55 protein-coding genes (2 of these 55 cut by a window edge) are annotated in these 55,627 nt (G+C 71.7%); 20 read left to right on the forward strand and 35 right to left on the reverse strand.

Annotated features, from left to right (window positions below; translation table 11 throughout):
* Positions 1-315, forward strand: the 3' portion of a protein-coding gene (locus EWH70_RS33010) for a TIGR03086 family metal-binding protein (protein WP_130479507.1). 294 nt of this gene lie to the left of the window's left edge; the window shows 315 of its 609 coding nt (coding positions 295-609); the start codon falls outside the window, past its left edge; it ends in the stop codon at positions 313-315.
* 21 nt (positions 316-336) lie between these two features.
* Complete coding sequence (locus tag EWH70_RS33015) at positions 337-1,359, forward strand: methyltransferase (protein ID WP_130479508.1); 1,023 nt, start codon at positions 337-339, stop codon at positions 1,357-1,359.
* Here EWH70_RS33015 and EWH70_RS33020 read toward each other — a convergent pair.
* A complete protein-coding gene (locus EWH70_RS33020) occupies positions 1,344-2,264 on the reverse strand; it encodes an AraC family transcriptional regulator (protein WP_130479509.1) in 921 nt (306 codons plus the stop codon). The two genes, EWH70_RS33015 and EWH70_RS33020, sit on opposite strands and share 16 nt — an antisense overlap.
* An 81-nt stretch (positions 2,265-2,345) precedes the next feature.
* Here EWH70_RS33020 and EWH70_RS33025 point away from each other — a divergent pair, with 81 nt between their 5' ends.
* Positions 2,346-3,152, forward strand: coding sequence for an NAD(P)H-binding protein (locus tag EWH70_RS33025; RefSeq protein WP_130479510.1), 807 nt, complete (start codon positions 2,346-2,348; stop codon positions 3,150-3,152).
* Between the two features lie 3 nt (positions 3,153-3,155).
* Here the strand turns inward: EWH70_RS33025 and EWH70_RS33030 are convergent, their stop codons facing one another.
* Positions 3,156-4,769, reverse strand: coding sequence for an amidohydrolase (locus EWH70_RS33030; protein WP_165436522.1), 1,614 nt, complete (start codon positions 4,767-4,769; stop codon positions 3,156-3,158).
* Positions 4,770-4,808: 39 nt separating this feature from the next.
* Here EWH70_RS33030 and EWH70_RS33035 point away from each other — a divergent pair, with 39 nt between their 5' ends.
* Complete coding sequence (locus EWH70_RS33035) at positions 4,809-5,432, forward strand: maleylpyruvate isomerase family mycothiol-dependent enzyme (protein ID WP_130479511.1); 624 nt, start codon at positions 4,809-4,811, stop codon at positions 5,430-5,432.
* Here EWH70_RS33035 and EWH70_RS33040 read toward each other — a convergent pair.
* Complete coding sequence (locus EWH70_RS33040) at positions 5,394-7,616, reverse strand: excinuclease ABC subunit UvrA (protein ID WP_130479512.1); 2,223 nt, start codon at positions 7,614-7,616, stop codon at positions 5,394-5,396. The genes EWH70_RS33035 and EWH70_RS33040 overlap by 39 nt on opposite strands.
* 85 nt (positions 7,617-7,701) lie before the next feature.
* Between EWH70_RS33040 and EWH70_RS33045 the strand changes: the two genes are divergently transcribed.
* The 5 genes from EWH70_RS33045 to EWH70_RS33065 all read left to right on the forward strand — a co-directional run bounded on the left by EWH70_RS33045 (position 7,702) and on the right by EWH70_RS33065 (position 12,551).
* Positions 7,702-8,625 carry a helix-turn-helix transcriptional regulator gene (locus EWH70_RS33045; protein ID WP_205669355.1) on the forward strand — a complete coding sequence of 308 codons (924 nt, stop codon included), beginning with the start codon at positions 7,702-7,704 and terminating at the stop codon, positions 8,623-8,625.
* Positions 8,626-8,893: 268 nt separating this feature from the next.
* The gene (locus EWH70_RS33050) at positions 8,894-9,430 is read left to right on the forward strand and encodes a hypothetical protein (protein ID WP_130479514.1); all 537 of its coding nucleotides are present in this window, start codon (positions 8,894-8,896) and stop codon (positions 9,428-9,430) included.
* Positions 9,427-10,416: a M78 family metallopeptidase domain-containing protein gene (locus tag EWH70_RS33055; protein WP_130479515.1), complete on the forward strand. Its 990-nt coding sequence runs from the start codon at positions 9,427-9,429 to the stop codon at positions 10,414-10,416. Before EWH70_RS33050 ends, EWH70_RS33055 begins: the two co-directional genes overlap by 4 nt.
* Positions 10,385-11,575, forward strand: a complete 1,191-nt coding sequence (locus EWH70_RS33060) for an MAB_1171c family putative transporter (RefSeq protein ID WP_130479516.1) — start codon at positions 10,385-10,387, stop codon at positions 11,573-11,575. Before EWH70_RS33055 ends, EWH70_RS33060 begins: the two co-directional genes overlap by 32 nt.
* Complete coding sequence (locus EWH70_RS33065; RefSeq protein ID WP_130479517.1) at positions 11,553-12,551, forward strand: LLM class flavin-dependent oxidoreductase; 999 nt, start codon at positions 11,553-11,555, stop codon at positions 12,549-12,551. Before EWH70_RS33060 ends, EWH70_RS33065 begins: the two co-directional genes overlap by 23 nt.
* On the opposite strand, the gene EWH70_RS33070 is transcribed toward EWH70_RS33065, so the two are convergent.
* The gene (locus tag EWH70_RS33070) at positions 12,548-14,125 is read right to left on the reverse strand and encodes a helix-turn-helix domain-containing protein (RefSeq protein WP_130479518.1); all 1,578 of its coding nucleotides are present in this window, start codon (positions 14,123-14,125) and stop codon (positions 12,548-12,550) included. The genes EWH70_RS33065 and EWH70_RS33070 overlap by 4 nt on opposite strands.
* 193 nt (positions 14,126-14,318) lie before the next feature.
* Between EWH70_RS33070 and EWH70_RS33075 the strand changes: the two genes are divergently transcribed.
* Positions 14,319-15,302, forward strand: a complete 984-nt coding sequence (locus tag EWH70_RS33075; RefSeq protein WP_130479519.1) for a winged helix-turn-helix domain-containing protein — start codon at positions 14,319-14,321, stop codon at positions 15,300-15,302.
* A 12-nt stretch (positions 15,303-15,314) separates the two neighbouring features.
* Here the strand turns inward: EWH70_RS33075 and EWH70_RS33080 are convergent, their stop codons facing one another.
* Complete coding sequence (locus EWH70_RS33080; protein ID WP_130479520.1) at positions 15,315-16,061, reverse strand: dienelactone hydrolase family protein; 747 nt, start codon at positions 16,059-16,061, stop codon at positions 15,315-15,317.
* A gap of 149 nt (positions 16,062-16,210) precedes the next feature.
* On the opposite strand from EWH70_RS33080, the gene EWH70_RS33085 reads away from it, so the two are divergent.
* Complete coding sequence (locus tag EWH70_RS33085; protein WP_130479521.1) at positions 16,211-17,290, forward strand: FAD-dependent oxidoreductase; 1,080 nt, start codon at positions 16,211-16,213, stop codon at positions 17,288-17,290.
* Between the two features lie 5 nt (positions 17,291-17,295).
* Here EWH70_RS33085 and EWH70_RS33090 read toward each other — a convergent pair whose 3' ends face one another.
* The gene (locus tag EWH70_RS33090) at positions 17,296-17,721 is read right to left on the reverse strand and encodes a MarR family winged helix-turn-helix transcriptional regulator (RefSeq protein WP_130479586.1); all 426 of its coding nucleotides are present in this window, start codon (positions 17,719-17,721) and stop codon (positions 17,296-17,298) included.
* Positions 17,722-17,818: 97 nt separating this feature from the next.
* Between EWH70_RS33090 and EWH70_RS33095 the strand changes: the two genes are divergently transcribed.
* The gene (locus EWH70_RS33095) at positions 17,819-18,931 is read left to right on the forward strand and encodes an NAD(P)/FAD-dependent oxidoreductase (protein WP_205669357.1); all 1,113 of its coding nucleotides are present in this window, start codon (positions 17,819-17,821) and stop codon (positions 18,929-18,931) included.
* 12 nt (positions 18,932-18,943) lie between these two features.
* Here EWH70_RS33095 and EWH70_RS33100 read toward each other — a convergent pair whose 3' ends face one another.
* The 6 genes from EWH70_RS33100 to EWH70_RS33125 are packed head-to-tail and all read right to left on the reverse strand — an operon-like array spanning position 18,944 to position 23,827.
* Positions 18,944-19,564: an L-threonylcarbamoyladenylate synthase gene (locus EWH70_RS33100; protein ID WP_130479522.1), complete on the reverse strand. Its 621-nt coding sequence runs from the start codon at positions 19,562-19,564 to the stop codon at positions 18,944-18,946.
* 11 nt (positions 19,565-19,575) lie between these two features.
* Complete coding sequence (locus EWH70_RS33105) at positions 19,576-20,736, reverse strand: NAD(P)/FAD-dependent oxidoreductase (RefSeq protein ID WP_130479523.1); 1,161 nt, start codon at positions 20,734-20,736, stop codon at positions 19,576-19,578.
* Positions 20,733-21,632, reverse strand: a complete 900-nt coding sequence (locus EWH70_RS33110) for an alpha/beta fold hydrolase (RefSeq protein ID WP_130479524.1) — start codon at positions 21,630-21,632, stop codon at positions 20,733-20,735. The genes EWH70_RS33105 and EWH70_RS33110 overlap by 4 nt, the downstream gene beginning before the upstream one ends.
* 10 nt (positions 21,633-21,642) lie before the next feature.
* Positions 21,643-22,065 carry an SRPBCC domain-containing protein gene (locus EWH70_RS33115; protein WP_130479525.1) on the reverse strand — a complete coding sequence of 141 codons (423 nt, stop codon included), beginning with the start codon at positions 22,063-22,065 and terminating at the stop codon, positions 21,643-21,645.
* 37 nt (positions 22,066-22,102) lie between these two features.
* Positions 22,103-23,380, reverse strand: coding sequence for an RNA polymerase sigma factor (locus EWH70_RS33120; protein ID WP_130479526.1), 1,278 nt, complete (start codon positions 23,378-23,380; stop codon positions 22,103-22,105).
* A 33-nt stretch (positions 23,381-23,413) separates the two neighbouring features.
* Complete coding sequence (locus EWH70_RS33125; protein WP_130479527.1) at positions 23,414-23,827, reverse strand: YciI family protein; 414 nt, start codon at positions 23,825-23,827, stop codon at positions 23,414-23,416.
* A gap of 96 nt (positions 23,828-23,923) precedes the next feature.
* Here EWH70_RS33125 and EWH70_RS33130 point away from each other — a divergent pair, with 96 nt between their 5' ends.
* The gene (locus tag EWH70_RS33130; protein WP_130479528.1) at positions 23,924-24,259 is read left to right on the forward strand and encodes a YciI family protein; all 336 of its coding nucleotides are present in this window, start codon (positions 23,924-23,926) and stop codon (positions 24,257-24,259) included.
* Positions 24,260-24,286: 27 nt separating this feature from the next.
* Positions 24,287-24,871 (forward strand): isopentenyl-diphosphate Delta-isomerase, encoded by a 585-nt coding sequence (gene idi, locus EWH70_RS33135; RefSeq protein WP_130479529.1) that lies wholly within the window; start codon positions 24,287-24,289, stop codon positions 24,869-24,871.
* Here idi and EWH70_RS33140 read toward each other — a convergent pair.
* The 8 genes from EWH70_RS33140 to EWH70_RS33175 all read right to left on the reverse strand — a co-directional run bounded on the left by EWH70_RS33140 (position 24,868) and on the right by EWH70_RS33175 (position 32,970).
* Positions 24,868-25,920 carry a cobalamin-independent methionine synthase II family protein gene (locus tag EWH70_RS33140; protein ID WP_130479530.1) on the reverse strand — a complete coding sequence of 351 codons (1,053 nt, stop codon included), beginning with the start codon at positions 25,918-25,920 and terminating at the stop codon, positions 24,868-24,870. The genes idi and EWH70_RS33140 overlap by 4 nt on opposite strands.
* A gap of 49 nt (positions 25,921-25,969) precedes the next feature.
* Complete coding sequence (locus tag EWH70_RS33145; RefSeq protein WP_240687358.1) at positions 25,970-26,920, reverse strand: phosphotransferase; 951 nt, start codon at positions 26,918-26,920, stop codon at positions 25,970-25,972.
* Between the two features lie 76 nt (positions 26,921-26,996).
* Positions 26,997-28,607, reverse strand: a complete 1,611-nt coding sequence (locus tag EWH70_RS33150; protein ID WP_130479531.1) for a solute symporter family protein — start codon at positions 28,605-28,607, stop codon at positions 26,997-26,999.
* The gene (locus tag EWH70_RS33155) at positions 28,604-28,909 is read right to left on the reverse strand and encodes a DUF485 domain-containing protein (RefSeq protein ID WP_420809116.1); all 306 of its coding nucleotides are present in this window, start codon (positions 28,907-28,909) and stop codon (positions 28,604-28,606) included. The genes EWH70_RS33150 and EWH70_RS33155 overlap by 4 nt, the downstream gene beginning before the upstream one ends.
* Before the next feature lie 110 nt (positions 28,910-29,019).
* Positions 29,020-30,777: a sodium/solute symporter gene (locus EWH70_RS33160; RefSeq protein ID WP_130479533.1), complete on the reverse strand. Its 1,758-nt coding sequence runs from the start codon at positions 30,775-30,777 to the stop codon at positions 29,020-29,022.
* Positions 30,774-31,121 carry a hypothetical protein gene (locus EWH70_RS33165; RefSeq protein ID WP_130479534.1) on the reverse strand — a complete coding sequence of 116 codons (348 nt, stop codon included), beginning with the start codon at positions 31,119-31,121 and terminating at the stop codon, positions 30,774-30,776. Before EWH70_RS33165 ends, EWH70_RS33160 begins: the two co-directional genes overlap by 4 nt.
* Positions 31,121-31,879, reverse strand: a complete 759-nt coding sequence (locus EWH70_RS33170) for a LytR/AlgR family response regulator transcription factor (RefSeq protein ID WP_130479535.1) — start codon at positions 31,877-31,879, stop codon at positions 31,121-31,123. The genes EWH70_RS33165 and EWH70_RS33170 overlap by 1 nt, the downstream gene beginning before the upstream one ends.
* Positions 31,876-32,970 carry a sensor histidine kinase gene (locus EWH70_RS33175; RefSeq protein ID WP_130479536.1) on the reverse strand — a complete coding sequence of 365 codons (1,095 nt, stop codon included), beginning with the start codon at positions 32,968-32,970 and terminating at the stop codon, positions 31,876-31,878. The genes EWH70_RS33170 and EWH70_RS33175 overlap by 4 nt, the downstream gene beginning before the upstream one ends.
* Before the next feature lie 205 nt (positions 32,971-33,175).
* Between EWH70_RS33175 and EWH70_RS33180 the strand changes: the two genes are divergently transcribed.
* Both EWH70_RS33180 and EWH70_RS33185 read left to right on the forward strand, forming a co-directional pair.
* Complete coding sequence (locus EWH70_RS33180; RefSeq protein ID WP_130479537.1) at positions 33,176-33,565, forward strand: DUF1508 domain-containing protein; 390 nt, start codon at positions 33,176-33,178, stop codon at positions 33,563-33,565.
* 141 nt (positions 33,566-33,706) lie between these two features.
* Positions 33,707-34,774: a substrate-binding domain-containing protein gene (locus tag EWH70_RS33185; protein WP_130479538.1), complete on the forward strand. Its 1,068-nt coding sequence runs from the start codon at positions 33,707-33,709 to the stop codon at positions 34,772-34,774.
* A gap of 52 nt (positions 34,775-34,826) precedes the next feature.
* Here the strand turns inward: EWH70_RS33185 and EWH70_RS33190 are convergent, their stop codons facing one another.
* From EWH70_RS33190 to EWH70_RS33200, 3 genes are read right to left on the reverse strand one after another with little or no spacing between them, the layout of a single operon-like run.
* Positions 34,827-35,498, reverse strand: coding sequence for a S1 family peptidase (locus EWH70_RS33190; RefSeq protein WP_130479539.1), 672 nt, complete (start codon positions 35,496-35,498; stop codon positions 34,827-34,829).
* A 52-nt stretch (positions 35,499-35,550) separates the two neighbouring features.
* Complete coding sequence (locus EWH70_RS33195; protein WP_130479540.1) at positions 35,551-36,429, reverse strand: sortase; 879 nt, start codon at positions 36,427-36,429, stop codon at positions 35,551-35,553.
* Entirely contained in the window at positions 36,426-38,597 is a 2,172-nt protein-coding gene (locus EWH70_RS33200; protein ID WP_130479541.1) for a hypothetical protein, read from the reverse strand. The genes EWH70_RS33195 and EWH70_RS33200 overlap by 4 nt, the downstream gene beginning before the upstream one ends.
* A 137-nt stretch (positions 38,598-38,734) precedes the next feature.
* Between EWH70_RS33200 and pstC the strand changes: the two genes are divergently transcribed.
* From pstC to EWH70_RS33220, 4 genes are read left to right on the forward strand one after another with little or no spacing between them, the layout of a single operon-like run.
* Positions 38,735-39,715: a phosphate ABC transporter permease subunit PstC gene (gene pstC, locus EWH70_RS33205; protein WP_130479542.1), complete on the forward strand. Its 981-nt coding sequence runs from the start codon at positions 38,735-38,737 to the stop codon at positions 39,713-39,715.
* A 5-nt stretch (positions 39,716-39,720) separates the two neighbouring features.
* Positions 39,721-40,839: a phosphate ABC transporter permease PstA gene (gene pstA / locus EWH70_RS33210; RefSeq protein ID WP_130479589.1), complete on the forward strand. Its 1,119-nt coding sequence runs from the start codon at positions 39,721-39,723 to the stop codon at positions 40,837-40,839.
* Positions 40,840-40,895: 56 nt separating this feature from the next.
* Positions 40,896-41,693, forward strand: coding sequence for a phosphate ABC transporter ATP-binding protein (locus tag EWH70_RS33215; RefSeq protein WP_130479590.1), 798 nt, complete (start codon positions 40,896-40,898; stop codon positions 41,691-41,693).
* A gap of 12 nt (positions 41,694-41,705) precedes the next feature.
* Positions 41,706-43,223, forward strand: coding sequence for a PstS family phosphate ABC transporter substrate-binding protein (locus EWH70_RS33220; RefSeq protein WP_130479543.1), 1,518 nt, complete (start codon positions 41,706-41,708; stop codon positions 43,221-43,223).
* A 479-nt stretch (positions 43,224-43,702) separates the two neighbouring features.
* Here the strand turns inward: EWH70_RS33220 and lpdA are convergent, their stop codons facing one another.
* The 12 genes from lpdA to EWH70_RS33275 all read right to left on the reverse strand — a co-directional run.
* A complete protein-coding gene (gene lpdA / locus EWH70_RS33225; protein WP_130479544.1) occupies positions 43,703-45,100 on the reverse strand; it encodes a dihydrolipoyl dehydrogenase in 1,398 nt (465 codons plus the stop codon).
* Between the two features lie 34 nt (positions 45,101-45,134).
* On the reverse strand, positions 45,135-45,899 hold the full coding sequence (locus EWH70_RS33230; RefSeq protein WP_420809115.1) for a lysophospholipid acyltransferase family protein: 765 nt from the start codon (positions 45,897-45,899) through the stop codon (positions 45,135-45,137).
* On the reverse strand, positions 45,896-46,069 hold the full coding sequence (locus EWH70_RS35715) for a hypothetical protein (RefSeq protein WP_165436523.1): 174 nt from the start codon (positions 46,067-46,069) through the stop codon (positions 45,896-45,898). The genes EWH70_RS33230 and EWH70_RS35715 overlap by 4 nt, the downstream gene beginning before the upstream one ends.
* A 17-nt stretch (positions 46,070-46,086) precedes the next feature.
* The gene (locus EWH70_RS33235; RefSeq protein WP_130479545.1) at positions 46,087-46,491 is read right to left on the reverse strand and encodes a nitroreductase family deazaflavin-dependent oxidoreductase; all 405 of its coding nucleotides are present in this window, start codon (positions 46,489-46,491) and stop codon (positions 46,087-46,089) included.
* A gap of 146 nt (positions 46,492-46,637) precedes the next feature.
* Complete coding sequence (locus EWH70_RS33240; protein WP_130479546.1) at positions 46,638-46,892, reverse strand: hypothetical protein; 255 nt, start codon at positions 46,890-46,892, stop codon at positions 46,638-46,640.
* A gap of 70 nt (positions 46,893-46,962) precedes the next feature.
* Positions 46,963-47,652, reverse strand: a complete 690-nt coding sequence (locus EWH70_RS33245) for a hypothetical protein (protein WP_130479547.1) — start codon at positions 47,650-47,652, stop codon at positions 46,963-46,965.
* The gene (locus tag EWH70_RS33250; RefSeq protein ID WP_130479548.1) at positions 47,652-48,503 is read right to left on the reverse strand and encodes a sugar phosphate isomerase/epimerase family protein; all 852 of its coding nucleotides are present in this window, start codon (positions 48,501-48,503) and stop codon (positions 47,652-47,654) included. Before EWH70_RS33250 ends, EWH70_RS33245 begins: the two co-directional genes overlap by 1 nt.
* A 15-nt stretch (positions 48,504-48,518) precedes the next feature.
* A complete protein-coding gene (locus EWH70_RS33255; RefSeq protein ID WP_205669358.1) occupies positions 48,519-51,968 on the reverse strand; it encodes a ThuA domain-containing protein in 3,450 nt (1,149 codons plus the stop codon).
* Between the two features lie 41 nt (positions 51,969-52,009).
* Positions 52,010-53,005 (reverse strand): hypothetical protein, encoded by a 996-nt coding sequence (locus tag EWH70_RS33260; RefSeq protein ID WP_130479550.1) that lies wholly within the window; start codon positions 53,003-53,005, stop codon positions 52,010-52,012.
* A gap of 150 nt (positions 53,006-53,155) precedes the next feature.
* The gene (locus EWH70_RS33265) at positions 53,156-54,316 is read right to left on the reverse strand and encodes a Gfo/Idh/MocA family protein (RefSeq protein ID WP_130479551.1); all 1,161 of its coding nucleotides are present in this window, start codon (positions 54,314-54,316) and stop codon (positions 53,156-53,158) included.
* Between the two features lie 10 nt (positions 54,317-54,326).
* On the reverse strand, positions 54,327-55,151 hold the full coding sequence (locus EWH70_RS33270) for an ABC transporter ATP-binding protein (protein ID WP_205669360.1): 825 nt from the start codon (positions 55,149-55,151) through the stop codon (positions 54,327-54,329).
* 11 nt (positions 55,152-55,162) lie between these two features.
* Positions 55,163-55,627, reverse strand: partial view of an ABC transporter substrate-binding protein gene (locus EWH70_RS33275; protein WP_130479553.1) — the end only. Its footprint extends 555 nt past the window's final position; only the last 465 of its 1,020 coding nucleotides appear in the window; its start codon lies beyond the right edge, outside the window; the stop codon is at positions 55,163-55,165.

Genomic DNA, 55,627 nt, shown 5'->3' on the forward strand with positions numbered 1-55,627 from the left:
GGCGCCCTGGAACAGGTCCTCGACTACCCACTGGGACGCCTGCCGGGCAGGCAGGCCATCGCCGTCCGCACCACCGACACGGTCGTCCACACGTGGGATCTCGCCCGGGCGCTGGGTGTCGACGACCGGCTCGACCCCGGACTGGTGGCCTGGATCGGCGAGCACCTCGACGAGATCTACGCCGGCCTCCCGGAAACACCGGTGTCGCCGGACACGACCCATCGGTTCTTCGCCGCGCCCTCCGGCGGGTCCGCGGGCACGCCTCAGGACGAGCTGCTGCGGTTGATGGGCAGAAACACTGGACGACCTAATTAGCTTAGCCTAAGCTAATTCCACATGGCAGACATCAACGATCGCGCTCACCTCATGCGGCTCGTCATGGGCAACATGGCCAGCCAGACCGTCCGTGCGGCGGTGGAGCTGACGGTGTTCGACGCTTTGGGCGAGCACACCAGATCCGCCGCCGAGGTGGCCGCCGAGCTCGACCTCGCCGAACAGCCGGCCACCCGGCTGCTGCGGGCACTGGCCGGGCTCGGACTGTGCACCGAGCCGGAAGCCGGTACGTTCCGAGCCACACCGGCAGGCGAGCTGCTACGCACCGGCCACGAGCACTCGGTGCACGCGTTCGCCTCGATGTTCACCGACCCGGTGATGACCGCCGCATGGGCCGAGCTGCCGTTCTCCGTCCGAACCGGACAGACGGCGTTCGACGAGGTGTTCGGCAAGCCGTTCTTCGCGCAGCTGCGGGAGGAACCGGAGAAGTCCGCGTTGTTCAACGCCTCCATGCATGACGGCACGGTGGCGGTGGCCGAGACCCTCGCGAGCCATTACGACTTCAGCGGCTTCGGCACCGCACTGGACATCGGCGGCGGTGACGGCACGCTGCTCGCCCCGGTCCTGCGCGAGCACCCGAACCTGCACGGCGTCGTGTTCGACTCCGCCGAAGGCGGCGCACAGGCGCCCGAGCGGCTTGCCGCCGCCGGTGTGGGCGACCGGGCGTCGGTGACGGCAGGAGACTTCTTCAGCGCGGTGCCCGGCGGCGCCGACGTCTACCTGATCAAGAGCATCCTGCACGACTGGGACGACGACCGCTGCGTCACCATCCTGCGGCACTGCCGCACGGTCATCCCCGACGACGGCGTACTGCTGATCATCGAGCCGGTGCTGCCGGAACTGGCCGATCCCGCCTTGGCCGGGCTGTACCTGTCCGACCTGAACATGCTCGTCAACGTCGGTGGCCGCGAGCGGACCCGCGCCGAGTTCGTTCAGCTGTGCGAGCGCGCCGGTTTCGGCCTGTCCACCGCCGGACCGATCCCGGGCACCGCCTTCTGGCTACTGGAGGCTCAGCCGGCGCGGTAGGCGCTCGGGCTCACGCCGCGGACACGTTTGAAGGCCGAGCTGAAGGCGAAGCCGTCCGCATAGCCGACCTGAGCGGCGACCGACGCCACCGATGTTCCCTGCCGGCGCAGCAGGTCCGCCGCCAGCGTCATCCGCCAGCCGGTCAGGTAGGCCAGCGGCGGCTCGCCCACCAGTGCGGTGAACCGGCGGGCGAACGCCGCCCTGGACACGCCGGCGACCCTGGCCAGAGAGACCACCGTCCACGGACGGCCGGGGTCGGCGTGCATCGCGCGCAGGACAGGCCCGATCATCGGGTCGCCGAGCGCGGAGTACCACGCCGGGGGCTCGGTGTCCTCGTGCGCGAACCAGGCGCGCAGCGTGCAGACCAGCAGCAGGTCCAGCAGCCGGTCCAGGACGACCTGCTGCCCCGGTTCGAGCGAGCACACCTCGGTGACGAACAGGTTCAGTTCCAGGCAGGGAACCGAGTCCCCGGACACCACCAGCGCCGGGGGAAGTGCGTCCAGCAGCCGCCTGCCGACGTCGCCGGGTGCCCGGTACGCGCCGACGACGAGGCTGGCCCCGCCGCCGGTGGACCGGGGGCCGGGATCGGCGCTGTCCACCAGGTACTCGCCGGAGGGGGTCGCGGTGCACAGCTGACCCCGGTGCACCGTCGCCCCGGGCGGGCGGCCCGGCTCGTCGGCGACGACGAACGGCTCCGGGCCGCGGACCACGGCCACGGCGCCGGGGTCGAGCCGCACCGGCTCGCCGTCGGCGGGCAGCACCCAGCCGGAGCCCTCCAGTGCCGTGCACAGGGTCAGCTCGGCCTCGTGCACGTAGCGCACCGACCAGGGTGGCGTCAGCACCGAGTGGCCCAGCAGCGCGCCGTCGGCCCGTACGCCGCGAACCAGGTCAGCGAAGGGGTCCATGACCGCATGGTAGACGAACGGACAGGCAATTGAGCTGATCGATAATGGTTTGTCTCATCATCCCCGGGTTGACTGCTCGTCATGACGACAACGACCTTGGTTCTCGGCGGCACCGGCAAGACCGGCCGTCACGTGGTGTCCGGCCTGCGGGCCGCCGGCCACCGGGTACGGCCCGCTTCCCGCTCCGGTGAGGTGCGCTTCGACTGGGCCGACGAGTCCACCTGGGCAGCCGCGGTGAGCGGCGCCGACGCGGCGTACCTGGTGTTTCCCGAAGACGACATCACCGGTGCCCGGCCGTTCGTCCGGTTCGCGGTCGAGCACGGCGTGCGGCGGCTGGTGGCACTGTCCGGGCGGGGCATCGAGGAGTACGGGATGCCCGAACTGACGGACGTGGAGGACGCGGTCCGCGAGTCCGGTGTGGACTGGACGATCCTGCGGCCGAGCTGGTTCAACCAGAACTTTGACCTCGGTCAGTTCCGTGACTACGTGCTCGCGGGGGACCTGCGGGTGCCGACCGGCGACGGGCGGGAGCCGTTCATCGACGCCGCCGACATCGCCGCGGTCGCCGTGGCGGCGCTGACCGATCCCCGGCACGCCGGGCAGACCTACGAGCTCACCGGACCCCGCGCGCTGAGCTTCGGCGAGGCGGCGGCGGAGATGGCCAGGGCCTCGGGGCGCGAGGTGCGCTTCACCGACGTCACCGAGGAGCAGTTCCTGGCCGAGCAGGAGGCCGCCGGGGTTCCGGAGAGCTGGGCGAAGCTGCTGGCCATGGTGTTCGGCAGGATCCGGCGCGGGGAGCACGAGCCGGTGAGCCCGGACGTCGCCGCCGTGCTCGGGCGCGACCCGGTGGATTTCGCCGACTACGCCACGGCCGCCTGGAAGCGGTAGCGCTCACAGCGAGCCGTACCGGACCTCGCCTCCCACCAGGGTCGCGGCGACACCGATCCCCGCCAGCTCGGCGGGGTCGGTGCGCAGCGGGTCCGCGTCGAGCACCACGAGATCGGCCAGCTTGCCGGACTCGACACTGCCGCCGACGTCCTCGCGCCCGCAGGCGTAGGCGGCACCCAGGGTAGCGGCCCGCAGTGCCTCGGCGACGGTCAGCGCCTCGTCCGGGCCGACCGGCCGGCCACTGGACGAACGGCGCTCCACCATGAACCGCACCGCCCGCAGCGGCGCCCCCGCGACCACCGGACGGTCCGAGCTGGACGCGATCGGGATGCCGGCGTCGAGCAGGGCCCGGCCGCGGTAGAGCCAGCCGGCTCGTTCGGGCCCGACGACGTCGGAGTAGTCGTCCCCGTTGTCCCACAGGAACTCCGGCTGCAGCACGGCGATCGCACCGACCGCGGCGAGCCGCGGCAGCTGGTCGGGCCGCACCATGCCGCAGTGCTCGATCCGGTGCCGGGGATCATCGCGGGGGACGAGGGCCTGCGCCCGCTCCAGCGCGTCGATCGCGATGTCCACCGCGCGGTCACCGATGGCGTGCACGGCGAGCTGCCAGCCTGCGGCGTGAGCGTCCACGATGGTCTGCCGCATGACATCGGGATCGTCCTGCAGCTGGCCGCTGCCCGGGTGACCGGTGTAGGGCTGGGTGAGTGCGGCCGTGCGGGCCATGATCCCGCCGTCCAGCCAGAGTTTCAGTGCCCCGATGCCCAGCGTCGGGTCACCGAGACCGGTCCGCAGCCCCAGGTCGATGCCCCGGGCGATGCGGTCGTCGGCGTGCGCCGGCAGCGGTCGCAGCGCGTCGGCGGCCACCATGAGCTGCATCCGCACACCCAGCCTGCCCTGTTCCCGTGCCGACTGGAACGCGGCCACCTCGGCGGGCGGGTTGCCCAGCAGGCCGCCACCGATGCCGGCCTCCGCACAGGTGGTGATGCCCTGGGACAGGCAGATCCGGGCGGAACGCTCGATCGCGTCCACCAGCTCGGTGATCCGGTAGGGCAGCCTGGCGGCACGCACGGCGAGCTGCCCGCGTTCCAGCAGCAGCCCGGTCGGTTCGCCGTCGGCGTCCCGGTCGACCTCCTCGCCGAGAGCCCGCAGCTCGTCCGGCGGAACCGCGGCCAGCGCGGCGCTGTTGACCACGCAGGCGTGACCGGACGCGTGCAGCAGCCACAGCAGCCGGTCGCGGGACACGGCGTCCAGCTCCGCTCTGGTGAGGTGCCCGCCGATCGGGCGCTGGTCGTAGCCGCTGGCCTCGACCCACTCCCCCGGCGCCGCCGCGTCCGCGGCCGCCGCCAGCCTGTCCAGCAGCGCCGCGCGGTCGGTGATGCCGCGCAGGTCGACCGTGCCGCCGTTGGCCATGCCGGACCAGATCATGTGGGTGTGCGCGTCCACGAAACCGGGCAGGACGCAGGCTCCGCCGAGCCGCACGGTGCGCCGCGCCGTCAGGCCGTCGAGTTCGTCGTCGACACCGACGATCTGGCCGTTCCAGACGCCGACGCGCCGGGCCGTGGGCCGCCGGGGGTTCATCGTGTGGACGATGGCGTCGTCGATCAGCAGGTCCAGCACCGGCAGCCCTTTCGCTCGTGTCGCACTACGGTGACAGGCATGACCGGGGGCGACGTGATGACCTTCGCCACACAGGAACGCGGCGACTTCGCGGACTTCCTGGACACGCTGACGCCGCGGCAGTGGGAGGCGCAGAGCCTCTGCGCCGGCTGGACGGTCCGTCAGGTGGTCGCCCACGTGATCAGCTATGACGAGCTGACCTTGCCGAACGTGGTCAGGCGGATCGTCCGGGGCAGGTTCACCCTGGGCAGGATCAACGACATCGGGATGCGGGAGTACGACCGGGACCCCGGCGAGCTGATCACGCTCCTGCGTGCCCACCAGCGGCCGCGCGGGCTCACCGCCGGGTTCGGCGGCATGATCGGGCTGCTCGACGCGACGATCCACCAGCAGGACATCCGCCGGCCACTCGGCCTGCCCCGCGAGATCCCGGCCGACCGCCTCCGGACCGCGTTGCGGCTGGTGCTGCGCGCGCCACCCGTTCGCGCCTACCCACGGGCGCGCGGTCTCACCCTCGTCGCGGAGGACGTGGACTGGAGGTGGGGCTCCGGCCCTGAGGTGCGCGGTCCCGGCGAGGCTGTGCTGATGGCCGTCGCCGGCCGCGGTCACGCACTCGACGAGCTGTCAGGCCCCGGCAAGGACGTGCTGGCGCGACGCCTCTGACCTCGCGCGCAGGTGCCGCCCGGTGGGGGTGTCGGCTTCGGCGAGTGCGGCGGGCGGCCCGGTGAACAGCACCCGGCCGCCGTGCCGTCCCGGGCCGGGGCCGAGGTCGATCACGTGATCGGCGCGGCGCACCACGTCGAGGTCGTGCTCGATCACCACGACCGTCGCTCCACCGTCGACGAGCCGGTCGAACAGCCGCACCAGCTCGTCCACGTCCCGCGGGTGCAGGCCGGTGGTGGGTTCGTCGAATACGTACACCCCGCCGGGCTTGTCCAGCTCGGCAGCGAGTTTGAGCCGCTGCCGCTCACCGCCGGACAGCGTGGTCAGCGGCTGCCCGAGGGGCAGGTAGCCCAGCCCGACCTCGACCATCCGGGCCAGGCGGGGATCACCGAAGTGCTCCAGCGCCTCGGCGGCACTCATCCGGAACACCGTGCCGATGTCGACACCGCGGTAGGTGTGCCGCAGGGCCTCCTCGGTGAACCGGCGGCCCTCGCAACGCTCGCAGGTCGACACCATCGGGTCGAGGAACGCCAGGTCGGTGTAGATGACGCCGAGCCCGCCGCACTCGGGGCAGCCACCCTCGGCGTTGGGGCTGAACAGCCCGGGGCCGACGCCGTTCTCCGCGGCGAACTTCGCGCGCAGGGTGTCCAGCACGCCGGTGTAGGTGATCGGTGACGACCGCCGCGATCCCCGCACCGCGCGCTGGTCGATCACGACCGCGTCCGGCAGGTAGCCGTGCACGAGTGTGCTCTTGCCCGAACCGGCCACCCCGGTAACCGCGGTGAGCACGCCGGTGGGCACGTCGACGTCGATGTCGCGCAGGTTGTGCCTGCCCGCACCGCGGATCTCGATGACACCGCGGGGCGTCCGGGGTGCCCGCTTGATCGCGCCGGTACGCGGGCGCGCCGGCGGCGGGCCGGTGTAGGTCACGGTGCCGCCGTCGCGGCCAGCACCGGGCCCCAGGTCCACCACGTGGTCGGCAGCGGCGACGACGTCCTGGTCATGCTCGACGACGAGCACGGTGTTCCCCTTGTCCCGCAACGAGAGGAGCATCGACGTCAGCTGGGCGACGTCCTGCGCGTGCAGCCCGGCGCTGGGTTCGTCGAACACGTACAGCAGGCCGGTGAGCGTGTTGCCGAGGTGGCGGACGGTCTTGACCCGCTGCGACTCACCGCCGGACAGCGTGGTGGTGGCGCGGTCCATGCTCAGGTAGCCGAGACCGATCCCGGCGAGCCGGTCCAGCTGAGCGGCGAGCGCGGCCGCCACCGGCTCGGCGGCGCGAGTGTCCAGCCCGCGCAGCACCTCGGCGAACCGCTCTGCCTCCAGCGCCGCGCAGTCGGTGATCGTCCACCCGTCGACGGTGACCGACCGCGCCCGCTCGCTCAGCCGGGTGCCGCCGCAGTCCGGGCAGGTGCCCTGGGTGACCACGCGCCGGTAGGCCTCCCGGGTGTTGCCCTTGAGCGACTCGACGTCCTTGGGCAGCCAGATCCGCTCGAACCGCGGCAGCAGTCCCTCGTACTGCTTGGGCACCGGCGCGGCATCGGTCGGCCGCTCCACCAGCGCGTCGGCGCCGTACAGGAACACCCGCCACTGCTCGTCGGTGAACTCGCGCAGCGGCACGTCGTTGTCGAACAACTTCGACCCGGTGAACGTGCGCCACGTCCAGCCGCCCACGCCGAACGTCGGGAACCGGATGGCGCCCTCGTTGAGCGAGCGGTCCCGGTCCACGAGCTGGTCCAGATCGATCGACTTGACGGTGCCCAGCCCCTGGCAGCGGGGGCACATGCCGGCCGGGTCGTTGAAGGAGAACGCGGTCGACTCGCCGATGTGCGGCGTGCCGGCGCGGGACCACAGCAGCCGCATCAGCGACCCGATCTCGGTGATCGTCCCGACCGTGGACCGGCTGTTGCCGCCGAGCGGCTTCTGGTCCACCACCACCGACGCGGGCAGGTTCTCGACGGCATCGACGTCGGGCCTGCCGAAGCCGGGCAAGCGGTTGCGCACGAACGCCGTGTGGGTCTGGTTGAGCTGCCGCTGGGACTCGGCGGCGATCGTGTCGAACACGAGCGAGGACTTGCCCGAGCCGGACACGCCGGTGACGACGGTCAGCGAGCCGGCGGGGATGGCGACGTCCACCTCGCGCAGGTTGTGTTCGCGGGCGCCGGTGACGGTGATAGCAGGCATGCCACCGACGCTAACCCCAGTTGTGGACACATAATGTCCACAACGTGTGCGACGCTGGACAGTGATGAACGGACCGAGCACACGCATGCTGGAGCTGCTGTCGCTGCTGCAGACCGGCCGGTCCTGGCCGGCCCAGGAACTGGCGGACCGCCTCGGCACGACGTCCCGCACGCTGCGCCGCGACCTGGACCGGCTGCGGGAGCTGGGGTATCCGGTCGAGTCCACCCGCGGCCCCGGCGGCAGCTACCGCCTGGCCGCCGGGCGGGCGATGCCACCGCTGGTGCTCACCGACGACGAGGCCGTCGCCACGACGGTCGGGCTGCGCATGGCCGCGGCGGCATTGGCCGGCGGGGCCACCGAGGGAGCGGCCGACGGTGCGCTGGCCAAGCTGGAGCGGGTGCTGCCACCCCGGCTGCGGCGGCGGGTCTCGGCGGTGGCCGGCGCGACGGAGGCCGTCACCCGGCGTTCGGTCGACCTGACGGTGGTCGACGCCCTGGCCATGGCCGCGCACGCGCACCGGCACGTGTGCTTCGGCTACACCGACCGGGCCGGGACCGAGACGGACCGCCACGTGGAGCCGTACCGCCAAGTGCTGCTCGACCGGCACTGGTACCTACTGGCCTGGGACCTCGACCGGGCCGGCTGGCGGACCTTCCGGCTGGACCGGATCACCGGTGTCGAGGCCACGGGCAGCACGTTCACGGCACGGCCGCTGCCGGCCACCATGGTTCACCGGACGGGCGAGCCTGCCGGGCCCCGTGGAGTGATCCTGTTCGCCGCGCCGCTGGGCACGGTGTCGGCCCGGCTGCACGCCCACGCCGGCGAACTGGAGGCCGTGGACGCGACGACGTGCCGCTACACGACACCACCCGACGACTGGGAATGGCTTGCGGCGGTGATCGCGGCGGTCGGTGTCCCCTACCGCGTCGAATCCCCGCCCGGCCTGCGGGCCGCCACCCGGCGGCTGGCCCGGCACGCCGCGAACGCGGTGCCGGATCAACCGCGGTGAGCCTCTCCGCTCCGGCATGCGGGCGCCGGTGCCGCCCCCCTGGGACGGCACCGGCACTGTCCCCACATTTCCCGTGTACCCGGTCCGCATGGCGAACCGAGCCATCACGTGAAGCGAACCCCCAGGCCGCTTCAGCGAAATTGTAATACACAACTTGGCGCCGACGCTACGCTGAAGCGTTATCAGCAGGTACGCGGTTACGTCCAAGTGACGCTATGATGGAGAGCGGGTACCCGACCGGTACCAGTCGGACTGGGGAGCTTCAGCCATGACTCACGACCGCGATCACCCGCCTCCGCCTGGCAGCCTGAGCGCACAACTGAACCGGTTGTTCGAGGTGATGCGCCCGGCGCAAGCGCCGGAGCGCACCGTCACCAACCGCGAGGTGGTGACGGCGTGCCGCGCCGAGGGCTGGGAACTTTCCGAGTCGCACCTGAGCGAGCTGCGCCGCGGGGTCAAGCAGAACCCCACACTGCGCACCCTCAAGGCGGTCGCCTGGTTCTTCGACGTCCCCGTCGGGTACTTCACCGACGCCGCGGTCACCGCCGAGGTGGAGCGCGAACTCGCCGACCGCGAACAGCGGCTCCGGCAGCAACTCGACGAGAGCCGCCACGCCCGCGAGGAACTGCGCAACGCGGCCAGGGAACTGCAGGACGCCCTGCGTGCCTCCGGGGTCACCCGGACCGCCCACCGGGACGCGGCCGGGGACGCCCGCACCGCGCGGGAACGGGCGTCGATGATGCGGGCACTGGCCCGGGCACTGGTTGACGAGGACGACGAGGACGCCGACGGGACCTCTGCGTGACCGCAGGCGGGAACGGCCGGTCCGTCGCGGACCGGCTGGACTGGCTGTTCGATGTCGCCGCCGTGGAGGACCCGGCAACGGGGCGGTGGCGGCGGCACACCACCGCCGAGGCCGGAGCGGTACTCGACGGCGGTCAGGCGGCGGTGGAGCGCCTGCTCGGCGGGGCCCCCGCCGAGCCGGACCAGGCCACGGCGCTGGCCAGGTTCTTCGATGTCGATCCGGCGCTGTTCGGCACCGACCCGGCCGCGGCCGCCGAGGCCGCCGACGACCTGCTCACGCGTGCGCTGCGCCGGCGGGGCGTGCTGTCCTACGCCATCTGCCGCATGCCGGTGGTGGACCGGCGAGATCAACTGCGGCGCCTGCTGCGGCCCGAGTCATCCGAAGGGCCTACAGGCAGCCGGAGGATGTGGCATGATGATCCGCGGTTGCCGAGGCCGAGCCACGACAGCGGGACGACAGGGATGACAGCGACACCGAGGAGCGTGGCCGATCTGCACGCACTGTGCCAGAGCCTGGTCAGCGACCTCGGGTTGAGTTCCCCCTTCGAGCCACACGAGTTGTGTCAGCGGCTTGCCGCGCACCGAGGCCGACCCATCAAGATCCGCGCGACCGATCTCGGAGCGACAACCGGGGTGGGTCACCTGGCGCCGGCGCGCAGAGTGGATCACATCCTCGTCGAACGCAACGCCCCCGCGCCGCAGCAGGCGCTGGTGATCTACCACGAGGTCATGCACCTCGTGTGCGACCACCTCGAGGTTGGCGACACCCTCACCTGCGGTCTCGGCAGCGCCGATGCCGACGCCTCCGGGGCCTACGACGACTGGCGGGAGTGGGAGGCCGAGGTCGGGGCACGGACGCTGGCCCGGCTGGGGCGTGAGCGGCCACGGCCGAACCGACTCCCGCTCGCGGCCGGCCCGGCCGAGCGCAGCATCGCCGCAGCGTTTGGATTCACGCATGGACATAGAGCTGGTAATCCGCTGGGCTAAAGGCGTGGTCATCTGCGCCGTCGCGGCCTGGGAGGTGGTCCAGCTCTCCCGCCGCCGTGACGATCTCGCGCTACGGGTGCTCACGATCGGCCTCGTGCTGCTCGCGATCGCCGCCACGTTCGGGATCAAGACCCCGGTACTGGAGCCGATCAGGGAGTTCTTCGGCCACAACTGGACCCACATCATCAACGGATGCTGGATGTCCATGGCCTTCTGCTGGGCGGCCTACTTCCTGCTGGCCGACACCGACAAGCCAGAGGCCCAGCGTAAGCGCAAGGCGCTGATCGAACTCGGCGTCCTGGTGGTGGCGCTCGCCCTCATGGTGTTCGCCCGCGAGTCCATGCCCCCCGGCCCGTGGCGCGAGAACATCCCCCTGGACCAGCGCGGGAGCTGGCAGCGCACGCTCTGGTACTGCGCGGTGAGCGGATACTCGCTGTTCGCCTGGTTCCTCGGGGTTCGCCGGGCCCTCGTGCTGCGCCGCAGGCTGCACCACCCGTGGGCACGGGCCGCGTTCTGGATCGTCGGCGCGGGCAGCGCGGCGATGGCACTCGGCGTCAACGGGGTGTCGCTGTCGCGCCAGCTCATCCGGCTCGTCGACCCGAGCTTCGACCCGGACCTGTTCACCGTCCTGTACTCGACCGGTCAGCTGACCGGGCAGTTCGTGCTGGCACTCGGTCTCGCCCTGGCCCCGCTGGCGACGCTGTTCTACCGCGCGCGAGCCCGCCTCGACCGCGGGGTACGGGCCCGCTACAGCCGCAGGCTGCTCCCCCTGTGGCAGCGGCTGACCACCGAGTTCACCTACATCCCGCTCCGCGACGTCCACACCGGACAGAGCGGCGGCGATTTCGAGCGGATCACCACGGAGATCACCGACGGGATCAGCGAGCTGGCACGGGACTGCCCCGAGCCCGACGGCGACATCGCCGACCCGAAGGTGGCGGCCGCCGTCATCGCCGACGGCCTGAACCGGCGCGCCGAACGACGCGACGCGCGGTGGGCGGGCGACGAGGACACGCTGTCCGAACCCCCTTATCCGCGCCTGGAACCGGACTTTCCCGACTGGCGCAGCCGTGCCCGGTGGATGCTGGCGGTCAGTGACGAGCTGCACGAACGCGGCGTGATCGGAAAGGACGAGCATGAGCGGGTCGGCTCGGACTGACGTGCGCCTCTCGGTTCTGGACACCTCGCCGATCGTCGAGGGGTCCACGCCCCGGCGCGCGCTACGCAACACCGTCGACCTCGCCGTGCTGGCCGACGCGCTGGGCTACCACCGCTACTGGGTTCCCGAACACCACAGCATGCGGGGCGTCGCCAGCTCCGCGCCCGCGGTGCTGATCGACCACCTCGCCAACGTCACCCGGCGGCTGCGTGTCGGCGCCGGCGGGGTGCTGCTGCCCAACCACTCCCCCATGGTCGTCGCCGAGCAGTTCGGCACGCTGGAGGCGCTGCACCCCGGCCGGATCGACCTCGGCATCGGCCGGGCCCCCGGCGGTTCGAAGCAGGCCGTCGAGTTCGTCCGGCCCGAACGCGAACGCACCGCGACGCCGTACCGCCGCCAGCTGGAGGAACTGCTGGCCTACTTCGACCCGGCCGACGACGCGCCGGTCAAGGCGATCCCCGCGCTGGGCGGCAACGTTCCCCCGGTGTGGCTGCTCGGTTCCTCCGCCGACAGCGCCGGCCTGGCCGCCGATCTCGGCCTGAACTACGCGTTCGCACGGCACCTCAACCTCGACGCCGCGGTGGACGCCACCCGCACGTTCCGCACGCGGTCGGATGCCGGGATGCTGGTCAGCGTCTCGGTGATCGCCGCGGAGGACGACGAGCGGGCGGAGTGGCTGGCGGGCTCGACCCGGCTGAAGGTGCTCAGCCGCCTGCGGGGCAAGCGGATCCGGTTGCCCAGCCCGGAGGACGCGGCGGCCTACCCGTACACCGACGACGACCGCGCCGTCATCGCCGAACGGTCCGCCAGCGTCGTCGTGGGAAGCCCGGACACCGTGGCCAAGCACCTGCAGACGGTGCTCGACGACACCGGAACCGGCGAACTCATGGTGACCACGCCGCTGTACTACCACGAGGACCGCCGCCGCTCCTACGAGCTGATCGCCTCCGTCGCCGACCGCCTCCGGCCACGTTAGGCGGGCCGCAGCAGCGTCGGGCTGCCGTCCAGGGCCACCTCCCCGGCGACCCGGGCGGCCGAGCCGTCGAGCCGTTCGGCGACCGACATACCGGGCGGGACCGGTACCCGTGCTGTCCCCTCGTGCGTCCACCAGATCTCGAACGGGACGCCACCGCGATCGAACCGGCACGTCCAGACGTTGCCCGCGAGCCCGGCCGGTTCGCCGTGACGGCAGGAGCCGACCCGCACGCCGGACAGCCACGAGCGCAACCGGCCGACGTGGGCGGCCGCCCGGGTGGCCGGGCCGCCGACGGGCTGCAGCACGATCGGCACCCGCGCGCCGCCCCAGTTATAGAAGTACATCCGCTCGAAGCGGGCGTACACGCCGGCGAGGAAGAACCGGGCGGCGTGGTCGGCGGCGCGGGCCTCGTCCAGCGGGGGCTGGTAGGGCACGTCGAAGTCGGTGCCGGTGCTCCACAGTTTCGCGTGGCCGTACCCGCGGTGGAACGCCTCGTTGATCCGCTCGGCCAGTTCCACCATCGTCTCCGGCGGGTCGGCCGCCCGCCGCGGGTACAGCTTGACCGCGGCGGCGTCACAGTGGTCGTACCCGCGCAGCTCGCCGAACCGCTGGAGATAGGCCAGGTAGGCCGGCTCCCAGAGCTGACCCATCGACGGGCATACCACGCTCGCGGCGGGATCGACCTCCCGGATCACCGCGGCGGCCCGGCGCACCATCTCCACCAGCACCTCCGGGCTTCCGGTGAAGAACTTGGCGTGGTTGGCCATGTCCCACAGCTCGTAGGCCCCGATCCGCCCGCGGAACCGGCTCGCAACGTCCCGCACGAGGTCGTCCCAGTCGGCGAGGTCGTCCGGCGGGGAGGCGCGGGCGCCGTCGGGGTAGGTGGCAGGCGGACCGGCCGGGCTGGCCCACTGCGGGGTACCGCCGAACACGTACACCACCGGAAGGCCCGCTCGGGCCGCGCCGTCCACCAGCCGTTCCAGGGTCGTCCAGTCATACCGGTCCCGCTCCGGCTCGATCTGGTTCCACTTGGTCTCGGAGTCCCACAGCCGGACCGAGCCGGCCTCGGACCCGGGCATGAGCCCGGTCGGGCTGTTGACCGTCACGCCGACGAACTCCGGAGCGATCGGCGACGGCGGCAGGGTCCACATGGGCGCGTCGATCGGGGCGGTGACCGTGGTGTCCACCGGGTCGTCGGGGATTCCGACGACCACGGCCACGGCGGCGAGCAGCACCATCGCCGCGGCACCGGCCAGCACGCCCCAGCTGCGCCGGGACAACGCAGGCAGCCGGGGCCGCACCGGGCGGTCGGCGGGCACCGGCTCGTCCGCGGGGCCGGCTTCGCCGGCGCGCTCCCACAGGCGGTACAGCGCGGACAGCTCGGCGCTGCCTGCACCGCACGCCAGCGCGATCTGCTCGACCGGGCCGAAGGCCGAGGGGACGCTGGCCCCGGTGCAGTAGCGGTGCACGGTCGAGCGGGACAGGTTCGCCTTCGCGCCGATGCGCTCGTAACTCCAGCCGGTGCGCTGCTTGAGTTCGGTGAGCAGAGATGCCAGTTCCCGCCCGGCGTCCACCCGCCATCACCCTCCCCCGGCATCAGCCTGCGAAAGACCGATCATCCCACACCGTTCCCGGCGTCCCAGCCCGTTTCGTCCTCCCAGGTCACGGGCGGGAAAGCATCTCACCGTCCCGTTTTCGGCCGACCCGGTTGCGGGCGGCCGCACGGTGGGCTTCGCTGGTCACCGCTTCGGGGAGGAGCGGGGGAATATGACGCTGCGCATCGTGTTCGAACGGGACGACCTGCAACGTGTTCGGCTTGCCGAGGCTGCCGACCCGATGTGGGAGGTGGTGCTCAGCCTGCACCGGCTGCGCGATCGCGCAGCCGGTGCACATGGCCCCTGGCGGCATCGCGCCCGGCGCGCCCTGCGCAACCACGCCGAGTCGGTGGCGACACTGTTCACCCTGGTGCCGCAGCGGGGCGGCTTCCCGGACTTCCTCACCCCCGCGCGGACGGTGGCCGAGGTCGGGGCGGGATGTGAGGCGCTGGCCTGCGCCCGTCGCACCCAGCTGCGGGCCGACCTGGCCGCGACGTTCGCGCACCGTGCGGTGCCCCGGTGGGTCCGCGGGCTCGCCGACGGCGACGGCGGTGAGCTGCGCAGGGTGGTGAGCGCGGTACGGACCGTCTACGACGCGGTGGTGACGCCGCACGAGCAGACCTTCCGCGCGGCGGTCGCGGCCGACCGGGCCGCCCGGACCAGAACCCTCGCCACCGGCGGGGTGGGCGCGCTGCTGGCGTCGCTTCCCGCCGTGCGCGGCTGGGACGGCGAGACGCTGACCGTGGACTACCCGGCACCGCGCACGCTACGCCTCGCCGGCCGCGGGCTGACCCTGGTGCCGAGCCACTTCTGCGCGGGGAGCCCGGTCACCCTCGTCGACCCGGAGCTGCCGCCGGTACTGGTCTACCCGGCGAGCGCGTTCCGCGCGCCGGTGAGCGCGCCGGTCCCGGCCGGACTGGTGACGCTGCTCGGCCGGACGCGGGCGGAGAGCCTGAGCGCGCTGGCCGTCGCACGGACCACCAGCGCCCTGGCCGGCCACCTGGGCACCTCGGTCGGCACGGCCAGCCGCCAGGCCGCCGTGCTGCGCGACGCCGGGCTGATCACCAGCACCCGCCGGGGCGGCGCCGTCGTCCACCAGGTCACCCGCCTCGGCGCCGCCCTGCTCGGCGGCACTCACCCGGCTGACGGTTCCTGATCGTCGAGGCCCCTACCGGACCCGGTCCAGCAGGGCGAACAGGTTCTCCCAGTGGCGCTGCTCGGCGGCGGCGTCGTGGGCGGCCGTATCGGACATGGTGAACCCGTGCGGCGCGCCCTCGTACACCTCCGAGCGGTACCGGACTCCCGCACTGTCCAAAGCGGACTCCAGCATCCGGATCTGCTCGGCCGTCATGGCGTGGTCGTTGTCGGCGTGGGCGAAGTACGCCTCGCCGGTGATCGACCCCACCGCCAGGTGCGGGCTGTCCGGCTCGTCGGTCGCCAGCCTGCCGCCGTGGAAGCTGGCGACGGCCTTGATCCGGCCCGGGTGCGCCTCGATGGCCCGCAACGCGTTGAGACCGCCCATGCAGTACCCCACGACGACGACCGGCCCGGGATCGACACCGTCCTGCCGAGCGAAGAAGTCCAGGTACGCCTGGGTGTCCCTGCCGATGGCGGAGGTGTCCAGGTCGCGGATGAACGGCATGACCCGGCCGAAGACGGCCTCGCGCCGGTCTGGGTCTCCGATGTCGGCCAGGTCGAACTGCGGACACGGCCCGCCGCGGTAGAGGATGTTGGGCGCGAGCACCGCGTAGCCCCGCCCGGCGACCCGGTCGGCCATCTCGAACAGCCGCGGCCGCAGGCCGAACGCGTCCTCGAACAGCAGCACCCCGGGGTGCGGCCCGTCGCCGTCCGGGACCACGAGGTAGGAGTCGGCCGTCCCGTCCGCCGCCGGGACGTCCACCATTCGTCCGCGCATCAACGCACACCTTCCGGTCGAAGATCACCGCCGACGCCAGCATAGGCCGGACGGCCCGGCTGTGAGCACGACCACCTCCGCGTGAAGTTCGTAGTACGAACTAATATGGTTCGTTGTACGAACTTCATCGTAGAACTGGGGCGGAAAACATGTCGTATCGCGTTGTGGTCGTCGGCGGAGGCTATGGGGGCGCGGCGGTGGCGAAGGCCCTCGACGCCGACACCGACGTCGTCCTCGTCGAGCCGAAGGACGCGTTCGTGCACGCCGCCGGGTCGCTGCGGGCCCTGGTGCGCCCGGACTGGGCGGGCAACATCTTCTTTCCCTACGACCGGTTGCTCACCCGCGGCGAGGTGGTCCACGCCTACGCCACCGCGGCCGGCCCGGGGGAGGTCACGCTGTCGACCGGCGGGCGGCTGACCGCCGACGCCGTCGTGCTCGCCACCGGCTCCGGCTACCCGTTCCCCGCCAAGACCGACACCGACGTCACCAGCGAGGCACTGGACCGCATCCGCGCCACCCACGCCGAACTCGCCGGGGCGCGACGGGTGCTGATCACCGGCGCCGGCCCGGTCGGACTGGAACTGGCCGGGGAGATCACCGCCGGGTGGCCGGACAAGGAGGTGACCATCGTGGACCCGGCGACCGAACTGCTGCCGGGCTACCTGCCGCGGCTGCGTGCCGAACTGCACCGCCAGCTCGACGCACTCGGCGTACGGCTGCTGCTGGGCACCACGCTGACCGAACCGCCACCCGCCGATCCCGGTCAGGCCAAGACGTTCACCGCCGGCACCACCGGTGGCGAGGTGACCGCCGACATCTGGTTCCGCTGCCACGGCGTCCGGGTCGCGACCGGCTACCTCGACCGCGGCCTGCTGACCGCACGCGGGCAGGTCCGGGTCACCGGGAGCCTGACCGTGGCCGGGCACGACGGCCTGCACGCGGTCGGCGACCTCACCGACGTCGCCGAGCCCAAGATGGCGGCCAACGCGATGCGGCACGCGGAGGTGGTGGCGGGCAACATCGCGGCCAGGGCGCGGGGCGACCGGCCCACCGCCGTGTACCGGCCGTCGGCGGAACCGGCGATCCTGCTGCCACTGGGCCCGCACGGCGGGGTCGGGCAGGTCCCCGGCGAGGACGGCTCCGACCTGCTGCCCGCGGCGACGGTCGCCGAGTACAAGGGCCGGGACCTGCTCACCGGGCGGTTCGCCGAGCTGTTCGGCACCGGGTGACGCGCTCAGTCGAGGAAGACGGTCGGAACCTTGTTCGCCACGACGATCCGGCTCAGCAACTCGGCCAGCCTGCCGCGGTCACCGTCGCCGAGCCCGTCGGCCAGGGCCTCGACCCGCTTGCAGGTCTCGGCGTAGAACACCTCGACGAGTTCGCTGCCCTCCTCGGTGAGCGCGACCTGGACGGCACGCCCGTCCAGCGGGTCGGGCGTGCGGCGCACCAGCCCGCGCGCGACCATGCGGTCCACCAGCCCGGTCAGGCTCGACTTGGCCAGCCCGAGTGTCGCGCCCAGCTCGGTCATGCCGTACGGCTGCGCCATCAGCACGCACAGCACCTGTCCCTGCTGGGCGGTCAGGCCGTGCTCGCGGCTGGACTCGGCGTACACGGCGTCGACCAGGAACGCCGACCGCACCAGGGCGGTCGCGATGTTCATGCGCTCCTCGGTCCGGCCCACCCCGCCACGATACGCCAGGCGCTGTCACATTCCGGCGCGCTGCCGAGTCCTAGGTATGTCGAAGGGAGAACGGACAATGGCAACGCGGATCGTGGTGCTCGGCGCCGGCTATTCGGGACTGCTGGCCGCCAACCTCGCGGCACGTCGGACCAGCGCCGAGGTGACGCTCGTCAACGCCACCGACCGGTTCGTCGAACGGGTGCGGCTGCACCAGCTCGCCGCCGGGCAGCGGCTGCCGGACCGCCCGCTCGCCGACGTGGTCCACCGGCGGGTGAACCTCGTCGTGGACACCGTGACCGGCATCGATCCGGCCGGGCACGCCGTCCACCTCGCCGGCCGGCCGGAGCCACTGCGGTACGACACGCTGGTCTACGCGCTCGGCAGCCGCACCGACCTCACCTCGCTGCCCGGCGCGGCCGAGTACGCCTACGACGTGTCGGCGGCCGAGTCCGGCGAGCGGCTGGCCGCCCGGCTGCGCGACGCCGGAACCGTCGCGGTGGTGGGCGGCGGCCTGACCGGGATCGAGACCGCGGCGGAGCTCGCCGAGTCACACCCCCGGCTGAAGGTCCGGCTGGTCACCGGCGGCGACCTGGGCGCCGCGTTGTCGGCGAAGGGGCGCGCGCACCTGCGCAAAGCGTTCGCGCGGCTGGGTGTCGAGGTACGCGACCGGGCGCAGGTGACCGAGGTCCGCGCGGACGGGCTGCTGCTGGACGGCGACGAGCACCTCGCCGCCGACACGGTGGTCTGGACCACCGGGTTCACCGCGCCGGATCTGGCCGCCCGGGCCGGATTCGCCGTCGACGCAACTGGGCGGATGCTGGTGGACACCACGCTGCGGTCGGTGTCGCATCCGGACGTCTACGCCGTCGGCGACGCCGCCCGGGCGCGGGCGGTCACCGGCGTCGAGCTGCGGATGGCGTGCGCGACCGGACTCCCGTCGGCACAGCGGGTGGTGCGGGCGATCGCCGACCGGATGGCCGGCCGCGAGCCGGAACCGTTGCGGTTCCGCTACTTCAACCAGTGCATCAGCCTGGGCCGCCGGGACGCGCTCATCCAGTACGTCCGCGCCGACGACAGCCCGGTCGAGGCCGTGCTCACCGGCAGGCTCGCGGCGGTGTACAAGGAGACGATCGTGCGCGGGGCGTTCGCCGTGCAGCGGTTTCCGATGGTGCCGACCGCGATCGGCTGAGACCCGGCGTCCCTACTCGAACCGGGAGGTGTCCCCGGCGCCGCGGCGGACGATCTCCGGCTCGTCGGTGGAGAAGTCGATGACCGTGGTCGGCTCGACACCGCAGTCGCCGGAGTCGACGACCGCGTCCACGGAGTGATCGAGCAGTTCCTTGATCTCCCAGCCCTGCGTCATCGGCTCCTCCTGGCCGGGCAGCAGCAGGGTGCTCGACAGCAGCGGCTCACCCAGCTCGGCCAGCAGCGCCTGGGTCACCACGTGGTCGGGGATACGCACGCCGACGGTCTTCTTCTTCGGGTGCAGCAGCCGGCGCGGCACCTCCCTGGTGGCGGGCAGGATGAACGTGTACTGCCCGGGGGTGGCGGCCTTGACCGCGCGGAACACCGCGTTGCTGACGTGCACGAACTGCCCGAGCTGGGCGAAATCCTGGCACATCAGCGTGAAGTGGTGCCGGTCGTCGAGGTGGCGGATCTCCCGGATCCGGTCGATGCCCTCCTTGTTGCCCAGCTGGCACCCCAGCGCGAAGCAGGAGTCCGTCGGGTAGGCGATCAGCCGGTCCTGCCTGACCAGGTCGACCACCTGCCCGACCAGCCGCCGCTGCGGGTTGTCCGGATGCACGTCGAAGTACCTGGCCATGGGCAGACACCCTAGATCACGTCGGTCCAGAGGGCTCCGGCGGCGATGTGCCGGTGCCATTGGCGCAGCGCACGCATCCGCCGCACGCCGAGCGCACCGGCCAGCCGGTCGCCCCGCCGGTAGAGCGCGACGAAGCCGTCCGGCGACACCTCGCCGTGGACCACCCGCACCTCGTCGTGGCCACGCAGGTCGCCGAACGCCTGCAGTTTGAGGTCGTACTGGTCGGACCAGAAGTAGGGCACCGGCGTGAACGGATCACCGGCCTGCCCGGTGATCCGGCGGGCGACGTAGAGGCCCTGCTCCCCCGCGTTGGTCCGGTGTTCCAGCCGCATCCGCGTGCCGAACCCGGCGTGGAACCAGCTGGCGACGTCACCCACCGCGTAGACGCCCGGCGCGGCGGCGCAGTACTCGTCGCACACTAGGCCGTCCGAGCAGTCCAGGCCGCTGCCGTCGAGCCAGCCGGTGGCGGGCACCGACCCGATCGCCACGAGCACGAGGTCGGCGGCCAGCTCGGTGCCGTCGGTCAGCACGACCGACTCCACGGCGCCGCCCGCCGAGCCCAGCTCCCGCACCCCCGCGCCGGTCCGCAGCTCGACGCCGTTGGCGCGGTGCAGGCCGGCCAGCATGGTGCCGACCCGCTCCCCCACCGCGGCCGCCAGTGGCACCGGCTGCGGCTCCACCACGGTGACCCGGCAGCCCAGTCCGGCCGCCGAGCAGGCGACCTCGCAGCCGAGAAATCCGGCGCCGACGATCACCACCCGCCGCCCCGGCTCCAGCCCGGCCCGCAGCGTGGCGGTGTCGGCCAGCGTCCGCAGGGTGTGCACACCCCGCAGCCCCTCGGTTCCGGGCAGGGTGCGCGGGGCGACGCCGGTGGCGACCACGAGCGTGCCGAACGGCAGCACGTCACCGTCGGCCAGGGTGACGGTCCGGGCGGTCAGGTCGGCGGCGACAGCGGGCAGCCCGGTGCGCAGGTCCGCCGCGTCCTCGCACAGCCGGACCCGGTCGGGCTGCCAGTCGCCGCGCAGCACCTCCTTGGACAGCGGCGGGCGGTCGTAGGGCAGCTCGGACTCGGCACCCACCCAGGTCAGCGGGCCGGAGAACCCGTTACGCCGCAACCCTTCCACCGTCGCCAAGCCGGCGGCACCGGCGCCGACCACGACCACCGGGTTCACGCGGCGCCCCCGGTGTGCGCGGCGATCAGCTCACCGATCCGCCGCGGTAGCCCCGGCGCGAAGAAGCCGTGTCCCATGCCCTGCTCGATGTGCAGGCGCGCACCCGGGATGGCGCCGGCCAGCGCCTCGGCGTGGGCGGGCTGGTAGAGCGGGTCGTGGGTGCCGTGGACGACCAGCGCCGGCGCGGTGACGGCGTCCAGCGACGCCTGCCGTGCCTCGGTCATCTCCCGCCCGGCCAGGTCGTGCTGGCCGGCCTTGTCCGGGTCGCGCGCGCGGTCGCGGGCCAGCTCGACGTTCGCCCTGGCCGCCTGCTCGTCGAAGGGCAGGCCGTCGCCGTGCAGCAGGCGCACCGCGGCGAGGTCGGCGTCGGCCTCCGGCGGGCCGGACCGCATCCGCATGGCCATCTCCAGGAACTCCGGGGTGGGCGGTGGCAGCTGGTCGGGATCCGGCGCCTGCCCGGCCAGGGCCCGCTCCCACACCGGAGCGGGGTTGAACGACATCAGCGAGGTCATGATCGTCGTCAGCGTCCGCACCCGCTCCGGCCGGTGCACGGCGAGCAGCTGGCCGAGCGCGCCACCCAGCGAGGCTCCGACGACGTGCGCGGCGCCGACGTCCCAGCCGTCCAGCACCGCGACACAGTCGGCGGCCATGTCGTCCAGGGTGTACGGGTCGGTGCCGAAGTCGACGCTGTCGGACCTGCCGGTGTCGCGGTGGTCGAACCGCAGCACCTGCCGCCCGGCTCCGGTCAGTGCCCGCACCAGGTCGTCGGGCCAGCCGATCGACTGGGTGGCCGTGCCCATGACGAGCAGCACCACCGGGTCGCCTGGTTCACCGAAGCGCTCGGTCCACAGGCTCAGCCCGGCGGACTCGACGTCGCGTGTCTCACCTCGCAGCATGCCGGCCACGCTACCGATCTGCGGCGAGCACGTCCTCCAGGCGATCGAGGCCGGCCGCCCAGCCTGCCTTCACGGCGACGGCGGTGTCCTCGTCGCCAACGATGTTGGTGAACACCAGCAGGCATCCCGCGCCGTCCGGGTGGAGTTCCCAGCGCAGCGTCTCACCGTCCCATGTGTACTCCAGCAGCCGGGGCGGATCACAGCGGACGACCGTGCCCTCCCCGTCGGGCATGCCCTCCGCCGCGAACCGCAGGGCGGCTCCCGGCGTGAAGTCGAGCCGGGAACGGTCGTAGTCCAGGATGTCGACGAACCACTCCCGGAGCAGGCCGGTCTCGGTGAGCGCCCGCCACACCTTGGCCGCCGGGTGGGTCAGGCGGCGTTCGAACCGGACGGCGAACCGGCCGTCCTCGTGGACCCGCAGTTGTCCAGCCATGCCCGCATCGTACATTCCAGCTCAGCAATATTGCCAGTCAGGAATGTACGGCGTTCTCCGCGCGATCCAGCAGCAGCGCCCGCTCCCGCTCGTTGCGGGTCAGCTCCGCGGCCCGTTCGAACTCGGCGCGGGCCTCCGCTGTGCGGCCCAGCTTCGCCAGCAGGTCGCCACGCACGCTGGGCAGCAGGTGGTACTTCGCCATCGCCGGGTCCCCGGCCAGGGAGTCGACCAGCTCCAGCCCGGCGGCCGGACCGCGGGCCATGGACACCGCCACCGCACGGTTGAGCTCGACCACCGGCGACGGCGACAGCCGCGCCAGCACGGCGTAGAGCGCCGCGATCTGGTCCCAGTCGGTCTCCTCGGCCGTGCGGGCACGGGCGTGACAGGCCGCGATGGCCGCCTGCAGGGTGTACGACCCGACCGGCACGCCGGTGGCCTCGGCCCGCCGCAGCGCGGCCAGGCCACGCCGGATCAGCAGCTGGTCCCAGCGGCCGCGGTTCTGGTCGAGCAGCAGCACCGGCTCGCCGTCCGGGCCGATCCTGGCCCGCAGCCGGGACGCCTGGATCTCCATCAGCGCGACCAGGCCGTGGACCTCGGGCTCCTTCGGCGCCAGCTCGGCGAGGACGCGCCCGAGCCGCAGCGCCTCGGCACACAGCGACGGCCGGACCCAGTCCTGCCCCGCCGTCGCCGAGTAGCCCTCGTTGAAGATCAGGTAGACGACCTCGAGGACGTCGCCGAGGCGGGTCGCCAGCTCCTCACCCTCGGGCACCTCGAACGGCACCTTCTTCTTGGCCAGCGTCCGCTTGGCCCGCACGATGCGCTGCGCGACGGTCGACTCGGGCACCAGGAACGCCCTGGCGATCTCGTCGGTGGTGAGGCCGCCGAGCAGGCGCAGCGTGAGCGCGACCCGGGCCTCGGTGGACAGCACCGGGTGGCAGGAGGTGAACACCAGCCGCAGCAGGTCGTCGCCGATCTGGTCGTCGAGTGCCTCGGCGATGTCGTCCTCGGACGGCTGCGGCGAGGTCTCCAGGTCCCTGCCCAGCTCGACGAGCTTGCGGTCCAGGTTCTCCCGCCTGCGGAAGCCGTCGATCGCACGGCGCTTGGCGACGGCCATCAGCCAGGCGCCCGGGTTCTTCGGGACGCCCGTCTCCGGCCACTGTTCGAGCGCGGACACCAGCGCGTCCTGGGCGAGTTCCTCGGCGAGCCCGACGTCGTGGACCATGCGGGCGAGGCCGGCGATGAGGCGGGCGGACTCGATCCGCCACACCGCCTCGATCGCCGGCCGCGCGTCGGTCTGTGCTGTCACGGGGCACATCAGAGCAGGTGGCACCCCACGCGGCAAGTACCGTCAGCGCTGCCCGGCGGATTCCCGCAGCCTGCCGACCCGCTCGCGTACCTCCGGCGTGGCGGCCTCGCCGAAGTCGTCGACCTCCGCGACCCGGCGGATCTCGATCTCGGTGTCGCGCACCGGGACGCGCTTGACCCACTCGACGGCCTCCGCCTTCGAGGAGACCTCGAGCAGCCAGAACCCGGCGACCAGCTCCGTGGCCTCGGTGAAGGGCCCGTCCACGACCGAGGGGCTGTCGCCGGTGAAGCGCACCTTCGCGCCGTGGGAGCTGGCCAGCAGCCCCTCGCCGCCGAGCAGGACGCCCGCCTTCACCAGCTGCTCGTTGAACTCGTTCATCCGGACCAGGTCCTCGCTGCTCGGCAGCGCGCCCGCCTCGGTGTTCTCGTCGGACTTCAGGATGACCATGAACCGCATACCCGTCTCCTCTCCAGGGCCCTGTCACCGGTGCGTCGAACACGCCGCACCCGATTCGACACCTCCGCGGCCGCTTTTTCTGGCACCCTTCGGTACGTGCGTTACCTGCTGATGATCTGCGGTGAGCCGCCCGACTCGGACCTGCCGGCCGAGGAGCTGTACCCGGACGGGTGCGGGGGCTGGAGCGAGGAGATGGAGCGCCGCGGCATCGTGGTCGGCGGCGCGGGGCTGGGCCCGGCCAGCGAGGCGGCCACGGTCCGGGTGCGCGACGGCGAGGTTCTGGTGTCCGACGGGCCGTTCGCGGAGACCAAGGAACAGATCGGCGGCTACTGCGTGATCGAGTGCGCCGACCTGGACGAGGCGCTGGAGGTGGCGGCGAAGCACCCGTTCGCCCGGCTGGGCAGCGTCGAAGTGAGGCCGGTCGAGGCCTGACCCGCCGAAGTGTGCTGGACTGGCCGTATGGCGAACGCGGAACAGGTCGTGCTGCTGGACGAGCGGGGCGAGGCGCTGGGCAGCGCGGACAAGGCCGAGGTGCACCACCGGGACACGCCGCTGCACCTGGCCTTCTCCGCCTACGTGTTCGACGAGGACGGCCGGTTCCTGCTGACCCGGCGGGCCGGGGTGAAGAAGACCTGGCCGGGAGTGTGGACGAACAGCTGCTGTGGCCACCCGGCGCCGGGCGAGCCGATGGCAGGCGCCGTGCGGCGCAGGCTCCGCGACGAGCTGGGGCTGGCGGCGTCGGCGGTGGAGCTGGTGCTGCCCCGGTTCCGCTACCGGGCGGTGATGGACAACGGCGTGGTGGAGAACGAGCTGTGCCCGGTGTGGCGGGTCACCGCCGACGGGCAGCCCGACCCCGATCCCGCGGAGGTCGACGACTGGAGCTGGGTCGACTGGGAGGAGCTGGTCACCGGCGTGTCCGCCGGGGCGAGGCAGGTGTCGCCGTGGTGCCGGGAGCAGCTGGCCGAGCTGGGCCGCCTGGACGTCGACCCCAGGATGTGGCCGTCCGCGCCCGCCGACCAGCTGCCCCCCGCCGCGGTCTACTAGGTGCCAAGCACCTCGGCGGCCAGGGCGGTGCCCTCGACGCGGGCGCGGATCTTGGCGAACGCCGTGTCGCGTGAGGTGGAGGTGTCGTCGGCGAACGGCGAGAACCCGCAATCGTCGCAGGTGCCGAGCCGGTCCGGCGGGATGAACTCGGCGGCCTCCAGCACCCGGTCGCGTACCTGCCCGGGGGTCTCGACGACCGGGTCGATCGGGTCGGTCACGCCGACGAAGATCCGCTGGTCCGCGCGGGCGTGATCACGCACGATCCCCAGCACCCGGCGCCGGTCGGGCTCGCTGGCCAGTTGGAGGTAGACCCGTCCGGCCCGCAGTGCGAACAGCGACGGCAGCAGGCCGGCGTAGTCGACGTCCAGGCTGTGCACGGAGTCCTGGTCGCCACCGGGGCAGGTGTGCACGCCGATGCGGGCGCGCTCCTCGCCGGTGAACCGGTCGAGCACGCGGTTGTTGATGTCCACGAACGACCGCAGCAGGCCACCCGAGGGGTCCAGCTTGAGCGACAGCCTGCCCTCGGTGAAGTCGAGCTGCACGCTGGCGGCACCGGCGTCGAGGCAGCGGCGGATGTCCTGCTCGGCCTGGTCGGTGAGGTCGTCGAGGAACGCCTCCCGCGGATAGCCGTCGATCCCCCCGGCCGGGTAGAGCAGGCTCAGCGCGGACGGGGCGATCACCGCCTGCTTGACCGGGACGGACGAGACGGCGGCCGCCGCGCGGTAGTACCGCTCGGCGAAGACCTGGTAGCGGAACGGCCCGGCGGTCAGCGCGGGCAGCTGCCGGGTGTGGCCGTCGGCGAAGGGCACCACTGGGCCGTCCGGGGACAGCGTGGCGAGGCCGTCCACCGGGTAGGTGAGGAAGCTGGGCTTGGTCTGTTCGCCGTCGGTGATGACCGGTGAGCCGGTCTCGGTGAACAGCTTGACGGTCTCCCGCAGCGCGCGGTCCCGCAGTTCGGCGAGCGCGGCCTCGCCGACGCCGCCGGCGAGGCCGTCGAGCAGGTACCGCGGGCGGGGAATGCTGCCGATCGGTTCGGTGTCCAGCGCCATCGTGTCTACCTCCCGGTTGTCTGGTTGGAGGATGACGGACGCGGGCGCGCTAGTCGTCTCTCATCGTGCGCAGCTGGCCGGTCAGTTCCGCCCAGGCCAGCTCGGTGTCCGGTGTGCGGTCGTGCGGTTCCCGGAACCAGCCGACGAAGGTCGCCAGGTCGTCGAGCCGCCAGCGCAGGCGGTACAGCCGCAGCGCGAGCGGGTCGGGCCGGTGGCCGGTCAGCCGGGCGTAGTGGTCGAGGTCGGCGGGTTCGGGGGCGGCCAGCCACAGGTCGCGCTCGGGCGGGGCAAGGCCGGCGGTGTCCCAGTCGATGAGGTGGGCGTGGTCACCGTTCCACAGCAGATTGCCGGGGTGGGGTTCGCCATGGGTGACGACCCGCGGCGCGTCCGCCGTCGCCGCGGCCAGCTCGTCGAGTTCGGCACGCAGGGCCCGCAGCGCGCGGGCGCTGCCGGTGAGCAGCTCCCTCGCCGGTTCGGCGAACGGCCCGCCGGTCCACGGGCGGTCCAGATCGCCGAGCGCGGTGTCCAGTGTGGACAACGTGGGCGGGTGCGGGCCGGCCACCGGGGTGCCGGCCGGCGCCGGGGCACCGTGCAGGCGGGCGAGCATCTCGACGACGGTGCGGCGGCGGGCGGCGGGCAGGGTGTCGCCGAAGTCGCCCGCGGTGCCGTCGACATGCGCGAAGACGGTCAGCGCGTACCGGTCGCCGACCCGGCGGGCCAGTTCCCCGTACGGTGCGACGACGAAACCGAGGCCGAGCGCGGCCGACGTGGCCAGCGCCGCCCGCAGCCCGCGCCACGTGTTCTCGACACCGGTCCCGCAGTGGGGTTTGGCGCCGAGGTCGGCCAGGGTGAGAAACCAGCGCCCGCCCCGCCGGTCGGTGGCCGCCCAGTGGTGGTCGCCGTACCCGACCGGCAGGTGCTCGACGGTGGCGTCGATGTCCCAGTCCCGCAATGCCGCCACGATGTCGGCGTCGTGGATCCCGCCGGGCCGATCATGCATGGGGCCACGTTAGTCAGCCGGAACGCGTGAAGGCCACCGCGTTTACGGTGGCCTTCACGAGCGGTACGCGGATCGGTCAGTGGTGGATGGCCTTCTCCGCGCCCGCACCGGTGAGCGAGCGGACCTCCATCTCGGCGTACTTGGCCTTGTTGTGTTCCTTGGACAGAACCGTGCCCAGCCAGCCGAGGAAGAACGACACCGGGATCGACACCAGGCCGGGGTTCTGCAGCGGGAACCAGTGGAAGTCCACGCCCTTGATCATGGACTTCGCCGTCCCGGACACCGCGGGCGAGAACACGATCAGCACCACCGTGACGATCAGCCCGCCGTAGATCGACCACAGCGCGCCGCTGGTGTTGAACCGCTTCCAGAACAGCGAGTACAGGATCGTCGGCAGGTTCGCCGACGCCGCCACCGCGAACGCCAGGGCGACCAGGAACGCGACGTTCTGGTCCTTGGCCAGGATGCCGCCGACGATGGCGACCGCGCCGATCACCAGCGCGGTGATGCGGGCGACCTTGACCTCCGCGTCGGGCTTGATCTCCTTGTCCTTCTTGATGACGTTGGCGTACACGTCGTGGGCGAACGACGCCGACGCGGTGATCGTCAGCCCGGCGACGACGGCCAGGATCGTGGCGAACGCGACGGCAGCGATGAACCCGAGCATCACCGGCCCGCCCAGTTCCAGCGCCAGCAGCGGCGCGGCGGAGTTCTCGCCGCCGGGTGCCTTGCTGATCCGGTCCTTGCCGACCAGCGCCGCGGCGCCGTAACCGAGCACCAGGGTGAACAGGTAGAACAGTCCGATGAGGACGATGGCCCAGACCACCGAGCGGCGGGCGTCCTTGGCGGTGGGCACGGTGTAGAACCGCATCAGCACGTGCGGCAGGCCTGCGGTGCCCAGCACCAGCGCGATACCCAGCGACAGGAAGTCGACCTTCGACGTCTCCGAGACGCCGTAGCGGGCACCCGGGTTGAGCAGCGCCTCGCCACCGGAGCCGACCCGGTCGACGGCCGCGCCCAGCAGCTCGGACAGGTTGAACCCGTGCATGGCCAGCACGATCACGGTCATCACGGCGGCGCCCGCGATCAGCAGCACGGCCTTGATGATCTGCACCCAGGTGGTGCCCTTCATGCCGCCGACCAGCACGTACAGGATCATCACGACGCCGACGACCGCGATCACCACGGCCTGGCCGACACCGCTGGAGATGCCCAGCAGCAACGACACCAGGATGCCAGCACCGGCCATCTGGGCCAGCAGGTAGAAGAACGACACGGCCAGCGTCGACGTGGCCGCCGCGGCGCGGACCGGCCGCTGGCGCATGCGGAACGCCAGCACGTCGCCCATCGTGAACTTGCCGGTGTTGCGCAGCAGCTCGGCGACCAGCAGCAGCGCGACCAGCCACGCCACCAGGAAGCCGATCGAGTACAGGAACCCGTCGTAGCCGTACAGGGCGATGGCACCGGCGATGCCGAGGAACGAGGCCGCCGACAGGTAGTCACCGGCGATGGCCACGCCGTTCTGCGGTCCGGAGAACGCCCGCCCGGCGGCGTAGTAGTCCGAGGCCGTCTTGGTGTTGCGGCTGGCCCGGAACACGACCACCAGCGTGATCACCACGAACGCCGCGAAGATCGAGATGTTCAGGACCGGGTTGGAGCCCTGGACTCCCTGTGTGAGCACGCTCATTTCGCCTCCCCCTCGATGTCCTCACGGATCCGGTCGGCGACCGGGTCGAGCTTGCGGTTGGCGTGACGCACGTAGAGCCAGGTGATCAGGAACGTGGAGACGAACTGCAGCAGCCCGAACACCAGGCCGACGTTGATGTTGCCGATCAGCTTGGTCGACATGAACCCGTGCGCGTAGTCGGCCAGCACCACGTAGAGCAGGTACCAGCCGAGGAACAGCACCGTCATCGGGAAGACGAACGTGCGCAGTCGGCGTCGCAGCTGGGTGAACTCCGGACCGGACTGGATCTTCTCCCAGTCCACGGCGTCCTCCGGCGGCCCGACGGCGGGGTCGGAGCGGGTCACGGCAACCTCCACGTCGAGGGATTGTGTGCCGCGCCACAGTAGGAACCGGGCCCCGGGCGGGGTAACCGTCAGCCGACGAATCGACGTGCCCTGCGACGAACGGCCGACGAGCGACCGGTCGTCCGCGACGAGTGGCCTTGCAGGAAGCGAGTACCCAGGTAGTCACGCTGTTCGCCGAGATGTAACCGCAGCATGGCATCCCGCGACCAGGCTGGCGGCTTTCCCTTCAAGGACACCAGAATCATCGTGGCGAACGCCAGTGGCACCGACCACAGCGCAGGCTGGGCGACCATGATGGCGGCCAGCCCGCGCAGTGGTGGGCCGAACAGCGTAGTGGCGATTGCTCCGGCTGACGCGAGAAGCCCGGCCAGCACCCCGCACACCGCGCCGGTACTGGTGAGCCGCGGCCACCAGATGCCGAGCACCAGCAACGGGCAGAAGGTGGACGCGGCGACGGTGAAGCCCCACGTGACGAGCACACCGGCGTCGAGCGCGACCGCGGGCAGCGCCAGCACGACGACGACGGCCGCCGCGGCGAGCACCGCGACCCGCAGTTGCCACAGCCCGCCGGCGAGCAGGTCGTGCGAGATGGCGCCGGCCACCGCCAGCAGCAATCCCAGCGACGTGGCCAGGAACGCGGCGAACGACCCCGCGGTGAGCAGCACGGTGAACACCGTGCCCAGCGGGCCGGGGTCGACGGCGGCCGGCAGCGCGACGACGGCGGTGTCGGTGGCGTTGGACAGGTACAGGTGCGGCACCAGCACGGCGCCGAACACCCCGTAGATACCGGGAAACAGGTAGAACACGCTGAGCAGCACGACGGTCAGCGCCGCGGTCCGGCGGGCGGCGCGGCCGTCCGGGCTGGTGTGGAACCGCATCAGCACGTGCGGCAGCCCCATCGTGCCGAGCATGGTCGCCACCAGCACCGCCCACGTGCTCAGCACCGGGTAGCCGGCGTCACGCAGGTCCAGCGTGGGCCGCTCCCAGCCGGGCGCGCCGGGCGGATGTGCTTCCCCGACACCGGGAACCGAAGCCCCGGCGGGGAAGACGACCGTGGTGTTCTCCGCGACGGTGCGCCGTCCCGGCTGCCACACCTCGGTCACGCCGCCGGCCCGTACGGTCGTCGGTTCGCGGACGTCCAGGGTGGCGCCGATCCGGAACTCGACCGTGGTCTCGGCCGCGAAGTGGGTGAACGGCTCGGGGTGCACCGCGTCGCTGCGGGCCGCCGGGCCCACCTGGAACACCAGCCAGGCGGCGGGAACGATGAACAGCAGCAGCTTCAGGCAGAACTGGAACGCCTGGACGTAGGTGGCCGCGCGCATGCCACCCAGCGACAGGGTGGTGGCCGCGACCACCCCGGCGATGACGACACCCACCCAGTACGGGGTGTCGCCGACCGCGCCGAGCACCAGCCCCGCCGTGCGGAACTGCGGCACGAGGTACAGCCCGCCGATCACCAGCACGACGACGGCGGTGATGCGCCGCAGCACCGGCGAGGCCAGCCGGGCCTCGGCGAAGTCGGGGACGGTCAGCGCGCCGGCCCGGCGCATCGGGGCGGCGACCAGCACCAGCATCGCGACGTAGCCCGCGGTGAACCCGACCGGGTACCACAGCGAGCCGATGCCGTCCTTGACGACGAGCCCGGCGACGCCGAGGAACGACGCGGCCGACAGGTACTCCCCCGACACCGCGGCCGAGTTCAGCAGCGGCGAGACCCGGCGGGAGGCGACGAGGAAGTCCGACGTGGTGCGCATGGCGGCAACGCCGCGCAGGCCGACGAACAGGGTCACCAGCACGACGGGCGCCACCCCGAGCGCGGCGATCACTCCCGCTCCACCCGTTCGGCACGGCGCAGCTGCCAGCGGGCCAGCAGTACCAGCAGCGGGTAGGGCAGCACGGCGACAGCCAGCCAGGACACCGGGATGCCCAGCAGCCGCAGCTCGTCCAGCTGGGGCAGCAGCGTCAGGGCCAGCGGCAGGCCGAGCAGCACCACCAGCAGGCAGACCAGCGCGGGCACGGCCACCCGCCGCTGTGCCCGGTAGGCCTGCGCCGCCCGCCGCGCCTCGGCCTCGGCCAGCTTGGGCACCGGCGAGGGCTGCCGCGCGCGGCGGCGCGAGTGCGCCAGCCTCGTCTGCGGGCTGGTCACCGCCACCCTGCGCGAGCGGGGCATCAGCGGTTCAGCTCACCGTGGTGGGCCGCCCGCAGCAAGCGTTCCCGCAGATCACGGGCATGCCTGCGGCTGACCGGGACGTCGCCGAGGTCGGTGTGCGCGAGCAGCCCGCCCGCGGAGTCGCTGCGCAGCTCCCGCACGGCGGACAGCGCCAGCAGGTAACTGCGGTGCACCCGGGCGAACCCGGCGCCCTCCCAGTACTCCTCCATGCGGGAGATCGGCATGCGCACCAGGTGCACGCCGGACGGGGTGTGCAGCCGGACGTAGTCGCCGTGGGCCTCGACGAACCGCACCTCGCTACGCCGCACGTAGCGGGTGCGCCCGCCGACCTCGACCGGCAGCGCCGCCATCGAGTCGGTGACGCCGACGGCGGGTTCGGCCGGCTGAACCGGGCCGTGCTTGCGGATGCGGGCCAGCGTGGCCGACAGCCGTTCCGCGCGGACCGGCTTGAGCAGGTAGTCGACCGCGCCGATGCCGTAGGCGGCCACGGCGTGCTGTTCGTGCGCGGTGACGAACACGATCGCGGGCGGCTCGCTCAGCTTGGCCAGCAGCGAGGCCATCTCCAGCCCGTCCAGGCCGGGCATCGAGATGTCCAGGAACACCGCGTCGAACCGCTCGCTCTGAATCCGGCGCAGGGCGCTCACCGCGTCGCCCGCACCGGCCACTTCGGACACCTCGGGAGCGTCCTCCAGCAGCCGGCACAGCTCGGTCAGCGCCGGCGGCACGTCGTCGACGGCCAGCACCCTCAGCCCGGTCACGGCATCACTCCCGGTTGGAATCGGGGAACCCGCAGCACCACTCGGGTGCCCTCCCCCACGGCCGTCTCCACCACGAGCCCGAACCAGGACCCGTACACGCTGCGCAGCCTGCGGTCCACATTGGCCAGTCCGACGCTGCCTGGATCGCCCTTGCCGGCGAGGACGGCCTCGGCGTGCGCCGGGTCCATGCCCACCCCGTCGTCCTCGACGCTGATCACGCAGTCGGTGCCCTCGGCCACCCCGGACACCTGCACGGTGCCCTTCCCCGAGGAGGGCTCGATGCCGTGGCGCACCGCGTTCTCCACGATCGGCTGCAACACCAGGTAGGGGACGGCGACGGCGAGCACCTCGGGCGAGACCCGCACCTGCACGGTGAGCCGCTCGCCGAGCACGGCACGCTGCAGGGCCAGGTAGGTCTCGATGGCGTGGAACTCGTCGGACAGCGTGGTGTACTCGCCGTGCCGGGCCAGGCTGTAGCGGATGTAGTCGGCGAAGTCGAGCATCAGCTCGCGGGCACGGTCCGGTTCGGACCGCACCAGCGAGGCGATGACGGTGAGCGCGTTGTAGACGAAGTGCGGGGAGATCTCCGCGCGCAGTGCCCGCAGCTCGGCGCGGGCGGCGTTCTCGGCCGACGCGTCCAGCCGCGCGCGTTCCAGGGCGTCGGCGACCCAGGCGGCGACCTCACGGACGGCGGCACGGTCCAGCTCGCCGTGCACGACGAGCACCCCGACCAGCTCGTCGGCCACGTGCAGCGGCAGCGCCAGCACCGGGGTCCTGCCGGTGGGGGTCTCGCTGTGCAGCACGTCGTCGACCAGGGCGGCGGTGTCGACACCGGCGGGCTGCTGCCCCGCCCACAGCTGGGTGCCGGACAGGTCGGCCAGCGCGACCCCGTCGGCGCCCAGCAGGCGGCGGATTCCCCTGGCGGCGTGCCGGGCCCGGCGCCCAGTGACGCCGTCGCGCAGTTCCTCGGCGATGTTGCGGGCCGCGCGCAGGACCGACGCGCTCTGCGCGGCGTCGTCGCGGGGCACGGCACGGGCGGGCAGCCAGCGGGGGCGGCGCGTGCTCGCGCTGCTGCCTGCCGACGCCGGCATGTACCCGCCTCCCCTCGTCGTCGAAGTGGGTTGATGGTAGATCAGCAACCCGTTCGGGGACATGGAGGACAAACAGTTGCACTACGCAACTGTTCACCGCCGTGCCGTCGGGCCTTCATCCACGGACGTAACCCGGGCACGGTGACCGCCCGATAAACCCGGCGACACATGGGGAATAATCCAATAGTTGCGAGGGGGCCGGACCGTGGCCAGGACACCGCGGTTTCAGCTGGTCGACTCCGCCAACGGGACCCGCTGGCGACTGCTCGGGGGCAACAACCTCTCACTCGGTGGCAGCGCGGGCACCTTCCGCGACGCCACCGAGTGTGCCGGTGCGATCCTGCGGCTGCGCGCCACCGTCGCCGGGCTGACCGCCGAGTTCAGCCATACCAGCGGCGGCAGCTGGCGCTGGCTGCTCTACGCCGACGCCGAACTGGTCGCCGTCGCGGGCCGCGGCTACGGCCGCAAGGTGGAGGCGCGGCAAGGTCTGGACCGTTTCCGCGCCGCCGTTCCCGTCGCCGGGCTGCCGGGTGAGGAACGGATCGCCGACTGGCGCACCAAATACCGGATGGACACCCGGCCGGGCTCACGCTGAGTGCGTTCGTCGGTGCTTCACCGACGTGCCGTCGGGCGGGAACGCAACGCACCCACATCGTCCAGCCTGCCCGGCGAGCGTGGTGCCCGCACCCGGGAGTTCCCCGGATCGTAGTGAGACTAGAGAGAGAGTGCTGAATCCATGCGTGCTCGTACTGCTCGGTTTCTCGGTGTCACCGCCCTGGCCACCGGTGCCTGCCTGGCCATGACCGGTACCGCCTCGGCGGTCGAGGGCCCGAACGGCCTCGCGGAGGTCATCGCCGCCGCGGGCTCGGACACCACCCAGGACATCACGGCGGAGCTGTTCCGCCTGTCCAACGCCGCCGGCTGGAACACCGACAAGGACAACTTCGTCAACGTCCCGCCGCAGCTGGCCTCCGGCGGCTCGTTCACCGTCCCGGCCGACCCGTTCGCCGACGAGGTCGTCTACACCAACCCGGGCAACCTGCCCCCCAACGGCTCGTCGGCGGGCAAGGCCGCGCTGCGTGCCTCGGTCGAGGCCGGCAACGGCGCGATCGACGTGGCCCGGTCCTCCTCCGGCCCGAGCTCCAGCGACCCGGCCGAGTTCGAGTACTACGGCTTCGCCTCCGATGGCGTCAGCTACTCGGTCCTGCCGACCGGCGCCGCCGCGGGCGTCAACCTGAGCCTGACCCAGCTGCGTGGCATCTACGACGGCAGCATCACCAACTGGAACCAGGTCGGCGGCGCCGACGCGGCGATCCAGGTCTACCTGCCACAGGCCGGTTCCGGCACGCTGTCGTTCTTCACCGGCACCGTGCTGGGCTTCGACCCGACCACCAAGCCGGTGACGATCAAGCGGCACCAGGAGCACGACGCCGCCGCGATCCCGGCCGCCGACCGCGCCGCCGCGATCACGCCGTTCTCGGTGGCCCAGTTCGTGGCCCAGGGCAACGGCATCGTCACCGACAAGCGCGCCGGCTTCGACGTGCGGCCGCTGTCCGGCGCCGGCTACGACGGCGCCCTCTACGCGACCGAGGGCGGCAAGCTGGTGCCGGCGTTCGCCGACACCTTCCTCGGTGCTCGCACCGTGTACCACATCGTCGACACCCGGTCGGTCTCCTACGGCCAGGCCGTCAACGCCGTCGGCTTCGACGCCTCGGGCCCGAGCCCGCTGTGCGCCGGCACGCTGAACGACACCCTGGAGCTGTACGGCTTCAAGCCGCTGACCGGCGGCTGCACCCTGTCCTGACGCACACCCCCGCAGCCCCCGCGCCCGCCGGGCGCGGGGGCTGTCCGCACGCTCAGCCGGTGACCGAGGCGATCCAGTCGCGGTAGGCGCCGACGTGGGTGTACTGGCAGCTGGTGGCGTTCCCGGTGGACAGCACGCCCACCTGGACGCCAGCGGCGTTGAACATCGGGCCGCCGGAGTCCCCGCTGCCGCAGACCCCGTTGATCCGGTTGCCGTTGACCGCGCGGCCGCCGTAGGCGTCGGTGGCCGCGACGTCGGTCACCTCCAGCCGCGCGTTCTTCAGCAGCGGCGACTGCTTCCCGCCGCCGGTGTCACCCCAGCCGTGGATGGTGACCGTGTCGCCGGTGGCGACGTCGTCGAGGCCGCCCAGCGAGACCGCGGGCGCGGCCACCGGCTTCGCCAGCCTGACCAGCGCCAGGTCGGCGTCGCGGTGCAGGGTGACCCCGTTGTCCGCGGCGTCGACGTACTCCCCCTTGGCGTGTTCGACGTCGCCGATCCGGAAGCCCCACCGGTGCTCGCCGCCGATGCAGTGCCGGGCGGTCAGAATCCACTGTGGACCGACGACGGTGGCCGTGCAGTAGCCGTCGGACCCGTCCTGGTACAGGCGGGCCGACCAGGGCGCCGACTCGGTGAACTCGCCGTCGACGATCGCGTGTGCGGGCGTGGCCAGTGCGGCGACGGCGGCCAGTGCGGTGACAATGGTTGCTGTGGCGGCGGAACGCATGCGCGGAACGCTAATCGAGCGTCCCCGGCGGAGGGCACCTGCGAAAGTCGGGTCAGCTCCAGGCGGGGAACAGGCGCCACACGGCCATCGCCGACAGCGTCGCCAGCACCAGCAACGCCGGCGCGGTGAGCACGTAGGTCGACACCGGGCGCCACCGGCGGTAGAGCACGGTCGCCCCGGCGGCCGCGGCGACGAACCCGCCGAACGCCAGCGCCAGCATCGCCCAGCCGGCCGGGTCGCCGGTGCGGCCGTCCTGGCCGTCGGTCTTGCCGTGCTGGGGAGTCGGCCGGAACGGCTTGCCGTCCAGCACGGCGGTCACCACGGTGGCCTCGTCGGCGGCCAACGGCCACCAGGACGTGGACGTGACCAGCGTGAGCCGGTCGTCGGGGGTCTTGCCGTAGTCGGCGCGCTCGTCGAGGCTCCGGGTGGCCACCTCGGTCACCCGGTACACCGACTTGCCCTGCGTGGTCGCGGTGACGATCTGGTCGCCCGTCCGCAGGTCGGCCAGCTGGCCGAACGCGCCGCCGTAGCCGGAATAGCGGCCCACGACCGCGGAGTTGCCCGGCTGCCCGAGCCCGGACGTCCCCGGCACGTGCCCGGGGCCGGACGCCGTCTGGCTCGGACCGGCACCCTCGACGACGACCTGCTGCAGCCGCAACCTCGGCACCTCCAGCACCGCGACCGGCGCGCCGAACTCGGCCGGCCGGTCCGGCGGGGCGGCGCCGAGCAGGCTCTGCGTGGCGCCCAGCGCCTTGTCCATCTCACCGCGCAACACGGACAGCGCCTCCCGCTGGTCACTGTTCTGCAGCAGCGGCCCCACCGCGTAGACGACCAGCGCGAAGCTCACGACGGCGGTGGCCAGCCACGCGACCACCACGCCGCCGATCCACGCCGGCCCGAACCGGACGAACCCCGGTGCCTGCGTGGTCACGCCGCGGCCCCGCGCAGGCGTGCGATCCGCTGTCCCACCCAGCCGGCCGCCCGGGCCAGCCACGCGGGCACCGGCCGTCCGGCGGCCAGGTAGGCCGTCGAGGACGGCAGCACCACCAGCAGGCCCAGCGCCACCAGCGGCAGCAGGATCGCCAGCACGCCCGCCCCGGGGAACAGCGGGATCCGGGTGTTGCCGGCCAGCAGCTTGGCCGCCTCGACGGTGGCCGGGCTGGGCGCCTGGGTCAGGGCGCCCGCGTCCGGGCCCGGCCCGGCGGCGGGCAGGCCGCCTGCCGGTCCGCCCGGCGGCAGCGCGCCGGTTCCCCCGCCCTGCGGGCCACCGGCCGGTGGCGGCGGGTTCTGCTGGATGTCCTTGTTCTCCGCGCACGCCTCGCCGGCAGGCCCGGCGCCGACCTTCGCGATCCGCTCGCGGGCCGTGGTCACCAGGTCCGGCGTCAGCGGAACCATGCCGGGCCCGAGGACCTTCTGCCCGCCGCCGACGGCGGTGGTCAGCACGCCCCGCAACGTGTCCTGCGCGTCCTTGCGGGGCGTGCAGTCGGCGCCGACCAGCGCGTTGCCGGGTGCCACGGCGTGCTCGGCGAACGTCAGCGGGTAGGCGGCCTGGTCGGCGCCGGTGTCCCCGAGCAGTAGCGTGCCGTCCTCGGCGGGCCGCAGGTGAGCGGCCGCGGCCTGCAGGGACTGCGGGGTGGGGGCGACGAACTTGCCAGCCGAGTTGGGCAGGGCCACCGGCGTCCACCCCGACTCGACGGCCGTGGCCAGGTCGGTGAGCACGTAGCCGGCGCAGGTCCGGTTCTCCGGGCAGAGCCCCATGGACAGGTCCTGCATCTGCTTGCGCACCCCGCCCTTGGTCAGCGCGGTGGCGATGTTGACCAGGCCGTCGTTGACCGCGAGGTAGTCCTTGATGACCCCGACCGGCGCACCGCCCTTCTGCGTGGGCAGGAACCGCCACTGGGCCGGAGCCTTCTGGGTGAGCATGGTGCTCAGCAGCAGCGGGCCGGTGTCGGTGCCGACGTTGCCGGACAGGCCGAAGTCGCCGAACAGCCGGTCCTGCGGGAACATCCCGGCCAGCAACGGGTTGCGGCTGACCAAAGTGGACCCGTTGGCCATCACCCCGCCCACGTGGAAGCCCTCGCTCGCGGTGCGCTTGGCGATCAGGTTGGCCAGCTCGGACCAGTCGAAGGTCAGCGTGTCGGTGATCGGGCCGGTGAACGTGGCGCCGCTGTCGGTCTTGCCGGCGGGCTGCCTGCCGACGGCGGCGAGCACGACGGCGTTGAGCGCCACCGGCACCGATACCCGTTCCCTGCGCGGGTCCTCGCTCAGCGCGGTGCCGGCGCCGGTGTAGGCCAGGTCCCGTTCCGCCTTGTCGAACCCGGCCAGCGCGTCACCCTCGCCGATCGCCAGCGGCTGCACCGGGCTGGGTCCGCCGGTCGGCGAGCACAGCAGCGAGTTCCACGCGACGGCGGACTTGGCCAGCCGTTCCGGGTAGGCGGCGGTGACCGAGCGGCCCGGTGCCGGGGGCTGGCAGCCGGCGGGCCCGCCGGTGTCCATCGACGGCCGCACCGGCCCGGTCCGGGTCAGCCAGGTGACCGGCTTGGTCTGGCCGGGCGGGGTCGCGGTGATCTGCACCCAGATCGCGCACGGCGAGGTCTCGTCGCACTTGTAGGAGTACTTGGGCGCCTCGGGCCGGACGACGTTCTTGCCGTTGGCGTCGCGGTAGACCTTGCCGTAGACGGGGTCCCAGTTGATGTTCAGTGCCTGGGTCTCACCGCGGCTGACCGGGTAGGCGATGTCGATGGTCCCAGTGGCGGCGTTGCGCGGCTGCCCGGCGGCCGGGTAGCGGGCGGGCGAGGCCGAGTAGACGCCCTGGATGTGCTGGCAGTAGTTGGTGAACCGGGAGACCGCGGTGTTGTTGAACGTCAGCGCGTCCCGCAGGTCCTCCGGGCACAGGGCGACCGTGGCGCTCGCCCCGGCTGGCAGTCCGGCGATGCTCAGACGCACCACGTCGCTGTCGCGGACCGAGGACAGGTCCGCTGGGGTGGTGGTGACCTGGTACGGCAGCTGGGGCGGCTGCGCAACGGCCGCCGGTGCGCCCAGCGGGGCGACGGCGAGCACGGCACACGCGATCGCGACGACACATCTCTTGACGGACACGCGGAACACCGTGGGCCAGCGGCCCGCGTCCGGTCAACGCGCGAACGCCCGGTGCGATCGGGGTTTCACCACCGTCCCGTCGGGCGTTCACCTTCACCACACCTACCGCCCCCCGGCCCACTTCCATACTGCTCCGCGTGACCGTTGCCGCCACCCAACCGAAGGGTCCGTCGCGAAGAACCGTCGCGGACCGGCCGTCCCGAGCGGACAAGATCTTCCGCCGCGTCACCACCGGTGGCGGAGTCTTCGTCCTGCTGCTGCTGGTGGTGATCGGGTTCTTCCTCACCGTGGAGGCCGCCCCGGCGCTGCGGCACGCGGGGTTCGGGTTCTTCACCACCATCCACTTCGACCCGGCCGGGGACAATCCGGTGTTCGGCGTGCTGGGCATGCTCACCGGAACGGTGACCGTCGCGGTGATCGCCGTGCTGGTGGCGGTGCCGATCAGCATGCTCGCCGCGTTGTTCATCACCGACTACGCCGGACCGCGGCTGCGTGGCCTGCTCACCGGAACGGTGGACCTGCTGGCCGCCGTGCCCAGCCTGCTGTACGGCCTGTGGGGCTTCAGTTTCCTGGCACCGCAGGTGGAACCCGTCGCCGCGTGGCTGTCGGCCAACCTGGGCTGGATTCCGCTGTTCGAGACCACGGAGAACGCGACGCTGGTGCAGTCGATGTTCCTGGCAGGGCTGGTGGTGTCGCTGATGGTCCTGCCGATCACCACCTCGGTGATCCGCGAGGTGTTCGCCCAGACCCCGCCCGGTGAGAAGGAGGCGGCACTCGCGCTGGGCGGCACCCGCTGGGGCATGGTGCGCTCGGTGATCCTGCCGTTCGGCCGCGGCGGCATCATCGGCGGCGCGATGCTCGGGCTGGGCCGGGCGCTGGGCGAGACGATCGCCGTGTCGCTGCTGCTGCCGCAGCTGCCGGAGATCGTCACCCGGATCCTGGAGAGCGGCGGGTCGACGATCTCCGGGTTCATCGCCCGCAACGCGGGCATTTCCGGGCTGGGGGTGAACGCGCTGATGGCCGCGGGCCTGGTGCTGTTCGTGTTCACGCTGGCCACCAACTTCACGGCGTCGGTGATCATCTCCCGGAGCCGGTCCGGTGCGGGGGTGGACGCGTGACCACGATGCTGGAGGCTCCGGCGCCGCCGCCGCGGCGGCCGGTCCGCAGGCGCACCAGCGTCACCACGCGGGAGGACCGCTGGGTGCTGCTCGGCTGCGCGATCTCCTCGGCGCTGTTCACCTGGTTCGTGATGCGGCTGTTGCTGGACTCGCCGGGCTGGCTGGCCGATCTGATCGTCGGCTACCTGCTCTTCCTGGTGATGCAGTACCTGGTGTTCCGCGACCGGGCCGGGCGGCTGGCCGCGACCGACCGGCTGGTGACCACCGTGGTGTTCACCGGGATGCTGGGCCTGCTGATACCCCTGCTGTTCCTGCTGAGCTACATCGTGGTCCGCGGCGCGCCGAACCTGCGGCTGAACTTCTTCGCCGAGGACTCCGCGACGGTGAGCCCGGTGGACCCGGCCACCGCGGGCGGCGGGCTGCACGCCATCACCGGGACTCTGGAGCAGACGGCGCTGGCGCTGCTGCTGGTCGTCCCGCTCGGGCTGCTGACCGCGATCTTCCTCAACGAGACCCGGTCCCGCTTCCGCAAGCCAGTCCGGATCTTCGTCGACGCCATGAGCGGCCTGCCGTCGGTGATCGCCGGCCTGTTCATCTACGCGGCGCTGGTCATCCCCGGCGCGCTGTCCGGATCGTCGCTGTTCAACTACAACGGCCTGATGGCCAGCTTCGCGCTGTCCATCGTCATGCTGCCCACGGTCACCCGGACCGTCGACGTGGTGCTGCGGCTGGTACCGGACGGGCTGCGGGAGGCGTCGCTGGCGCTGGGCGCGAGCCGGGCCCGCACGGTGTGGTCGGTCGTGCTGCCCACCGCCCGCACCGGCGTGACGACGGCGATCATCCTCGGCATCGCGCGGGTGGTCGGCGAGACGGCGCCGCTGCTGTTCACCTCGTTCGGCGCCACCGTGCTCAACGCCAACCCGTTCGCGGGCACGCAGGAGAGCCTGCCGCTGTTCGTCTACCGCAACATCCAGCAGCCGGTGGAGTCCATGCAGGACCGCGGCTACGTCGGCGCGCTGGTGCTGATCATCGTCATCTTCCTGCTGTTCGCACTGGCCCGGCTGGCCGGCCGCGGCAGGACGAAGCGCCGAGCCCGCAGAACGAGACGCCAGGAGCGCACGTGACCATCGATTACCTCGAAGCCGAGTACGAGGACGGCCCCGCGGCCTCCACCCGCGAGGTGACACTCGTCGGCGGGCCGCCGCCCGGTGCGGCAACGCTGGAGTCGCGGGACGTGGCCGCCTGGTTCGGTGACCGGCTGGTGCTGGAGGGCGTGTCGCTGACCATGCCCGCCAGGGAGGTCACCGCGCTGATCGGCCCGTCCGGCTGTGGCAAGTCGACGTTCCTGCGCATCCTCAACCGGATGCACGAGCTGGTCCCCTCGGCCACGCTCGGCGGCGAGGTGCTGCTGGACGGTACCGACATCTACGCCGAAGGCACCCGCGCGCAGCAGGTCCGGCTGCGGATCGGCATGGTGTTCCAGAAGCCCAACCCGTTTCCCGCGATGTCCATCCGGGACAACGTGCTGGCCGGGCTCAAGCTCGCCGGGCTCAAGTGCGACGACAAGGACGCGCTGGTCGAGCAGAGCCTGGAGCGGGCCGGGCTGTGGCGGGAGGTGCGGGACCGGCTGAACTCGCCGGGCGGCGCGTTGTCCGGCGGGCAGCAGCAGCGGCTGTGCATCGCCCGGTCGCTGGCGGTGCGGCCCAACGTGCTGCTGATGGACGAGCCCTGCTCGGCACTGGACCCGACCTCCACCCGCCGGGTGGAGCAGACCATCTCCGAGATCGGCCACGACGTGACGATCGTGATCGTCACCCACAACATGCAGCAGGCCCAGCGGGTGTCCGATCACTGCGCGTTCTTCCTGGCCGCGGAGAACGAGCCGGGCCGGGTGGTCGAGCACGGCCCGACCGAGAAGGTGTTCACCGAGCCCGACGACCCGCGTACCTACGACTACGTCAACGGCCGTTTCGGCTAAGGGGAAAGAGCGATGCGAAGACTGGCCGCACTGGTCTGCTGTGTCCTGATCGGACTGTCGGTGTCCCCGCCGGTGGCGCTGGCGGCCACCCCCATCCTCGGCGGCGGTTCCACCTACGTGGAGCCCGCCATGGCCGACTGGGTGAGCAACGCCAACACCAGGGGAATCCCGGTGCAGTACACCGGAACCGGTTCACCGGCCGGCGTGACGGGCTACGGCATCAGCACGATCGACTTCGCGGGTACCGAGGCCGAGGTCAGTTCGCTGGAGGCGGCCGGTATCGGCGGTAAACCCACCCGGGAGCGTGGATTCCAGTACGTTCCCGACGTCGCCGGCGCGATCGCGGTCATGTACAACATCACCGACGCGGGCGGCAATCCGGTCAACTACCTGCACCTGAACCAGCAGACGATCGGCCGGATCTTCTCCGGTGAGATCACCCGCTGGTCCGACCCGGCCATCACCGCCACCAACGGCGGCAAGGCGCTGCCCGACCAGCCCATCAAGCTGGTCGGGCGCGGTGGCGACTCGGGCACGACGGCGTTGTTCTACGACTTCGTCGCCCACGCGGCCCCCGGTCCGTACCAGAACTTCATGCGCCGGTCCAACATGGGCCACTTCCTGCCGAGCACCCGGCCGATCAACCTGGTCGGCGCCGTGCAGGCGGGGATCAACTACCAGCTGATGGCCAACTCGGACATGATCGCCGGCTTCGTCCGCAACCAGCGCTGGACCATCGGCTACGACGAGTTCGCCTACGCCAAGAAGTACGACGTGCAGGCCGCCTGGGTGGAGAACGCCGCGGGCAAGTGGGTGCAGCCCTACGCGGAGAACATCGCCGCCGCGCTGACCCGGGCGAACCTGCGCCCGGACCTGAGCCAGGAACTGTCCGGTGTGTACACCAACCCGGACCCGAAGACGTACCCGATCTCGGCGTACTCCTACCTGATGACACCGTGCCGGCCCGCCCCGGACCGCGACACCTGCCGCACCGTGTACTCCGACCCCGGCAAGTCGGAGACGATGGTGCGGTTCATGGAACACGTCGCCTGCCAGGGGCAGGTCAACATGGCCGCCGCCGGATTCTCCCCGCTGCCGCCCAACCTGTCGCAGGAGATGATGAACTCCGTCGCCAGGCTCAGCGGCAGGCCCGCGACGCAGCTGAACGCGGGCAACTGCAACAACCCGACGTTCCACGGCAGCCTCGGCGCGGGCGCGTCCAGCCCGCCCGACCCGTTCGAGGCCATGGGTGGGGTGGACAAGCTCACCAAGGGCGGTCAGGGCCCCGCCACCAACGGTCCGGCCACCAGCCAGCAGGCGGCGGCCACGAACGGTCCCGGCGCCGGTGAGGACGCCGAGGATCTGGCCAACGGCGGCTCGAAGGACTGGCGCAACGCCGAGCCCGCCGCCTACGGCGAGGGCGCGTTCGGCGAGTTCGGCGCCTGGGCGGCCGGCGTGCTGCTGGTGGTCATCGTGACCCCGCTGGTGGCACGCGGCCTCTTCCGCCGGTTCCGCCGTTCCGCTCCCTGACCCGCGCCGGGCGAGTCCGCGAATACCGTGAAGGGGGCCTCCCCGGGGTCTGGTGCCAGGGCTCCGGCAAGGTCGGGACTCGTGGTGGTGCGGGAGCGTGGAGTTCGCGTGCCGGAGCGTGGAACTCGCGTGCACGACGGTGGGACTCGCGGGTCCGCATCATGACGCGGGTGTCTCATCTGGTGAACTCCGCGCTCGTGCACGCGAACTCCGCCTTCCAGCACGCGAATTCCACGCTCCCGCCCACATCCCACCGCAACCAGCGGCCACCACAGGCTTCGTGGCGTGAACGGCCCGTACGCGCGAGTCGTACGTTCTGACGCGCGAGTCGTACGTTCTGACGCGCGAGTCGTACGTTCTGGACCCGCGAGTTGCACGTTCCCGCCCGCCTGAATGCCGTGAAGGGGGCCCTCACGGCGTCTCATGCCGTGAGGGCCCCCTTCACGGCAATAGACGTGTGCCGGGAGCCGGACCCCGCGCTACAGGTTGATCATGTGGCCGGCCAGGCCGTGCACGGCCTCCTTGACGGCCTCGCCCAGGGTGGGGTGCGCGTGGACGTTGCGGGCCACCTCGTGGACGGTGAGGTCCCACTGCTGGGCCAGCGTCAGCTCCGGCAGCAGCTCGGTGACGTCCGGGCCGATCAGGTGCGCGCCGAGCAGCTCGCCGTGCGTGTTGTCGCTGATCAGCTTCACGAAGCCGCCCGGGTCGCCGAGGCCGTGCGACTTGCCGTTGGCGGTGAACGGGAACTTCGCCACCTTGACGTCGAAGCCCTTCTCCCGCGCCTGCTCCTCGGTCCAGCCGAAGCTGGCCACCTGCGGCTGGCAGTAGGTGGCCCGCGGGATCATGACGTAGTCCAGCTCCATGGTCTCCGCGCCGCCGATCGTCTCCGCGGCGATGATGCCCATCGACTCGGCGGCGTGCGCCAGCATGAGCTTGGCGGTGACGTCGCCGATCGCGAAGATGTGCGGCACGCTGGTGCGGCACCGGCCGTCGATGTCGATGGCGCCGCGCTCGGTCAGCCGCACGCCGGTGTTCTCCAGGCCGTAGCCCTCCACCCGCGGCTGGAACCCGATGGCCTGCAGGACCTTGTCCGCCTCCAGCACCTTCTGCTCGCCCTTGGCCGAGACGGTGACGCGGACCTTCTCCCCGGACTCGTCGATCGACTCCACCTTCGTCGAGGTCAGCACCTCGACGCCGAGCTTGCGGTACCGCCGCGCCAGCTCCTTGGACACCTCGGCGTCCTCTAGCGGGACCATCCGGTCGAGGAACTCGACGATGGTGACCTTCACGCCGTAGTTGTGCAGCACGTAGGCGAACTCGACGCCGATCGCGCCGGCTCCGGCGATGATGATGCTCTCCGGCAGCTCGCGGTCGAGGATCTGCTCCTCGTAGGTCACCACGCGGTCGCTGACGCTGGTGCCGGGCAGCAGCCTGGTGGTGGCACCGGCGGCGATGATGCAGTTGTCGAACGTGACGGTCTCGGTGCCGCCGCCGGACAGGTCCACCCGCAGCGTGTTGGCGTCGGTGAAGGTGCCCTTGCCGTCGAACTCGGTGATCTTGTTCTTCTTCATCAGGAAGTGCACGCCCTTGACGCGCCCCTCGGCGACCTGGCGGCTGCGGTCGTGCGCCACGCCGTAGTCGAACCGGACCGAGCCGTCGACCTGGATGCCGAACACGTCGGCCTCGTTGTTCACCAGGTGCGCCAGCTCGGCGTTGCGCAGCAGCGCCTTGGACGGGATGCAGCCGACGTTGAGGCACACGCCGCCCCAGTACTTCTGCTCCACGATCGCCGTCCGCAGCCCGAGCTGCGCGGCGCGCACGGCCGCGACGTATCCCCCGGGGCCCGCGCCCAGTACCACCACGTCGAAATGTGCCATGTCCGCAGCTTATGCGTCCTTCACGCCCTTCGCCCTACCGGGTGACGGGCGGCACCTCGCCCCGGATGTCGGCCAGCAGGCCGGTGAGGGACCCCATGATGCGGCCGGTCGCCTCGGCCAGCGCGGCGGCGCCCACGCGGCCGCCCCCGGGCGGCGTCAGGTCGTCCAGCGCGACCGGCGGGCCCGCGACGATGTCGACGGCGGGCCTGCGCAGAAAGCGGGGCAGGTAGCTGCCGCGGGGCAGCAGGTGGTGGGTGCCCCAGTTGGCGACCGGCACCACCGGCGCGCCGGTGGCCAGCGCCATGCGGGCCACGCCGGGCTTGCCGCGGGCGGGCCAGCCGTCCGGGTCGTCGCTGAACGTCGACTCCGGGAAGACCACCACGCACTCCCCCGCCTCGACGGCGCCGACGGCGTCCCGGAAGGCGTCGACCACCGACGACCTCCCGCGATGCACCGGGATGTGCCCGCCGGAGGTCATCACCCGGCCGATCACCGGCATCCGCCACAGGTCGTCGCGCGCCAGGTAGCGCGGGACGCGGCCGGCGGCCAGGCAGAAGAACGTGAGGGTGGCCGGGTCGGCGAACGACAGGTGGTTGCTGGCGATGATCACGCCACCCGTCCGGGGGACGTGCCGCAGCCCGCGGAACCGCATCCGGCCGCCGTGCACCAGCATCGGCCGGATGACGTCGATGGCCAGGCCGTACCAGGCTCCTCGCCCGGTGCGTGGCAGCGACCCGGACCGCAGCTCCCGCGGCGACGGACCGGCGGCGTCGGGCGCCAGTTCGGTCCAGCGCGTCACCGGTCGGAGTCGGCTTCCACCGGCCAGTCGGCGATCTCCCGCACGATCCGCTGGGCCCGCAGCAGGCCCGGCAGCTCGGCCGGGTTCAGCTCGCCGAGCTCAGCTTGGTGCTGTGCCTCGGCGAGCCTGGCGAGCAGCCCGGCCACCTCGATCTCGTCCGCCTGCGCCACCGGTCCGCTCCCGCCCGCTACTTTCGTTCCAGCACGACCACGGGAATCTCGCGGTCGGTCTTCTTCTGGTACTCATCGTAGTCGGGCCACACGGCGGCCATCGTCGGCCACAGGCTCGCCCGCTCGTCGCCGGTGGCGGTCCGGGCGACGGCGGTGAACTTGTCGGCCTTGACCTGGACGCCGACCTCGGGGTTGGCGACGAGGTTGTGGTACCAGCCGGGGTGCTCGTCGGCGCCGCCCTTGGACGCGACGATCACGTAGTCGTCGCCGACCTTCTGGTAGATGAGGGCGAACTTGCGCGGTTTGCCCGTCTTGCGCCCCTTCGTGGTGAGCACCAGGATCGGTGCGCCCTTCTCCCAATCGTGGCCGACCTCTCCGTCGGTCTCCTCGTAACGCCGGACGTGCTCGTCACCGAACAGCATTGTGCTGGACTCCTCATCAGGTCTGGGTCGTCAGCCACAACGCTAGCCAGCCGGCGATCATTCCGCAGTGCGCGAACGCACGTGAAGGCCACCTTCACCACGTCTCACGTAGTGAAGGTGGCCTTCACGTGCTTGAAATCCGCCGGTCAGCGCGGCTCGTAGTACAGGGCCCACGGCACGGTGTACTTGCACTCGTAGAACCACGCCCAGGTCCTGCGGACCATGTCGTTGCCGACGGCCTGGCACTCGCCCAGCGTCCGGAACTCGTCCGGGTACTTCACCAGCCCCATCGGTGAGGCCACCTCGGCCTGAGCGGCCACCGCCGGAGCCGCCAGCAACGTACCGGCGACCAGGGCGGTGAGTCCCATCCCCGCCGCCACACCGATTCCCCGTTTCCTCATCGCACCTCACTCGTCCATGCCCAGTTCGAAGCGCCGACGATAGGAGGTGGCCCTTGCAGATTCCTTGCGCTCAGCGTGGGGTGACCGGCGTGCCTGTCACCGTCACCTCGCGGATCCGGCCGTGGTTGTCGAACGAGCCGAACCCGATCCGGCCGCCGAGCCGGAACGTCCGGTCGGTCGCCGTCATCAGCGGCGTGGACATGTCGTCGACGAACACCGTGATCCGCCCGGTCGGCACGCAGTGCCGCACCCGCACGTGGTGGTACTCGGCGTCGGTGATCGCAGGCGGCGCGCCGACCGAGCCGTTCCACTGGTCGTCCAGCCGCAGCCGGTCGGCGTCGTTGACCACGAAGATCCCGTTGTGCGGGTAGATCGTGTTGTCCTGCGACAGGTGCGCGTAGTAGTAGCGGGTATCCGACACCTGCCCGAACGTGATGATCACGTCCCGGTTGTTCAGCGTCACCGGCGCGTCGATGCGCACCTCGGCGTCGACCTGCACGCTGGCGAACGACGGCCCGGCGGTGAGCGTGGCGTACTCGAACGGCCGCCGCGGCGGGCCCGGGTTGGTGCCGGGCTCGGTCAGCACCGCCTCACCGTCGGCGAAGCGCCACTTGGCCGGGGTGCGGGGTGCCCAGTTCGAGCCGTCCATCACGCCGGTGACCACGGTCGACCCGATCCGGCACCCCGGCGGCGCGTCGGCGGAGGCGACCCCGGGCACCAGCGACGCCGCGAACACCACCGCGAACACCAGCGCCCGCATCAGAACCGCACCGTCGACAGGTAGCCGTAACTACGCGCGGCCGAGGCCAGCGGGTCCTTCGGCTGGTCGTGCTCCACGACGTACTCCAGGATTCCCGACTCCCGGTACCGCCGGAAGATGCGCGGGAAGTCGATGGTGCCGTAGCCGACGTCCTCGAACGACCCGTTGGGCGCCATGTCCTTCACGTGATACACCGGGAACCGCCCGGGGTACCGCTCGAAGTAGGACACCGGGTCGTACCCGCCCTGGATGATCCAGTACAGGTCCAGCTCGAAGTTGACGAACCGGGCGTCGGTCTGCTCGACCAGGATGTCGTAGAGCACCTTGCCGTCCACGGTCATGAAGTCCACGCCGTGGTTGTGGAACAGGAACTTCAGCCCGGCACTGCGGGCGGCGATCCCCCACCGGCTGAACGCGGCGGCGACCTGTGTGTAGCCGGCGACCGTGCGCAGCGAGCCCGGCAGGGACGGCACCACCAGGTACCGCACCCCCAGCACCCGGGCCGTTTCGATCTCTTTGTCGACATCGGCCCGCATCGCGTCCCAGCTGGTGTGGGTCAGCACGGCCCGCAGGCCCGCGTTGTCCAGCATGGCGCGAAACGCCCGCGGCGTGTGCCCGTACAGGCCGCTGACGCCGACGGTGGCGTAGCCGATCCGGCCCAGCGCGTTCAGTGTCCCTTGTGGATCGCCGGTCATCAGCGACCGGACGGTGTAGAGCTGGATCCCGATGTGTCCTTTCGGGACGGACGTCAGCGGCTCGGCCGACGCCGTACCGGGCAGAACGGTCGCTACCCCGGCGGCCACCCCGGCCGTCGCGGCCAGGCGCAGGAATCCACGGCGGGTTTCGTCCATGGTCTGATTTCTCCTTCAGCCGACGGTGACGGTCACGGTTCCGGAGCTGTGCGTTCCCCTGTCGTCGGTGACGGTGAGCCGGGCGGTGTAGACGCCCTTGCGTGCGTAGGTGTGGGTCGCGGCCGGGCCTTCGGCCTTCGTGTTGTCGCCGAAGTCCCAGTGGTGCCCGGTGATCGTCCGTCCGGCGGGCGGGGTGACGGTGGCCGACAGCGACACCGCCAGCGGCGCCGTGCCTCCGGCCGGGTCGGCCTTCACGGTCACTGCGGTGGCGGTTCCCGGTGCCCGCATGCCCTCACCGTTGAACTGCAGCCAGTCCAGCCCCATCAGGTCGGGCTTGTCCGGTGTCCACTCCGGATTGACGAACACCGCGTACAGCTTCACCGTGCGCCCCGGGTCGGTGAGCGGGACGGTCGGCGACACGACGTTGTCGTAGCCGCCGGTGCTGGGAATCACCGCGGACCCGAGCAGCTGCCCGGTGGGCGAGTCCGCCCGGAACTCGACCGTGCCACCGAGCCCGCCCGAGCTGGCGCCCACGGTCACCGACTGGATGCCGGTAAGGTTCACCGGGTCGTACATCACCCAGTCACCGTGCTCGATCTCGCCGAGCCGCTTGCCGGCGGACGCGCTCGGCCTGCTCAGCACCTCGGCGCCGCCCTGCGCGCCGCCGGTACCCTCGAAGTGCTCGGCCTCCTTGCGCCGTGGCTCCAGCACCAGGTGGTCCGACCCGGTCAGGCTGGGCACGCCCCGCGGCCCGCCGCCGTCGGTGTAGGTGGCGGACAGCCCGACGTAGAGGTTCTGCCCCGGCCCGTGGCTGGCGCCGTCGTCGGTGGGCATCTCGCCGCGGCACCCGGTCATGGTGTCCATCGGGTGCAGGTGGGCGTCGTGCCCGAGCTGGGACTGCACGACCACCTTGGAGCAGTCGATCCGGCCGTCCTCCCGGTCGCTCACCTCGACGACGAACGGGATGCGGTCGCCGAAGTCCATCGCCCCGCCGTCGACCGGCGTGCGCAGTTTGACCTGCGGACGGTGGTTGCCCGCGGTGATGTCGACGGCCGCGACGCCGGTGAGCTTGTTGGCCGAGCTGGTCACCGTCAGCCGCGCCGGGTACTGCCCGGGCTCGGTGTAGGTGTGGGTCGGGTTGGGCTCGGTGGAGTCGGTGGTGCCGTTGCCGTCGAAGTCCCACGCGTAGCTGACCGGCTCGCCGTCACCGCCGCCGGAGCCCTCGCTGGAGAACCGGACGGTCAGCGGGAAGCGGCCGTTGTCGGCCGACGGCGTGATCTTGGCGGTGGGCCTGCGGCCGTTGGCGACGTAGTCGATCCGGTAGATGCCCGCGCCCTCGTTGCTGCCGCCACGGCCGGTGCCGCTGCCGGAGCCGAAGTCGATCACGTAGAGCGAGCCGTCCGGGCCGAAGTGTGCGTCGAACGGCTGAATCCAGCTCATGCCGCCGAACACGCTGTTGATCGAGTGCAGGTCACCGGCCTTCACCGGCGGGAACCGCGGGTCGGTGAACGTCTGGTCGTTCTGCTGGACCGAGAACGTCTTGAACCACTTGCGGGTGTACTCGTAGTTGAACCACTTGTTCTCGAAGTACTCGGGGAACTTGGTCACCAGCGGGTTGGCCGGGTCGTAGTCGTAGACCGGGCCGCCCATCGGGCCGCCACCGCCGGTGCCCAGCTCCGGGAACTCCGCCGACGCCGAGTAGGCGTACCACACCCACGCCGGCTGGGCGGGCGGCAGCTCACGCAGGCCGGTGTTGTTGGGCGAGTCGTTGACCAGCTTGCCGCAGTCGAACTTGGCACCGGACTGGCCGGTGGCGAAGTCGTAGTCGTTGAACGGGGTGTTGTTGCCGACGCAGTAGGGCCAGCCGTGGTTGCCGGCCTGAGTGATGCGCAGGTACTCGACCGTGCCCTCCGGCCCGCGGTTCGGGTTGGCGGTGCGTGAGTCCGGGCCGTACTCGCCGACCAGCAGCGCGTCGCTGATCGGGTCGACGGCGATGCGGAACGCGTTACGCAGCCCCATCACGTAGATCTCCGGGCGGGTCTTGTCCGTGCCCGGCGCGAACAGGTTGCCCTGCGGGACGGTGTAGGTGCCGTCCGGCTGCGGGGTGATCCGCAGGATCTTGCCGCGCAGGTCGTTGGTGTTGCCGGAGGTGCCCTGCGCGTCCCACGCCCGGCGGCCCGCACGCTCGTCGATCGGCGTGAAGCCGTCGGAGGCGAACGGGTCGGTGTTGTCGCCGGTGGCGATGTAGAGGTTGCCGTGCTTGTCGGTGGTCAGCGAACCGGCCATGTGCGAGTTGGCCCTGCCCTCACCGCGGAAGGTGGGGATCTCCAGCAGCACCTTCTCGCTGGCCGGGTCGACCACGTTGCCCGCGCCGACGGTGAACCGCGACACGTGCAGCTTCTTGGCCTCCTTCACCGAGTACAGCAGGTAGAGCTGGTTGTTCTCGGCGAACTTCGGGTCCAGGGTGAGCCCGAGCAGCCCGTCGGACTGGCTGAGCATCTCCGAGTCGTACTTGAAGTCCAGCGCGGTGGTGACCCGCAGGGTGTCCTGGTCGATGACCTTCAGCTGGCCGGTGCGCTGGATGTAGAACACCCGGCGGTCCGGGGCGACGGCCAGCTCGAACGGGTCGGCGAGGTTCTTGTCGACCAGCGGGATCCGCTGGAAGTTCTTGGTCTGCGTGGCACCGCACTCGCCGGGCTTGGCGCCAGCCGCCCACTCGATGCCGCCCAGCAGGTGCTTGACGAACAGCGGGTCGGCGAACTTCTCCTTGTGGTGCCCGCCGGCGGTGAACCAGGAGCGGCCGCCGTCGTAGTTCTGGCACCACGACCACGGGTGGTCGTTACCCTCGTCCAGCCCGGTGACGCCGTCGCGGACCTTGATCTGCGCGAGCGTGTGCACCTTGCCGGTCGGGTTGACCTTCCAGTTGTACCACTCCTCGTTCTGCTCCCACAGCTCCGGAAGGTCCTTAGTGGACGGATGGCTGCGGTCGAGCACCTTCACCCTGCCGACCTGCGGTGCCGGGTGCTTGTCGAAGATCGCGCCGACCAGGCCCTCGTACCACTGCCAGTCGCGTTCGCTGGCCGAGGCCGCGTGGATGCCGGTGTAGCCGCCTCCGGCGCGGATGTAGCGCTGGAACGCGGCGCGCTGCTCGGCATTGAGCAGATCGCCCTTCTCCGGGGTGGAGTTGGTGTTGTTGAAGATGATCGCGTCGAACCGGGCGAGGTTGGTGTCGGTGAACGCCGCGGCGTCGTCGGACACCTCGACGTCGAACTGGTGCTCGGCCCCGAGCTTCTTGATCGCCTCGATCCCCGCCGGGATGGAGTCGTGGTAGAAGTTCGTGACCTTGGAGAACACCAGCACCGCGAAACGGCCCTGCGCTGCTGCGGGCACGCTGGCCACGGTCATCGTGACCAGCACTGCCAGCACGACCGCGAGCAACGCCCGCACCCGCCCGGTTCGACGCATGATCATCCCCTATCGGACTGCGTTGTCCATAACGGAAACGGTCACAGCGCGGCGCGCTGGACCCCCGCCTCGGCGCGTGCCTCGGCACGGCGCTGCTCGAGCTTCGCCTCGGCGGACGAGCTACGGTCCGCGGACCTGGCGGCCATGGCCGAAGCCGAGGCCTGCAGGTTCTCGAACTGGCCGGACACGGTGCCCCGCACCCGGTTGTTCTCACCGGTCGGCGCCGGCGAGTTGCCGGTCCCGGCCAGGTTGCCGCGCACGATGTTGTTGCTCACCCGCACGTCGGCGTTGTTGTCGGACACGGTCAGGTTGCCGCCCCAGTAGCTGGCCTGGGTGCAGCCCAGCACCGGGCCGTCCGCGCCCAGCTGGAGCGTTCCGGCGTTGCCGGTGAACGACGCGTTGCCGTAGACCTCGCCGGCGCAGAACACCGAGCCCTGTGCTGCCCCCGAGACGGTGAGGTCCTTGCCGACGACGACGCCGGACAGGTCCAGGTACTTCACGCCGGTGCCGGTGACCGACTGGTCGACGGTGGAGTTCTCGGCGTAGAACTCACCGGTGGTGGAGCTGACGCCGCCCTTGACGTTCACGCCCTGGACGAACGTGTACGTCACCCGCTCCGAACCGGCGGCGGGGCTGACCTTGACCGAGCCGCCGATCGGCGCGCCGGACAGGAAGGAGCCGTAGGCGTCGTTGAGCACGACGTCGCCGGCGATCTTGGTGTTCTGGGCGTCGAAGAAGCCGTCCGCGCCGACCGTAACGCCACCGGAGAACTCACCGCCGGTGATCACCAGGTTGGCGCCGGCCTGGACGGTGACGCCACCGGTCACCTTGGTGCCGTCCAGTGTGCACGACTTGCCCGCGGCGACCACCAGGTCGCCGGGCACGGTCACCGCGCCCGCACTACCCTCGCAGTAGGTGGTGAGCCCGGCGCTGGCCGGGGCGGTCAGCGCGAGCATGCCCAGGCCGGACGTGGTGGCGACCAGGGCGAGCGCGGCCACGGTTCTCGGCCGGACAGCAGCAGATCTGATACCGATCATGGGGACCTCTCCATCGAGCGTCGACTTCGCAGTCGAGGGAAGAACAATGCCGGATGAAACCTAGCCGGTGAAAGCGCTTTCACCAACCCCACAACGACGGTAGTGTCCTTTCCTGTCCAGTCAATAGAGCATTTGGCGGACGATCTTGGCCTAGAGTGTCAGGTCGGGAACGTCCAGGCGGCGACCTTCCCTCGCGGAACGAAGTCCCAGCTCCGCGAGCTGCACACCTCGCGCGCCGGCCAGGAAATCCCACGGGAATTCCTCACCGGAAACAACGTGTCGTAAGAACAATTCCCACTGCACCTTGAAACCGTTATCGAATTCCTCGTTGTCCGGGACCTCCTGCCACTGCGCGCGGAAGTCCTCGGTGGCCGCCAGGTCGGGGTTCCACACCGGCTTGGGGGTCGTCGACCGGTGCTGCACCCGGCAGCGCCGCAGCCCGGCCACCGCACTGCCCTCGGTACCGTCGACCTGGAACTCCACCAGCTCGTCGCGGAACACCCGGGTCGTCCAGGAGGAGTTGACCTGGGCCACCACTCCCCCGTCCAGCTCGAAGATGCCGTAGGCGGCGTCGTCGGCCGTCGCGTCGTAGGGCCTGCCCTGCTCGTCGACGCGGCGCGGGATGTGCGTGGCGGCCAGCGCCTGGACGCTGCGGACCGGGGCGAAGATCTCCTCCAGCACGTAACGCCAGTGGCAGAACATGTCGACGATGATGCCGCCGCCGTCCTCGGCCCGGTAGTTCCACGACGGCCGCTGCGCCTCCTGCCAGTCGCCCTCGAACACCCAGTAGCCGAACTCGCCGCGCACCGAGAGGATGCGGCCGAAGAAGCCGCCGTCGACCAGCCGCTTGAGCTTGCGCAGGCCGGGCAGGAACAGCTTGTCCTGCACCACGCCGACCTTGACGCCCGCCGCCGCGGCCAGCCGCGCCAGCTCCAGCGCTCCCTCGGTGTTCTCGGCGGTCGGCTTCTCGGTGTAGACGTGCAGCCCGGCGGCGATGGCCTTGCTCACCGACTCGGCGCGCCTGCTGGTGACCTGCGCGTCGAAGTAGATCTCCGCGTCCGGTGCGGCCAGCGCCTCGTCCAGGTCGGTCGTCCAGTGGTCCAGCTCGTGGTCCTTGGCGATCGCGGCCAGCTTGGCCTCGTTGCGCCCCACCAGCACCGGCTCCGGCCAGACCACCGTGCCGTCGCCGAGCCGCAGCCCGCCCTCGTTCCGGATCGCCAGGATCGACCGCAGCAGGTGCTGCCGGTAGCCCATCCGGCCGGTCACCCCGTTCATCACGATCCGGACCGACCGCTGCTGAATGCCCGCCATGTGTTTCCTTTCAGTCGGCCGCGGAGGCGGAACCGAGGTGGTCACGGATGAGGGCCGTCGCCGAGGCGAAAGCCGGTTCGGACATGGTCTTGCCGTAGTCGCGCTCGGCCGGCAGGTCGACGTCGACGACGCCGGCGATCGTGCCCGGCCGCGCGGTCATCATCACCACGCGGTCGGCCAGGTAGACCGCCTCCGCGATGGAGTGGGTGACCAGCAGGATCGTCGTGCCGGTCTCCCGCCAGATCCGCCGCAGCTCGACGTTCATCTGCTCGCGGGTCAGCGCGTCCAGCGCGCCGAACGGCTCGTCCATCAGCAGCACCGGCGGGCGGTGCAGCAGCGCGCGGCACAGGGCCACCCGCTGCTGCATACCCCCGGACAGCTCGTGCGGGTACGCGTCCTCGAAGCCGGTCAGCCCGGTCATCTCGATCAGCTCGTCCGCACGAGCCCGCGCCTGGTCCGCGGGCAGCTTGCGAATCTCCGCCTGCAGCAGGATGTTCTTGCGCGCCGAGCGCCACTCCAGCAGGGCGGCCCGCTGGAAGATGTAGCCGATGTCCTTGCGCGGGCCGGTCACCGGCTCGCCGAGCACCCGGACCGCGCCCGACGACGGCGCCAGCAGGCCCGACGCGAGCTTGAGCAGCGTCGACTTGCCGCAGCCGGACGGGCCGACGATGGCGACGAACTCGCCCTCCTCCACCCGCAGCGAGACCTCACGCAGGGCGGTGACGTCCTTCTTCTTGGTCCGGAACCGGACGGCGACGTCGTCCAGTTCCACCGCGGCCGCCTGCCGCGCGGGCGCCGCCACGGGTTCGGGCCTTTCCGCTGTGCGGTTCACCATGTCCGGTCCCGTCATGCCTTCGGTGCCACGGCGCCGTCCCAGTAGGTGCTGGGCTGCTCCGCCTTCTGGATCACGCCTGCCGTGGCGAACACCTCGATGGTCTTGCGCCAGTCGGCCTCGTCGTTGACGCCGGGCGCCTTGCCCTGCGTGGCCGGGGTGCTCAGCAGTTCCAGCGTCTTGGCGAACTGCTCGCGCAGTACCTCCGGCGCCGGCAGCTGCTGCGAGGCGCCCGCCATCGCGGCGACGGCGCCCTCCTGGTCGGCCTTGGCCGCCGTCCACGCCTCGCTGGAGGCGGCGACCATGCGCTGCACCAGGTCCTTGCGCTCGGCCAGGTTCTTGTCCGAGGTCATCAGGCCGTTGCTGAAGTGGGTCAGCCCGTGGTCGGCGAAACGCAGGTAGGACACCGGCTTGCCTGCCTTGGCCTGCATGGTCGGGCCCTGGTCGGTCGCGTAGCCGAGCAGCGCGTCCACCTGGCC

The sequence above is a fragment of the Amycolatopsis suaedae genome (assembly GCF_004214935.1).
GTDB classification, from domain to species: Bacteria; Actinomycetota; Actinomycetes; order Mycobacteriales; family Pseudonocardiaceae; genus Amycolatopsis; species Amycolatopsis suaedae.

Excerpts from the sequence above, each read along its gene's own strand:
- EWH70_RS33015 (WP_130479508.1), top strand. The coding sequence starts at position 337 with ATGGCAGACATCAACGATCGCGCTCACCTCATGCGGCTCGTCATGGGC.
- EWH70_RS33020 (WP_130479509.1), bottom strand. The coding sequence starts at position 2,264 with ATGGACCCCTTCGCTGACCTGGTTCGCGGCGTACGGGCCGACGGCGCG.
- EWH70_RS33025 (WP_130479510.1), top strand. The coding sequence starts at position 2,346 with ATGACGACAACGACCTTGGTTCTCGGCGGCACCGGCAAGACCGGCCGT.
- EWH70_RS33035 (WP_130479511.1), top strand. The coding sequence starts at position 4,809 with ATGACCGGGGGCGACGTGATGACCTTCGCCACACAGGAACGCGGCGAC.
- EWH70_RS33040 (WP_130479512.1), bottom strand. The coding sequence starts at position 7,616 with ATGCCTGCTATCACCGTCACCGGCGCCCGCGAACACAACCTGCGCGAG.
- EWH70_RS33045 (WP_205669355.1), top strand. The coding sequence starts at position 7,702 with ATGCTGGAGCTGCTGTCGCTGCTGCAGACCGGCCGGTCCTGGCCGGCC.
- EWH70_RS33050 (WP_130479514.1), top strand. The coding sequence starts at position 8,894 with ATGACTCACGACCGCGATCACCCGCCTCCGCCTGGCAGCCTGAGCGCA.
- EWH70_RS33060 (WP_130479516.1), top strand. The coding sequence starts at position 10,385 with ATGGACATAGAGCTGGTAATCCGCTGGGCTAAAGGCGTGGTCATCTGC.
- EWH70_RS33065 (WP_130479517.1), top strand. The coding sequence starts at position 11,553 with ATGAGCGGGTCGGCTCGGACTGACGTGCGCCTCTCGGTTCTGGACACC.
- EWH70_RS33075 (WP_130479519.1), top strand. The coding sequence starts at position 14,319 with ATGACGCTGCGCATCGTGTTCGAACGGGACGACCTGCAACGTGTTCGG.
- EWH70_RS33080 (WP_130479520.1), bottom strand. The coding sequence starts at position 16,061 with ATGCGCGGACGAATGGTGGACGTCCCGGCGGCGGACGGGACGGCCGAC.
- EWH70_RS33085 (WP_130479521.1), top strand. The coding sequence starts at position 16,211 with ATGTCGTATCGCGTTGTGGTCGTCGGCGGAGGCTATGGGGGCGCGGCG.
- EWH70_RS33090 (WP_130479586.1), bottom strand. The coding sequence starts at position 17,721 with ATGAACATCGCGACCGCCCTGGTGCGGTCGGCGTTCCTGGTCGACGCC.
- EWH70_RS33095 (WP_205669357.1), top strand. The coding sequence starts at position 17,819 with ATGGCAACGCGGATCGTGGTGCTCGGCGCCGGCTATTCGGGACTGCTG.
- EWH70_RS33100 (WP_130479522.1), bottom strand. The coding sequence starts at position 19,564 with ATGGCCAGGTACTTCGACGTGCATCCGGACAACCCGCAGCGGCGGCTG.
- EWH70_RS33110 (WP_130479524.1), bottom strand. The coding sequence starts at position 21,632 with ATGCTGCGAGGTGAGACACGCGACGTCGAGTCCGCCGGGCTGAGCCTG.
- EWH70_RS33115 (WP_130479525.1), bottom strand. The coding sequence starts at position 22,065 with ATGGCTGGACAACTGCGGGTCCACGAGGACGGCCGGTTCGCCGTCCGG.
- EWH70_RS33120 (WP_130479526.1), bottom strand. The coding sequence starts at position 23,380 with ATGTGCCCCGTGACAGCACAGACCGACGCGCGGCCGGCGATCGAGGCG.
- EWH70_RS33125 (WP_130479527.1), bottom strand. The coding sequence starts at position 23,827 with ATGCGGTTCATGGTCATCCTGAAGTCCGACGAGAACACCGAGGCGGGC.
- idi (WP_130479529.1), top strand. The coding sequence starts at position 24,287 with ATGGCGAACGCGGAACAGGTCGTGCTGCTGGACGAGCGGGGCGAGGCG.
- EWH70_RS33140 (WP_130479530.1), bottom strand. The coding sequence starts at position 25,920 with ATGGCGCTGGACACCGAACCGATCGGCAGCATTCCCCGCCCGCGGTAC.
- EWH70_RS33145 (WP_240687358.1), bottom strand. The coding sequence starts at position 26,920 with ATGCATGATCGGCCCGGCGGGATCCACGACGCCGACATCGTGGCGGCA.
- EWH70_RS33150 (WP_130479531.1), bottom strand. The coding sequence starts at position 28,607 with ATGAGCGTGCTCACACAGGGAGTCCAGGGCTCCAACCCGGTCCTGAAC.
- EWH70_RS33165 (WP_130479534.1), bottom strand. The coding sequence starts at position 31,121 with ATGCCCCGCTCGCGCAGGGTGGCGGTGACCAGCCCGCAGACGAGGCTG.
- EWH70_RS33175 (WP_130479536.1), bottom strand. The coding sequence starts at position 32,970 with ATGCCGGCGTCGGCAGGCAGCAGCGCGAGCACGCGCCGCCCCCGCTGG.
- EWH70_RS33185 (WP_130479538.1), top strand. The coding sequence starts at position 33,707 with ATGCGTGCTCGTACTGCTCGGTTTCTCGGTGTCACCGCCCTGGCCACC.
- EWH70_RS33190 (WP_130479539.1), bottom strand. The coding sequence starts at position 35,498 with ATGCGTTCCGCCGCCACAGCAACCATTGTCACCGCACTGGCCGCCGTC.
- pstA (WP_130479589.1), top strand. The coding sequence starts at position 39,721 with ATGCTGGAGGCTCCGGCGCCGCCGCCGCGGCGGCCGGTCCGCAGGCGC.
- EWH70_RS33220 (WP_130479543.1), top strand. The coding sequence starts at position 41,706 with ATGCGAAGACTGGCCGCACTGGTCTGCTGTGTCCTGATCGGACTGTCG.
- lpdA (WP_130479544.1), bottom strand. The coding sequence starts at position 45,100 with ATGGCACATTTCGACGTGGTGGTACTGGGCGCGGGCCCCGGGGGATAC.
- EWH70_RS33235 (WP_130479545.1), bottom strand. The coding sequence starts at position 46,491 with ATGCTGTTCGGTGACGAGCACGTCCGGCGTTACGAGGAGACCGACGGA.
- EWH70_RS33240 (WP_130479546.1), bottom strand. The coding sequence starts at position 46,892 with ATGAGGAAACGGGGAATCGGTGTGGCGGCGGGGATGGGACTCACCGCC.
- EWH70_RS33245 (WP_130479547.1), bottom strand. The coding sequence starts at position 47,652 with ATGCGGGCGCTGGTGTTCGCGGTGGTGTTCGCGGCGTCGCTGGTGCCC.
- EWH70_RS33250 (WP_130479548.1), bottom strand. The coding sequence starts at position 48,503 with ATGGACGAAACCCGCCGTGGATTCCTGCGCCTGGCCGCGACGGCCGGG.
- EWH70_RS33255 (WP_205669358.1), bottom strand. The coding sequence starts at position 51,968 with ATGCGTCGAACCGGGCGGGTGCGGGCGTTGCTCGCGGTCGTGCTGGCA.
- EWH70_RS33260 (WP_130479550.1), bottom strand. The coding sequence starts at position 53,005 with ATGATCGGTATCAGATCTGCTGCTGTCCGGCCGAGAACCGTGGCCGCG.
- EWH70_RS33265 (WP_130479551.1), bottom strand. The coding sequence starts at position 54,316 with ATGGCGGGCATTCAGCAGCGGTCGGTCCGGATCGTGATGAACGGGGTG.
- EWH70_RS33270 (WP_205669360.1), bottom strand. The coding sequence starts at position 55,151 with ATGGTGAACCGCACAGCGGAAAGGCCCGAACCCGTGGCGGCGCCCGCG.